We start from the raw sequence: 45,463 nt of genomic DNA on the forward strand, positions 1-45,463 counted from the left end.
GTCAAACGCCGCCCCTTCTTGTGCCGGTCTTCCCGGATCTCGAAGTCCATCGCACCCCTTGAACTGGGGTGTTGCAACGACTGCTAGAACCCAAGTTCGTTCGGGGAGGGCTCTACGGGGTTGCGGGTGGTGAACCCATGGAAAAAAGGGTGTAACCACCAATCGAGGGCGACGACGCCTACCGTCGCGGCCGCCAGCGTTGCCACCACCGGGATGGCAAGGCTCTCTGCGAAACGGAAGCTGTCGGAGTTGGGCGCGTTCCGGTTTCAACGAACAGGGGTGTTGCCACGATCATTCGGTGCTGCCACTGATCAGGCGGGAAGTTGCACAGCACACGGGCAAACCCGTGCAGGTAGGCAGGACCGTCCAGATACCACGACAGCATCGAGTAGCAGGAGCGAGCCGCGAACTCTTGATCGCTGAAGCGCGTGGAGGCCAACCTGTCGGGAAACGATGTGTCACCTCGGGCCTCCCTCTCCACGAGTTCAGCCGCAAGATCGTGGAGCCAGTCGGAACCCGATCCCGTGCGGGTGGCTCTGGCGTCACGATGCTCCAGGACGTGCTGGATAGATCCACACAGGATGACCTCCACACCAGAACAGGGTGCGCCGCTTTGCTGGCGACAAGGCTCGTCCTCGATCGAGACGTACGCGTACACCCCGCAGTCCCTGAGACCGACGTCGCTCAGACCTCGCCCGAATCGAAAGCGCCCGGTGAACTCCATCCAGTCTCGGGTCATCAGTGACTCGCAAGAGTCAGGCACCTTGTTGTGCGCCCAGGTCTTCTCCCGGATGTGGGCCACCACTTCTTCCAGGGTGGGGGCATCTGGAAGGTCGTCTGCTGCCCTCCCTCCCACAGACAGACGGGCGCTGGCACCGAGCATTGATGCTTCTGCTTCAACCGCCCTCCCCGTACCCGTGCGCGGGAGAGTTCTCTGAAACTCCGCAAGTTTCGCGGTCGACAGGTAGTGAAGCTCATGAAGTTCCTGCATCACCCCTCCACGGTTCGTAACCGCGTCCGCCTGGCGCAGAGGTTCCTATGTCAGACGGACGATGACCCGTATGGGTCTGGTTACTCAACGATGTAGGCGGACTGAGGCTTCGGGCGGACGCTATACCTTCGGCGGGCTCTCCCACCTTCGGGCGGCGGCTTGCGGCTGTTAGCTACCTCGAATGAGTGACAGGTGCGCGGTGGCCGACTTGGACAGGCTGTCCAAGAGGGCCTTGCCCTTCTCTGCGGTGCCGAGCGACGGGCGGCCGATGATGCCGTTCTGGGTGTAGCCGGCCATACCCAGCGTGAGGAGGTGGGGGCGCTCAGGGGCGTCGTGGTCGTCGTGCTCGACTCCGTCCCGGACGAGGTGGGGAGCGCCGTGGAGGAGCAGGGAGACTTCCAGCTCGCCGCCGTGCATGTCCTCGGCGCCGCTGCTCTCCAGCCCGGCGGCCTCGCGGGCCTGGTGCCAGTCCTCGCGGACCGGGAAGAGGGCGACGCGTGGGCCCTCGGTGTTGGCCTCCTGGACCACGTTGGAGAGCACGTAGTTCCCGCCGTGCCCATTCACGATCAGCAGACCGGGGACGCCGGACGCCCGGAGGGACTTCCACGTGTCGTTGATCACGGCGTAGAGCGTGGCGGCGCTGATGCTGACGGTGCCCGGGATGTGGGCGTGCTCGTGGGAGCAGGACAGGGTGATGGGTGGCAGGAGGAACAGGTCGTAGTCGGTGGCGATCCGCTGGGCGATCAGGCTGGCGACGACGGTGTCGGTGGTCAGGGGCAGGTGATCGCCGTGTTGCTCGAAGCTGCCGACCGGCAGCACGGCGATCTTGGCGCCGCGCCGGCGTTCGTCTGCGGAGGTGGCGGCCGTGATCAGTGCGTCCATGGGCCCAGCCTCTCCCATAGGGTCCTCAGCGGTCGAGAGGGCTTCCGCTGCTCATCAGTGCCAAACGGTGGGTGAACATGGCCACTTGGGGTACGGCGCTCCACCGCTGGAGGGCCTTTCCGGCGGTGGATAGTTCGGACATTGCGCGCGCTGACTCGGTGTCGATGGCGATGGACAGTGCGCGGTCGGCTGCGGCGACCGCCTGCTCGGGTTCACCGGACACCGCGTAGGCCCGCGCCAGTCGGGAGAGGTAGACGCCCTGGTCGTTACGGTAGACCGGCGGCAGCACTCGGAGCTCCGCCTCGAACATGCCCACGGCCGTGTGCGGGTCGCCGAGTTCGATCAGACAGTTCGCGCGCTGCATCTCGATGTAGGTCGGTGTGCAGTAGGCGAGATCAAGAGCGTCGTCGGCGTGCGAATCGTCCGGCGCGGCCGCGATCTCGTGAGCCTCGTCGAACTTCGCCTGTGCGAAGCGAGGGTTGCCCATCATCGCGTGGCCCTGTGCCTCCTGCTGCGCCGCCAGTGCCCGGATCCGGTGAGTGGCCCCGACCGACCGCTGGGCCGCGCGGGCAAGGCTGACGGCCTTCTGGGCGTTGCGCTGGGCGGTGGCCTGGTTGCTCTTCCGGAAGAGCACGTAGGCGGCCATCACGTCGTCGCCGGCCTCCTGCGCCCACTCCATTGCGCGGTCCGACCAGAACAGGGCTCGGTCGAAGTCCCCGAGGTCCTGGTTCAACCAGCCCAGGAACTCCGCGGTACGAGTGCCGATGGTGAGGAGTTCCTCGCGGTCGCGGCCCCCGATGGCCTGCTGGAGACGGTCGAGCAGTTGGAGGTGTCGTGTCACGGAGTCGAGCGCGTGTCGGGAGCCGAGCAGGTTCGCGGCCTTGTAGTGGCCGGGCATCACACCGCGCAGGTGGCTGACGAAGAACTCGGGGTCGATCGGGGCGCTGAGGCCTTGTCCGCCGTCGGCAGGCTCAGGCAGGCGGCGGCGGGGATGCTGGACCGGGGCCTCCAGCTCCCATGACCGAGAAGCCAAGCCGAGCAGGCGGCCCGGAATGTGAAGGCCGTCGGCGATCCGCTCAATCAGATCGATTTTCTCGATCCTGCGCTTGCCGGACAGGACCTCACCGACCCGGCTCGGTGTCATGTCACAGGCGCGAGCGATGAGCGATGGGTAGATCCCCGCCAGCTTGAGCAACCGGAACACGGCGGCGAAGTCTCGTCTTCGACACGCAGTGATCATCTCCGGGTTGGACAGCAGGCTCGCGGGGAGCCGGTCCGGTACGCGAGCCTCGGTCACCATTGCCCCCGCTGTCGATCAGCAGCCGCTGCAAGCAAGTTGATTACCTGTGAGTTTACCCACAGTGGGCAACCAGCTTGGGTACGAAGTCCGCACTCCCTCTCGGCAACCTGGCACCAAGGGCCGGAACGTTCGGGTTCGGGCCGCCCATTGGGCATCGGGAGGCGGTGCACGTGACCAGCTCGGGAGAACCCCGCGACGGCTCCGAACCCTACAAGCCGGGCAACGGGATACCAGCGTTCGAGGCGCGACTCGCGCGGCACAGGCGGTCCGCGACGGTGGCCAGGAGCCACCTGCGTGACTTCCTCCAGAGCATCCCGGGCGGCACGGCCCTCATGGGCGACGGCCAACTGGTGCTCGGTGAACTGGTGGCCAACGCGGTGGTGCACGCGCGAGTTTCGCCCGGGCGCGAGATCGCTGTCCGGTTCGAGATGGCGTGCGACCAGTTGCGGATCGAGGTGCACGACGCGAGCAGCGAGAAGCCCGCGATCCGGTGTGCTGCCGACCCGGGCGACGTCTCGGGGCGTGGGCTGCACCTGGTGGAAGCCCTGTCCCTGGAGTGGGGCTTCGAGCCCCGCCCTGAAGGTGTCGGAAAGATCGTTTGGGCCCTGGTGGGCCCGGAAGGCGGTGTGGAATGAGCAGGCGGTCGTCCGGGACGGCGACGCGGTGCTTCTACTGCGGCGCGGGGCTGAGGAAGGCGCTGACCCGAAGCATCGTGGTGAATGGGCAGACGGTCGGTGTCCACAGGTGGCACCCGCGGCGCGCAGGGGAGGTGTCGGGGAAGTGACGCCGATCGGAGTCCCCGACGTGACGGAGACGGCCTCCCCGTACCCCTTCCCGGTGGTCCTGGAAGTCCAAGGCCTTATGGAGCCCGAGTACTTCGGCAGGCTGCCGGAGGCGATGGCAGCGCTCCTGACGGCGGTCGGCACGCTTCCGCTCAGCCCGGACCAGCAGGACTACTTCGCCGAGTTGTTCGGGCCGTCGGAGGAGCAGGCGATCGGGCGCCGGCTCGCGACGCACGGAGAGGTGCGGGCCCTGGCCTTCCTCGACCTGACCCCGACCGTGGTCCGCCTGTACCCCGCCGGCCCCGGGACAGCCCAGTGATCCGGCACCTGCGGGCCCGATGGGACCGGCTCTCGACCTGGTGGCTGCTGGACGGCCAGTTCACCTGGCCGGTGCGGGCCGTCTCGCCGAGCCGGCGGGCCGCGCACCGCGACGCGTTGGCGTGGTACGCGGAGCCTGACTTCGCTCAAGAAGAACGGATGCTGCTCATGCGGCAGATCTGGTGGGAGAAGACCGGCGTTGACGATCCGCTGCTCGACCTGACCGAGGCGGAGCTGTTCCGGCGGATCTTCGACTGCGAGCAGCCGACGCGGGACCGCACCTGACCTGATCAGGGACAACTGAAGACGTGCCGGACCACCCCGGAACCTTGGCGGGAGAGGGGTGGTCCGGTGGGTCGGAACCCGATGCCGATGGTATCGGGCTCCTCGGCATGCCAGTGCGTGGACGGCCGGTTCAGTTCTTGAGCAGGGGAGTTGAAGCGCAGTTGGACGGGGACGACGACTTCGGTGCGGAGTTGGCGGCGAGCCTCGACCCTGACTCGTGGGTGTGGCTGCCGGGAGTGGACTACGCCGCCGGCTGGAGGGTTGCGCGGCAGACGGCGGATGAAGTGAACATCCTGCTGGCAGCATGCGGCGTGGATCGATCGCACTTGCGGGCGGTCGCTGATACCGATGCTGAGGGTGGGGCGCTGGTCCGTCTTGAGGGCATCCTGGAAGGCTGGATGAGCCTCAAGGAACTGCTCTGCCTGGCGGCCAACGTCCGTGGCGAACTGACATGACAGGGCCGGTGCAGGAACCCACCTGCACTGGTCACCCACTCCTGGCCGGGGGTCAACGATGAGTGGTGGGAAGCGGGTCGTTCCACCCCCTCTTTACAAGGACAGGCGTTCGAGACCCTGCCTGACCTGCGGCTCGGTCACGCTGCCGGTTCCCTGGTCGCCTCGCCGCCCGCGCCCACGATTCACCGTCACGTACCGCCCGTTCTGGCATGCCTGTGGCATGCCTTGGCCCGGTACAGGGGTACTCCATCGCCAGCCAGCCCCACTCTGAGCACGCAGCTCACTTGTCAGACCCCCCGTCCATACTTGAGTGAGCCAGTACACGACATAGGACATCCATAGATTCGAACTGGTATGCGATTAATTTTTGCAGACTTTTCGGGTTCACATTGAGAGGTAGCTACTACCATGACTCCATGCTGAAGCGCAGACTCGTCTTCTACAAGTGGGCCCCCATTGCAGGGAAGCCGGCTTTCATCCCGCATGCGGCCGCCTCTCAACTGGAATCTCAGATCGCAGCCGACGAGAATTCGTCAATTGTCGAAAAAGATGGGGTAATCACGGCAGTTGAGGTTGTCGACGTCGGCAGTGAAAGCACTCCAACAAACCTCCGCCTGTTTGCGCTCAGGAATCCCGAGGATAGGCCTTTCAAATGGGATCCCACCGCGTCCGCAAGCCCAATTTCCCTGCTTGACTCCGAGTACACGGCAGATGTTACACATGTATCTATCTGGCCCGATGGACATTGCGCCCATGACTCCTGGAGGAACTCCCCAAGATTCTCTCGCCTCGCGTTCTTCCTGAGGCAGCGTCTGAACTCATACGCCTCCTTCGACCCTCTCTATAAAGAGGATATGGTCGACCGACTCAAGGATCTCCAGGGGCAGCTTCGATCGGTCGAGATCGCCATGACTAAGCCGGAATGGATCAGCCAGGATCGCGGCGTTTTCGGGACTCTAATTCCAACGGTCGCCGGCGAAAAGACCCCCTCCGTTCGGGTTAGCCTCGGCATGGGGCGGTATGGGCGAAAGGATCGATACCTTGACAATGAGACCGAGGAGGAAATTTTCACTCTCGCAGAAAATGCAGATGAATACGTCTCCAACATGATCATCAAGGGTCGAAACCCGAGGACCGGGCGAGTCGAGACCATAAATCTCCTTAATGAGCGCCTACAGCATGACACTCAGTTCGATCGCAGCGCAACGATTCCATCAATGCCAGATGGCCCTAGCGTGTTCCATGAGCTAGATCAGGTCTACAAGGATTTTCGAGGGCGCGGACTCCTTTCCTCTGCTGTCCGAGGACAGAAAATGCGCAGCTCTTAAATAGGGGGGAAGATTCCGAGTGTGGTCATGGCTCGACAGGCATCTCTGGATTGCCCCAGCGATGATATTTGCAGTCTGCGAGTCGGCACTGTGCGGCTATTCGATCCTCACGGGCAATACGATTCTAGTCGCATCATTGGATTCGGATCAGAGAAAAGACTTCTACTCGTCGCTTACCGGATCGTCGAGCGGACTTCTCGGTTTCGCGCTGGCGTCCGTCGCAATCCTCGCCGCCTTCGGCCAAAGAAGCGTCGTCTCAGCTGAAGACCAGAGAAGGGAAGATCATCTAGCAAGGGCGCGGGCAGACATCAGTAAGGTGCTACTAGTTACTAGCCTGCTCCTGATGATGGTCCTCATTGCCTCCACAATCGGCCTTGGAATCGATAGACACCCTCAGGGTAATCTCCTGATTTCCAGCCTCGTGGCCTCATCTGCTTGTGCGAGCCTTATTGGCCTTCTCGTTAGTGGAGCGGGCCTTGCGCTCTCCTTGGTCGAGCGGAGCTCAAACAGTTGAGCTTGACCTCCAACTAAACCCAGCGGGCGGCGGAGCGGTTTTGGTCGGTGTCCTGCCTGGTTTGGGGTCGAGCATGATCGGGGGGCCGTAAGCTGTTGCGACTCGGTCAGGGCTTCTGGGCCTGACCGCAATTTGGCCGAGTGGCCCCCCGTTCTTGCTCGACTCGGGTCCCGAGCCTGGGAGGTGGGTAAAACCGTGGAGCCGCCCGACCCCAGCCACGACGGGCTCTAACCTCGGCTACCCTCCCGGCCGCACGTTCGACGTGCGCGGCCGGCCGCCGCCGAAGCGGGGCGGAGACAGGAGCGGCGGCGAGCGGCAGGGCCGCGCGCTGGCGCGCTGTGCGCGCCCTTGAAGTAAGTGAAGAAGAGTTGCGACAGTCCCCGCGCCCGGTGTGGACGTGGGGGCTGAGGTGTGTCCGGGGTGGTTAGCGGGTGGCCTTGGCCGGGCGGGGCGCGCGCTTGGGGCTGCGGGCCTCGATGGCGTAGGTGAGGGCGGTGGTTTCGGCGCCGAGGCGGGTCTCTTCGAGGATGAGGGGGAGGCCGGTGGTCTGGTCGCAGGTGATGCGGTAGGCGATCAGGAGGACGGCGGCTTCGGAGAGTTGGAGGGCTTCGCGTTCGTCGGGCTGGGGGACTCGGGCGCTGACCCGCTCGCGCCAGGTGAGGTCGTGGCCGGCGGCGGCGAGCGCCGCGTAGGCCTCGGTCGGGGTGGCGGTGGGTTGTTGGGCGAGCGGGGTGGCCTCGACGCGTTCCATGGGGAGCAGGAGGCGGTGGAGGGCGCGGCCGTTGCCGGTGGGGTCGGCGAGGAGGCGGTCGCAGCCGAGCATCAGCTCCTCCTGGTCCATCTCCAGCAGCGGTGCGGTGACGGCGTCGGTGCGGGTGCGGTAGACCGTGGGCTTCTCGGCGTGGTCGAACCAGGCGTCGACGGGCGTTGAGAAGGTGTCGCCCTGGGCGGTGATGGTCCGGTCCAGGCTGCTGCTCGGGCCGTGGACGGTGGCGCGGACGAAGGTGCCGCGGCCTTGCTTCACGTCCAACTGGCCCTCGGTGCGGAGGGCGGCGACGGCGAGCCTGACGGTGGGGCGGGAGACGCCGTAGGTCTCGGCGAGATCGGTTTCGGTGGGCAGCTGGGTACCGGGGGGCCATTCGCCGGTGGCGATGGACTGTCGCATCGCCGCCGCCACCTGCTTGTGCAGTGCCTCGTTCCGAATGATCGCCATGGTGTTGACCCCTTGGTGCGGACGCCGGGGAACGGGCCCGCTTCGCGTGTGCCGTGTCGTTTTCGAGGGTTCGTCTGTGGTCGTTTGCCCTGGCCGGGCGGCATCTCTAGGTCTGTCGTCAGTTGCTAGCCGTTAAACGTAAGCATGAATTGCTTGCGTCGGGGCGTCAAGGAGGAGCATCATCGAGGCGCCAAAGGTAAGTACGTTTGACGACTGACGTCATGCGGCCCTTGGCGCCAGAGGAGTGTGCGCTCATGCAGTCCATTCCCGTGGACGGAACCCGGCTCGGCGCGATGACCTGCATCGTTGCCCCCGAAGTGCGGATCGCGAACCGCGAGACCGGGGAGATCAGGAAGGACCGGGAGGGCCAGACCGTCTACACGGTCGGGGTCGCGGTCCGGCAGGACGGCCGACGGGCCTCGATCATCGAGATCAGCGTGTCCGGCGAACCGGTCGGCGTCGTGGAGGGCGTGCGGGTGCACGTCACCGGCCTGACGGCCTTCTCCTGGGCGATGGGGGACCGGCACGGCCTGTCCTTCCGGGCCGACGCCATCACCCCGGTTCCGGTTGCCGTCCCGGCTCCGGCGGCCTCCCGCAAGGGCGGCGACGCCTGATGAGCGGCGCGACCCGCGTGAAGCTGCGCGGCCTGCTGCGCGAACTCGGCGACCTGGCCGAAGAAGTCGACCCGTTCGGGCGGGACGACGAGGGGGCTCAGCTCTTCGACCACATCGCCGGCATCGCTACCAAGGCTGCCGGTCAGGCCCGTGACCTGGAGACCGTGGCCCACAACACGGCGGTGGAGAACGGGGGACGGCTGTGATCGTTCTTCAACTGCTCTGGGTGGCGATGCTGGCAACGGTGCTCATCGCGCTCAGCATGGCCCCGGTGTTGAGGCGCAGCCACCCCTATCTCTGGTGGCACCTGTTCGGCTACCCGGCGACCGTGATCCGAGTCCGGATGACGTGGCGGCGTCTGACCACGAACCTCGGCCTCGCTGTGGCCAAACGTCCGGGGCGGGCCAGAGTCGGGGACTTGATGGTTCGAGGGGATCCGCTTCGGCCGACACCGCCCCGGCTGGGTGTCGCGAAGTGCCGGCGTGGCGGCATCGACGTGCGGGTGCGGCTTCACCCCGGGCAGGTGCCCGAGCACTTCGCCGAGGCCCTCGACGCGCTCACCCATGCCTGGCGGGTGCACGCGGTACGGCTGGTCGCGGACGAGCGCGGGTTCGTCACCCTCTCGGCGCTCGCCTGGGACCCGCTGATCACGCCGGTGGCGCCGTACCGGTTGAAGCAGAGGCTGCTGCGGGCGGTGGTCGGGCTGTTGGAGGACGGCCGGGCCTGGACGATCGACCTGCGGCGGGCGCCGCACTGGCTGATCGTCGGCGCGACCCGCTCCGGGAAGTCCACCCTCATCGCCGCGCTGGTGAAGGAACTCGCCCCGCAACGCGTCGCCCTGTTCGGCATCGACCTCAAGGGCGGCATGGAGCTGTCCCTGTTCGAGGACCGGCTGTCGGCTCTGGCGGCCACCCGGGCGGAAGCCGCCCACCTGCTCGCGGAGCTGGTCGCGGAGACCGAAGCCCGGATGCAGCTGTGCCGCTCGGTCGGGGCCCGGTCCGTCTGGGACCTGCCGCCGAAGCTTCGCAAGATGCCGGTCGTCGTCATCGTGGACGAGGTAGCGGAGCTGTACCTGGTGGCGACCAGGGACGACAAGGCGGAGGTGGGGGAGATCTCCACCAACCTGCTCCGGCTCGCCCAGCTCGGTGCCGCTCTGGGCGTCCACCTGGTGGTCGCGGGACAACGGGTCGGCTCCGACCTCGGGCCCGGGGTGACCGCCTTGCGGGCCCAGTTGGCGGGCCGGGTCTGCCACCGGGTGAACGATGCGGGGACGGCGGAGATGGTGCTCGGCGATCTCGACAAGGATGCCCTGGCCGCTGCTCAGCAGATCACCGCCGCTGAGCAGGGCGTCGCCATCACGGTTGGCGCCGACGGCCGGTGGACCCGCGCCCGGTCCGTCCACGTCACCCCCGAACAGGCACGCCGAGCGGCGAGGAAGTACGCCCGGCTGGCTCCGTCCTGGCCCGGCCTCCACACGGCGGACGAGCCGAACGAAGGGGTCTACATCTGATGGGCGCCGCTCTCATCCTGACCGCCGTCCTGGCCCTCGTCACCTACCTCCTGGTCCGCTCCGGCGAACTCAAGGTCTGGCACGTCGTCCTGACCGGCGTCCTTGGTGTCTACCTCGACCGCATCGGGTGGGCCGACCCCGTCGTCTACGCCGTGACCTGGATCGTCCAAGGACTCACCCACACCACCTGAGAGGCGTGATCACCGTGCCAACCCGACCAACCACCCGGCCCGCCCTCCCCAACGCCACCCCCGGCCGCGCCACCGCCTGCCTGGCCCGGCCGGGGCCCGGCGAACCCTGGCCCTGGAGACATCCACCATGACCGCCAGCACCAACCCGTACACCGACCCCACCGCACGCCGCGCCCTCCTCGACCGGGAGGCGCGGCTGTGCCAACTGCCGCCGACAGAACGTGACTTCGTCCGCCTCGGTGAGATGCCGGACCTGAACCGCTGGCTGGAGCAGATCCGTACCACCGGTGGCTGTGCCGAGCCGGTCTACCTCGCTGGGCACACCACCACCCTCGACGCCGACACCGGCGAAGTCCTGCGCCACTACTCGACCGGCACCGAACCCGGTGGCCGGCTCGCCGTCCGCTGCCGCAACCGGCGGGCCTCCCGCTGCGCGCCCTGCTCCCGGGAGCACAGCGGCGACACCTTCCACCTGGTCCGCTCCGGCCTGGTCGGCGGCAAAGGCGTCCCGGAAACGGTACGGACGCACCCGCGGTTGTTCGTCACCCTGACCGCGCCATCGTTCGGGCCGGTTCACCGGGCGGGCGACTGCCACCCGGCTCGGCGTCGACGGTGTGAGCACAGCTGCCGCCAAGGCTGCGGTCGAACCCACCTGGAGGCTGAGCCGCTCGTCGGGCAACCGCTCTGCTCGGACTGCTACGAATACCCCGGGCACGTCCTGTGGAACGCCATGGCCCCGGCCCTGTGGAAGGCCTTCCGCGACAACCTGTACCACCACCTCGCCGCCGGGGCGGGCGTCGGCCGGTCAGAGGTGCGCACCCTGGTCAGGGTCTCCGCCGCCAAGGTCGCCGAGTACCAGAAGCGTGGCGCCGTCCACTTCCACGCCGTCATCAGACTCGACGGCCCGGACGGTCCCACTACTCCGCCTCCGCCATGGGCAGCAGAAGACCTCCTGCTGGAGGCCGTCCGCTCGGCGGCCGCTGCCGTGGCGCTCCCAGGTCCCGACTTGATGGCCTCCGGCGGTGGACGGCTCGGCTTCGGCGCTCAGCTGGATGTGCACCCCCTTATAAAGGGAGGTGGCGGGCACATCTCGGACGATGCCGTGGCGGCCTATGTCGCCAAGTACACGAGCAAGAGTGTGGAGGCCGCCGGCGCTGTCGACCGTCGCATCGAGTCTCTGGCGGAGATACAGGCCCTGCGGGTCAGCCCGCACGTCCGCGCCCTCATCGCCACTGCCTGGCGCCTCGGCGGCCTGCCCGAACTTCAGCACCTGCGGCTTCGGGCCTGGGCCCACATGCTCGGGTACCGGGGGCACTGCCTGACCAAGACGCGGGCCTACTCCACTACATATGGGCAGCTCAGAGCCGCCCGCGCCGAACACGCCTGCGGCCTGTACGCGGACTGGGACGACGGGACCGTGGCCGAAGGCGCCTGGCGCTTCGTCGGGACCGGTCACACCCCGGCCGAAGCGCTCGTCGCGGCCGGCATCGCCGAAGACCTCGCCACCAACCGGGAGATCGCCCGTGCCGAGCAGGCAGGGGAGAGACCGTGACGGCCAAGCAGACAGGGGCCAGAGCAGCGACGGGTCCTCGCGAGGCGGTACCGCCGGCTCCATCACGTCGGAAGGCGCTCCGGGCCCCGGCCATCGAGAGTGAGATCGTCATCGTGGACGACGAGGGGCACGAGGAGCCGTACGACTCGGCCAAACACTGATGATCAACAGCCCCCGCCGCGACGACGGGGGCTGTCGCCGTCAGAGCTTGCTCGCGAAGTCGTCCTCCTTGATGACCAGCCGATCGCGGTAGTCCTTGGGGATCCTGAGCTTGAGGTGCACGGTGGGCTGCCGCTGCCCCGGGACCTTCGTGCGGGTCACCTTGCAGGTCACGCCCACGCGGACCAGGTCGGCCGCCATGGCCTCCATGCCTCCGGCCTCCCAGTGCTCCCGGAAGGTCTTGCCGTTGGCGGCGTTGACCCATCGGTCCTGGGTGGACTCGGGGTCGATGGCCGCCAACTCGTCGATGAGCTGGTTCAGCGTCTCCTCGGCCTGCTCGCGGGTGAAGGTGGTGCGGGCGAATCGACCGCCGGGTTCCAAGCCCTTCATGTAGTAGGAGACGGACTCCTCCAGCTGCTTCTTCCTCTTCAGGGCCTCAGCCCCCTTGGCGTACTCCCGGACCAGGACCGGTTCGTCGCCGAGCACCTTGAGCACGTCTCGCACGAGGGCGGCGTTGACCCCGTCAGGATCGTTGACCCCGGGCCCGCCGCCCTTGCAGCCGCTGCACCGCATGTACTTGTACTGAACGCCCTTGGTCGTCGTGACCTGCACCGTGATGTTGGTGCCGCAGTCCTCGCAGACGAAGACCCCGAGGAACTTGGTGGCGCCGCCCTCCTGGCGGGCGGGCTGGTTCTTCCCCCACCTGTCGAGGTCCCTGCCGAGCTGCCCGAACTGGTCCTCCGTGAAGATCGGCTCCGCGACCCTGATCGGCTTGCCGTCCTTGCCGAGGATCAACTGCGACCTGCGGCCGACGCCGCTCTTGTCCTCTTCTACCCGGTACCCCATGAGTGCGGGGTTCCGGAGCCTCCGGAGGTGGGTCGCCGTGGTCAGCCCCTCGGAGCCCGGCACGCCTGCGCGCTTGATGATGCGCACCTGATGCGAAGCCGAGATCTTCGACGCCCGGCGCCGACTCCAGTGCAGCACCTTGTAAGCGGTCTCATCGATGGTGAGGACGGTCTTGCCGTTCTCGTCCAGGGCCGTCTTGTAGCCGTATGCCGGTTTGCCGACGAGCCACTCCGTCTGGGTCTTGGCGTAGTCCCAGAGGCTGGTAACCCGGGTGGAGGTGTTGGCGGCCTCGATCTCCGCGATCCCGCCGATCAGGGTGATCATGACCTTGCCGACCACGGTGGTCAGGTCGATCGCGTCGTTCTTGGAGACGAGGTTCTTCCCGTACTTCAGGCACCACTCGATCATGGTGCTGAGGTCCGAGAGGCGGCGCACGAAGCGGTCCAGCTTCCAGAACAGCAGGACATCGAACTCCGGCGCCCGGTTGTTCAGCCACTCCCCGAGCTGCTTGCGCTTCCACGGCGGGACCTTCGTGGCGCTCACGTTGAGGTCGCTCGCGACCCCGACGACCCGCACGCCCATGTCTCGGGCCAGCATCCGTAGGTCCAGCTCCTGGCGTACCGGAGATGTGGTCTCGTCGGTGAGGACGCTGAGCCGGATGGAGAGGAGAGCCCGCGGAGCCTCCTCGGGCAGCTGGGCCTCCGCCCGCTTCAGCTCCTTCAGGAGCTTCAGGTCCGCCGGCGACCACTCGGCGTCCACGTCGTACTGCTGCTGTCGCTGATGCGCCGGTACGGCGCGCTTTGCACCTCGTCCCATGTCAGGGACGCTAGCGATGGTTCTAGGTCCATGTCTATGTGGCCGCAGATGGACACCCAGATCCAGATCGGCCCCACCGGCAAGAAGATGCTCCCCCTGACGGTCGTCAACAAGTAGCGCACGTCACACCCGCGACCCCCGGCCGGACTGATTCGGCCGGGGGTCGCGGCGTGCCGGGGAGCGGCGGCTGACCAGGGGCGGAGCGAGGGGGGTGGCGGGGCGCGTACCCTTTGAGGTGACAGAGTCCGGACAGTGGCGGGAAGACGCCACGCCGGACGGGGACAACTGACTAAGGACTGAGCGACCCTGGCACGCCGTACGCCCGACGGTCCGCCGCCCGCGCCGACGGTGCAGCGGATTCGTCTCCGCTACACCAAGCGCGGCCGGCTCCGCTTCACCAGCCACCGCGACTTCCAGCGCGCCTTCGAGCGCGCCCTGCGCCGGTCCGCCGTTCCGATGGCCTATTCGGCCGGCTTCACCCCGCACCCGAAGGTCTCCTACGCGAACGCGGCCCCGACCGGGGTGGCGAGCGAGGCGGAGTACCTGGAGATCGGCCTGGCCGCTGTCCGCGACCCCGAGCAGCTGCGGGCGCAGCTGGACGAGTCGCTGCCGACGGGCCTGGACGTGATCGACGCGGTCGAGGTGCGGACGCCGAACTTCGTGGAGCGCCTGGAGGCCTCCGAGTGGCTGCTCCGGCTGGACGGTGTCGAGCCCGACGCGGCCGCCGACGCGGTCGCGCGCTTCCTCGCCGCCGAGCGGGTCGAGGTCGAGCGCCGCACCAAGAACGGCCTGCGGGTCTTCGACGCGCGGGGCGCGGTGGCGGCGCTGGAAGCCGTCCCGGCCCAGGTCGAGGCCGGTGCGGACGCCGGGGCCGGAACCGACCGCGATGTTCGGACCGGCCGTCCCTGTGCGATACTGCGCCTGGTAGTACGACACGCCACACCAGCCGTACGACCCGACGACGTATTGTCCGGTCTCCGTGTGACGGCCGACCTGGCGCCGCCGGTCCCCGCAGAGGTGACCAGGCTGGCGCAGGGGCCGCTCGACGAGGAGTCCGGCACGGTGACCGACCCGCTGGCGCTCGACCGCGCAGCGGCCCCGGTCGGCTCGGAGCCGGCAGCAGGGCCGCACGCTACCGCGTCCGCCTAGCGGGGGGAGGCCGGGCCCAGTGCCTCACTGGGCCCGACGGTCCTCCAGGGTTCCCGCGGCTCCCCAGGGGAGCGAGCGTCGTCGCAGCGCAGGCCTGCCAACCGGGGCCTGCCGACCAGGAAGGTCGGCCGGTCCGGGACCCCGTCCGGGAGCCACCCGGGGTTGGGGGACGGCGCAGCTTGGGAAAACCTCAGAAGACTGGTCAGACCAGAAGACTTTCGACACCCCGCCGTGTGCGGGGCGCCGAGCGAGACTACGAGCCCCTGTGCGGCCTCGCGTCCGCGCGGCGGCACCGTTCCAAGGGTCCGGTCCAGGCATCGTCGTGATGCCGGCCGCCCAGCGGTGCCGTGCCGTGCCCGGATGCGGAGCCCGGGGGCCTGACGGGAGATCCACCCGCATGCTCGATAACACCGATCCGCAGCAGACTGCGGCCACGGAACAGAACGAAACCGCCGCGACCGGTGGTGAGGGCGCGTCCGCCGCGCCGCCGCGCCGTCGCCGCCGCGCGGTGTCCCGCCCGGCGGGTACCCCGCAGGGTGCGGCCGCCGACGCGGCCGAGACGGTCGTGCCGGCCGAGGCCCCCGCGGCCGCCCCGGCTCCGGCCGTGGAGCCGACGGCCGAGCCGGCCGCCGAGAAGCCCGTCCGGGCCCGCCGTACCCGCAAGCGCGCCGAGGCCCCGGCCGGGGCGCCGGAGGCCACCCCGATCGTGGTGACCGCGCCGGAGGCCGTCGAGGCCCCGGTGGCCGAGGCCCCCGTGAAGGCCGTGAAGGCCTCGAAGACCACCAGGGCCGCCAAGGCCGCGAAGGCGGAGACCGCCAAGGCCGCGAAGGCGGAGACCGCCGAGCCGACGGCCGAGCCGGCCGCCGAGAAGCCCGTCCGGGCCCGCCGTACCCGCAAGCGCGCCGAGGCGCCCGCCGGTGCCCCCGTGGCCGAGGCCGCGGCCCCCGTCGTCGAGGCGCCGGCCGTCGAGACCCCCGCCGTGGAGGCCCCCGCCGCCGAGCCGGTGGCCGAGGAGGCCCCGGCCGCTCCGGCCCGCCGCCCCCGCCGCCGTCGCGTGGTCGAGGCCGCGCCGGTCGTCGAGGCCCCGGTGGCGGAGCCCGCCGCCGAGGAGCCGCAGGCCGAGGAGCCCGCCGTCGCGGAGGAGCCCGAGGAGGAGGCCGTCGAGGCCCCCGCCGCCGCGCCGGCCGCCCGGCCCGCCGCCGCCGCGCCGGCCGCCCGGCCGGCCGCCGCCGCCCCGGCCGCCGAGGCCGAGCCGCCCCACCGGGTGCGCCGCCGTGCGGTCCGCCCGGCCACCGCCGTCTTCCAGGCGCCGGTGTTCCAGGAGCCCGCCTCCTTCGTCGCGCCGTCCGCTCAGGCGGCACCGGCCGCGCCGCCCGCTCCGGCGGCGCAGGCCGCGCCGCAGCAGCCCGCCGCCGCCCCGGCGAAGGCCGAGGCTCCGGCCGCGGCCCCGGTGCAGGCCGGGCGCGAGGAGGAGGACGACGAGTTCGAGTACAGCGGTGTCGGCCGTCGCCGCCGGGTCCGCACCCGGGTCGAGCCGACCCGTCGCAAGTCGGGTGCCCAGGCTCCGGTGAAGGCCGCCGCGAAGGCCGCCAAGGCCGCGGCGAAGGCGCCGGTCGCGGCGCCCGTCGTCGAGGTCCCGGTCGTCGAGGCGCCCGCCGTCGAGGCCCCCGCCGCCGGTCCGGAGACCGAGGACGAGTGGGAGGACGGCCGTCCGTCGCGCCGTCGCCGCCGGGGCGGTCGCCGCCGTCGCCGCGGTGAGGCCGAGGAGTTCGAGGCCGTCGAGACCGAGCAGTCCGTCGAGGAGTCGGCCGAGGCCGTCGCCGAGGAGGAGGGCGAGGAGGACGACGACCTGGCCGCCGGCCTGTCCTCGTCGCGCCGCCGCCGTCGCCGTCGCCGCCGCAGCGGTGAGGCCGGCGCCGTCGAGACCGCCGAGACCACCGAGGACGGCGTCCGTACGGTGGTGAAGGTGCGCGAGCCGCGCCGCCGTTCCACCGAGCCGTCGTTCGACCCGGACGAGGTGCAGTCCATCAAGGGCTCGACCCGTCTGGAGGCCAAGAAGCAGCGCCGCCGCGAGGGCCGCGAGCTGGGCCGCCGCCGGGTGCCGATCATCACCGAGGCCGAGTTCCTGGCCCGCCGCGAGTCGGTCGAGCGCGTCATGGTGGTGCGCCAGAGCGGCCAGCGGACCCAGATCGGCGTCCTCGAGGACGGCGTGCTGGTCGAGCACTACGTCAACAAGGAGCAGGCCACCTCGTACGTCGGCAACGTCTACCTGGGCAAGGTCCAGAACGTGCTGCCGTCGATGGAGGCCGCCTTCGTCGACATCGGCAAGGGCCGCAACGCGGTGCTGTACGCCGGCGAGGTCAACTTCGGCGCGCTGGGCCACGGCGGCCCGCGCCGGATCGAGTCGGTGCTGAAGTCCGGCCAGTCCGTGCTGGTGCAGGTCTCCAAGGACCCGATCGGCCACAAGGGTGCCCGCCTGACCAGCCAGATCTCGCTGCCCGGCCGCTACCTGGTGTACGTGCCCGAGGGCTCGATGACCGGCATCTCGCGCAAGCTCCCGGAGAACGAGCGCGCCCGGCTGAAGCAGATCCTCAAGAAGATCGTCCCGGACGACGCGGGCGTCATCGTGCGCACCGCCGCCGAGGGCGCCTCCGAGGAGGAGCTGACCCGCGACGTCCAGCGCCTCCAGCAGCAGTGGGAGGACATCCAGAAGAAGGCCGCGACCGGCAACGCCCCGGCGCTGCTGTACGGCGAGCCGGACATGACCGTCCGGGTCGTCCGCGACATCTTCAACGAGGACTTCACCAAGGTCATCGTCTCCGGCGACGAGGCGTGGAAGACCATCCACGAGTACGTCTCCAACGTGGCCCCGGACCTCGCCGAGCGGCTCCAGCGGTGGACCTCCGAGGTGGACGTGTTCGCCACCTACCGGATCGACGAGCAGCTGATGAAGGCGCTGGACCGCAAGGTCTGGCTGCCCAGCGGCGGTTCGCTGGTGATCGACCGCACCGAGGCGATGGTCGTCATCGACGTCAACACCGGGAAGTTCGTCGGCCAGGGCGGCAACCTGGAGGAGACGGTCACCCGGAACAACATCGAGGCGGCCGAGGAGATCGTGCGCCAGCTGCGGCTGCGCGACCTCGGCGGCATCATCGTGATCGACTTCATCGACATGGTGCTGGAGTCCAACCGCGACCTGGTGCTGCGCCGCCTGCTGGAGTGCCTGGGCCGGGACCGGACCAAGCACCAGGTGGCCGAGGTCACCTCGCTGGGCCTGGTCCAGATGACCCGCAAGCGGGTCGGCCAGGGCCTGCTGGAGTCCTTCTCCGAGCCGTGCGTGCACTGCAACGGCCGCGGCGTGATCGTCCACATGGAGCAGCCGAGCGCCCACGTCCACGCCCCCGTGGTGGCGGGCGAGGCCGGTGCGGGCAGTGGCAAGCGCCGTCGCCGGGGCAAGGGCGGCGCGGGCCACGAGGAGCCGCAGGCCGTCGAGGCCGCGGTGGCCGTGGTGGCCGAGCCGGTCGCGGTGGAGGCCTTCGCCGAGCCGGCCGAGCCGGTGCGCGAGGAGATCGAGGGCCAGCTGGCCCTGGAGGTCCCGGGCGTCGAGGCCCCGGCCGAGGCGGCTCCCGCCGTCACGGCCCCGGTCGTCGAGGCTCCCGTGGCGGAGGCCCCGGCCGCCGCTCCGGCGGGCCGTCCGCGCCGCCGCGCGGTGCGCAAGGCGACCGCTCCGGCGGGCTCCCCGGGCACCGCCGAGATCGTGGTGCTCCAGGCCAAGGCCGAGGCGGCGCTGGAGGCGGCCCTGGAGGCCGCCGCCCCGGCGGTCGCGGAAGCCGCTGCCGAGGCCGTCGCCGAGGCGCCGGGTGAGCCGGTCGTGGCCGCGGAGGCCGCGGTCGTCGCCGAGGCTCCGGAGGCCGTCGAGGCACCGGAGACCGCCGAGGCCGTCGAGGCCGCCGCCGAGGCCGCCGCCGAGGAGGCGCCGGCGCCGAAGAAGCGGGCCGCCCGCAAGACCGCCGCGAAGAAGACCGCCGCCAAGAAGACCACCACGGCGGCCAAGAAGACCACCGCCCGCAAGACCGCCACCAAGCGGACGAGCGCGGCGGCCAAGAAGGCCGCGGCCGCCGAGGGTGATACGGCGTCCGAGTAGTGCCCACGCCCCGGGGCGGGAGTGATCCCGCCCCGGGCCGTACGGGCCGGTTTGCCCCCCGGGCGGCCGGTCCGTATTCTTGACCATCGGCGTGTCTACGCCATTGCTCCCGAGCACATCACCTTCCCGAGGTCACCGCGTTCGCGCGGAGGGCCGGGGAGAGGCTCCTGTGTCCGTACCCAGGTGGCTGGCGTCGGGGGTTCCGACCGAGCAAGGAAAGCAGGTACCGCATGTACGCGATCGTTCGCGCAGGCGGCCGCCAGCACAAGGTCGCCGTCGGCGACGTGCTGGAGATCGACCGTATCGAGGCCAAGCCGGGTGACTCGGTCGAGCTCTCGACCATCCTCGTCGTCGACGGTGACGCTGTCACCTCCGACCCGTGGGTCCTGGCCGGCGTGAAGGCTCACGCCGAGGTGGTCGACCAGACCAAGGGTGACAAGATCGTCATCCTGCGTTACAAGAACAAGACCGGCTACCGCCGCCGTCAGGGTCACCGTCAGCAGCACACCGCGGTGCGCATCACCAGCATCGACTCGGTCAGCAAGTAAGGGGATAGCGAAAAATGGCACACAAGAAGGGCGCAAGCTCTACTCGTAACGGCCGTGACTCGAACGCCCAGCGCCTCGGCGTGAAGCGCTTCGGTGGCCAGGTCGTCTCCGCCGGCGAGATCCTCGTCCGCCAGCGCGGCACCCACTTCCACCCGGGTGCCGGTGTCGGCCGCGGTGGCGACGACACCCTGTTCGCGCTGACCGCCGGTGCGGTGCAGTTCGGCACCCGTCGTGGCCGCAAGGTCGTCAACATCGTGGCCGTCGAGGCCTGAGTCCCCGCGGACTCCCGAGTCTGAGAAGACCCACCGGGTCGGGACAAGACTCACAGTGAAGGGTGGGCCGGAATTCTCCGGTCCACCCTTCACGCTTTACGCAGGTAGCAAGCAGACTCTCGCGCACTGGAGGCACACCCATGACCACCTTCGTGGACCGCGTCGAACTTCACGTCGCCGCGGGTAACGGGGGCCACGGCTGCGCCTCCGTGCACCGCGAGAAGTTCAAGCCGCTCGGCGGCCCGGACGGCGGCAACGGCGGGGAGGGCGGCAGCGTCATCCTCACCGTGGACTCGCAGGTCACCACCCTGCTGGAGTACCACCACTCGCCCAAGCGCAAGGCCACCAACGGCAAGCCCGGCGCGGGCGGCCACCGCACCGGCGCGGACGGCGAGGACCTCGTCCTGCTGGTGCCGGACGGCACCGTGGTGCTGGACCGCAAGGGCAACGTGCTGGCCGACCTGGTCGGGCACGGCACCAGCTTCGTCGCGGCCCAGGGCGGCCGCGGCGGCCTCGGCAACGCCGCGCTGGCCTCGGCCCGCCGCAAGGCGCCCGGCTTCGCGCTGCTCGGCGAGCCCGGCGAGGCCCGTGACATCGTCATGGAGCTCAAGTCCGTCGCCGACGTGGCCCTGGTCGGCTACCCGAGCGCCGGCAAGTCCTCGCTGATCTCGGTGCTCTCGGCCGCCAAGCCGAAGATCGCGGACTACCCGTTCACCACCCTGATCCCCAACCTGGGCGTGGTCACCGCGGGCGACACCGTCTACACCATCGCCGACGTGCCCGGCCTGATCCCGGGCGCCAGCCAGGGCCGCGGCCTGGGCCTGGAGTTCCTGCGCCACGTCGAGCGCTGTTCGGTGCTGGTGCACGTGCTGGACTGCGCCACCCTGGAGCCCGGCCGCGACCCGTTGACCGACCTGGAGACCATCGAGGCCGAGCTCGCCGAGTACGGCGGTCTGGAAGACCGTCCGCGCCTGGTCGCGCTCAACAAGGTGGACGTCCCGGACGGCCAGGACATCGCCGACCTGACCCGCGCCTCCCTGGAGGAGCGCGGCTACCGGGTGTTCGAGGTCTCCGCCGCCTCCCGCAAGGGCCTGCGCGAGCTGAGCTTCGCCGTGGCCGGGATCGTCGCCGAGGCGCGCGCCGCCAAGCCGGCCGAGGAGTCGACCCGGATCGTGCTGCGGCCCAAGGCCGTCGACGACGCCGGCTTCACCATCACCGAGGAGGACGGCGCGTACCGCATCCGCGGCGTCAAGCCGGAGCGCTGGGTCCGCCAGACCGACTTCAGCAACGACGAGGCCGTCGGCTACCTCGCCGACCGGCTGGCCCGCCTCGGGATCGAGCAGGAGCTGTGGAAGATCGGGGCGCACGAGGGCGACACCGTCATCATCGGCCCCGAGGAGAACGCCGTCGTCTTCGACTGGGAGCCGACCATGGCCGCCGGTGCCGAGATGCTCGGCCGCCGTGGTGAGGACCACCGCTTCGAGACCCCGCGCCCGGCGGTCGACCGCCGTCGCGAGAAGCAGAAGGGCCGGGACGCGGCCGAGTCCGAGTTCCTCGCCTTCGAGGCGCTCTCCAGCGGCCGCCAGGCCGCCATCGAGGGCGACGACGACGAGGACTGAGGACTGAGGACCGCTGACCGGTCCGGTCCGGACGGCCCCCGCCACCTGTCGAGGTGGCGGGGGTCGTCCGCGTGTCCGGCGGTGACGGGGCGTCACTTGGTCCAGGAGGCCTGGAGCTTCAGCGGGTCGGCCAGGTCGGTGTAGCCGACGGCGGCCGGGGTGTTGCCGGGGGTGGAGATGATGGTGCAGCCCTTGACCTCGGCGCCCTTGGCCACGCCCTGGAACTTCGCGCCGGTGCACTTGGGCAGCGGGGTCGCGGCGGTCAGGACGTTGACGCCCTTCTTGCCCGTGGTGTCGAAGAGCACGAGCTTCGAGTCCGGGGCGGTGAAGGAGAGGCTGGCGTCCCCGAGGTTCTTGATGGTGTAGCTGACGTACATCGGGGTGCGGCCTTCCAGGCCGACGATGCTGATCTTGGCGGCGGTGAAGTCCTGCGCCGAACCGGCCTCGACGCCGGTGACGGTGATCTCCAGCTTGGTGGCGACCTTGGAGGTCTTGTCGGCGAAGTCCACGGTGGCGCTCTGGCCGACCTTCACGCTGGTGGCGGCCGCCGGGACGGCTCCGGCACCAGCCCCGCCGCCCGCCGCGCCGGCCGTGCCGGCCCCGCCCGCCGCACCGGAGGGGGCCGAGGCCGAACCGCCGGCCGCGCCCCCGGCGGTGGCACCCGGGGTCGCGCCGGTCTGGGCCGGGGCCGCGCCGGTGGCGCCGCCGGTACCGGCCGGGGTGTCCGGGTTGTCCGGCCCGCAGGCCGCGAGCGAGAGGGCGGTGGCCGCCGCGAGCGCGGCGACGGTCAGCTTGGTGGTGTACGAACGCATGGTGCGCATTTCTCCTGGGCGCACGGCCGCGACCGTTGCCGGCCTTTGCCCAGTGCGGCGCCGCCCGTCGTGACAGGAAGGGTCGATGACGACATGGGTACAGCGGGCAAGAAGCCGTCCCCCGATCTGGCTTGCGGTCAGGGACCATACCAGCCATCCGGCTTGGCGGGCGGCCCGTGGCGGCCCGTACCGGATCCGGTCCATCCGGTGAAACACCCCGCCGGTGACCTGCGGGGATCGCGTAGATTTCGGGGGTGACGGCCGGGCCCGGGCCCCGCCGTACCCGCACCACACCGGAAGGGCGTACAGCGAGATGAGCGAGGACCCTCTGCGGGAGGAGGTGCTGACCGCACGACGGATCGTCGTCAAGGTCGGCTCCTCGTCCCTGACCACGGCGACCGGCGGCCTGGACGCCGACCGCGTCGACGCCCTGGTGGACGCGCTCGCCAAGCTGCGCGGCCGCCCCGAGGCCCCGGAGGTGGTGCTGGTCTCCTCCGGCGCGATCGCCGCCGGGCTCGCCCCGCTCGGCCTGGACCGCCGGCCCAAGGACCTGGCCCGCCAGCAGGCCGCCGCCAGCGTCGGCCAGGGCCTGCTGGTCGCCCGCTACACCGCCTCCTTCGCCCGGTACGGCATCCGGGTCGGCCAGGTGCTGCTCACCGCCGAGGACGCCAGCCGGCGCGCCCACTACCGCAACGCGTACCGCACCCTGGACCAGCTGCTGGCGATGGGCGCGATGCCGATCGTCAACGAGAACGACACCGTCGCCACCGCCGAAATCAAGTTCGGCGACAACGACCGGCTGGCCGCCCTGGTCGCCCACCTGGTCCGGGCCGACCTGCTCGTACTGCTCTCCGACGTGGACGGCCTGTACGACGGCGACCCGTCCCGCCCCGGCACCAGCCGGATCGCCGAGGTGCGCGGCCCGCAGGACCTCGACGGCATCGAGATCGGCAGCGCCGGCAAGGCCGGCGTCGGCACCGGCGGCATGGTCACCAAGGTCGAGGCGGCCCGGATCGCCACCGGCGCCGGCATCCCGGTCGTGCTCACCGCCGCCAGCCAGGCCGCCGACGCGCTGGCCGGCCGGCCCACCGGCACGCTCTTCCTGCGCACCGGCAGCCGTACCTCCGACCGGATGCTCTGGCTGGCCCACGCGAGCAGCCCGCGCGGGGCGCTGCACCTGGACGAGGGCGCCGTCCGGGCGGTCGTCTCCGGCGGCGCCTCGCTGCTGCCCGCCGGGGTCACCAAGGTCGACGGGGAGTTCGCCGCGGGTGATCCGGTGGACCTTCTTGCCGAAAACGGCCACATCGTGGCTCGCGGACTGGTCAACTTTGATGCGAGGGAGTTGCCCCGCCTGCTCGGCCGGTCCACCCGCGACCTGGCCCAGGAGTTCGGCGCCGCGTACGAGCGCGAGGTCGTCCACCGCGACGACCTGGTCGTTCTGCGCGGCTGACCGGCCCGGTTGACCGTGCCGGGGCCTGCCCCGGCACCGGCCGCCCGGCCGATCGGCGCCGCGCGGACGGCGGGCCGCTCCGTACCGGGAGCGGCCCGGCCGCGGGCGAGGAGGGGCGCAGCCGTACCGGTCGGCCGAGGGCCGACGGGGCCGGTGGGGACGACACGACATCGCCGAACAGGAGGCCGCCGGTGGAACGCAGGCGCGAGGCAGCGCTGACCGCAGGGACCGCGGGCCGGCGGCTGACCAGCATCGACGGCGGACGCGGGGACGGCCCCGCCGAGCCGGCCGGTCCGCCGACGCAGCGGCCCGGCGGGATGCGCGGGATGCGGCCCGAACTCGACCGGGCGGCCCAGCCGCCCACCGTGCCCGAGCAGGCGCGGCTGTGGCACGTGGTGCTGAGCGTGGCCGGGCAGGTCACCCCGCTGTCCGCGTTGCGCGCCTCGCTGGAGCAGCTGGCGCACGACCACTCGTTCTTCCTGACCGCCCGCTACGCGGCCGACCATGCCGAGATCCGCTACTGGGAGCAGGCCCGGGACCTGCACGACGCGGCGGCCATCGCGCTGCGGCTGTGGGGCGAGCACAAGGTCACCTCGAACCTGCCGCCCTGGGAGATCGTCGGGCTGGAGGTGGTCGACCGGGCGACGTACCACAAGCGGGTGGCGGAGGGCTTCGGCGAGCCGCCGCCGCACCTGGGCGGCGTGCACCCGTACTGAGCGCCCGTACCGAACGCCGTACCGAACGCCGTACCGAGCTGTCTCACCGGGCGAAATGCCGCCCGGGCGGGGCGGGCGCAGTCGCTACCCTTGGCGGCATGACCAGCGATCTCGCCACCGCCGACAGCCCCGTCCTCGCCGTAGCGCGCCGAGCCCGGGAGGCCGCCGCCGCGCTCGCCCCGCTGCCGCGCGGCGCGAAGGACGCCGCGCTGCTGGCGGTCGCGGACGCGCTGGTGGCCCGCAGCGCGGAGATCGTCGCGGCCAACGCCGAGGACGTGGAGCGGGCCCGGGCGGCCGGCACGGCCGAGTCGGTGATCGACCGGCTGACCCTGACCGACGAGCGGATCGCCGCGATCGCCTCCGACGTGCGCGACGTGGCCGGCCTGCCCGACCCGGTCGGCGAGGTGGTGCGCGGCTACACCCTGCCCAACGGCCTGGACGTGCGGCAGGTCCGGGTGCCGCTCGGCGTGGTCGGCATCATCTACGAGGCCCGCCCGAACGTCACCGCGGACGCCGCCGCGCTCTGCCTCAAGTCCGGCAACGCGGTGCTGCTGCGCGGCTCCGCCTCGGCCTACCGCTCCAACAGCGCGCTGGTCGCCGTGGTGCGCGACGCCGTCGCCGCGGCCGGGCTGCCCGCCGACGCGGTCCAGCTGGTGCCGGGGGAGAGCCGGGAGTCGGTGCGGGAGCTGATGCGCGCCCGCGGCTACGTGGACGTGCTGATCCCGCGCGGCGGCGCCTCGCTGATCCGCACCGTGGTCGAGGGCTCCACCGTCCCGGTGATCGAGACCGGCACCGGCAACTGCCACGTCTACGTGGACGCCGAGACCGACCTGGCGATGGCCGTCGGCATCCTGCTGAACTCCAAGGCGCAGCGGGTCAGCGTCTGCAACTCCGCCGAGACGCTGCTGGTCCACCAGGACGTCGCGGACGCCTTCCTGCCGCTCGCGCTGGCGGCGCTCGCCGGGGCCGGGGTCACCGTGCACGGCGACGAGGCGGTGCTGAAGGCCGCCGAGGGCGGACCGGCCACCGTGATGCCGGCCACCGACGAGGACTGGGGCGCCGAGTACCTCTCGCTGGACCTGGCCGCCGCCGTGGTGCCCTCGCTGGACGCCGCCGTCGAGCACATCCGCCGCTGGTCCTCCGGCCACACCGAGGCGATCGTCACCACCTCGCAGGCCGCCGCCCGCCGCTTCACCCGGTTGGTGGACTCCACCACGGTGGCCGTCAACGCCTCCACCCGCTTCACCGACGGCGGCGAATTCGGCTTCGGCGCGGAGATCGGCATCTCCACCCAGAAGCTGCACGCCCGCGGCCCGATGGGCCTGCCCGAGCTGACCAGCACCAAGTACATCGTCACTGGTGACGGGCACGTGCGGGGCGAGGCCGCGCAGACCGTGGGAGGCGGGGCCGAGTAGGCGCGCAGGCCGCGGGCGGGGGCGCGGACGGCCGCCGGGCGGCGCGTGCGGGGCGTCCGTCACACGTGCGACGGACCAACTGCCGGGAGCCACAGACAAATCGTCCGGCCGGTAATACGCTGAATCCGTGGCTGAGGATGTGGGGGGCTTCCCGTACCCCGACGGCTCCGACCACGGTGGTGCGGACGACGAGTTCGCCACCGTGGTCTTCGACGAGGCCTTCGTCCGGTCCGCCGCCGTGCACGAGCCGACCGCCAAGGAGCGGCAACTCGCCGCCGCCGAGGCCCGGTTCGAGCCGGACGCCGCGGGGCCGGGCTGGGGCCGTGACGTTCCGGCCGGGGACGGGCTGCCGCTGGAGCTGCGCCCGTACCCGAGCGGACTCGACGCGGACCACCTCTACCCCGACCCCTGGTCGGGGCCGGGCCGGGCGGCCGACCGCCGGGTCCGGCGGTGGCGGCGCGGTGACGACCCGGTGCGCGTCCCCGGGCGGTACGTGGCCCAGCAGCGGTGGCACCGGCCGGTGGCCTGGGTGCTCGCCGTGATCATGGGGGTGAGCCTGGTGGCGGTCGCCGTCGCGGCGATCTACCAGGGGGTGGGCGGCCCCTCGGGCACGCCCCGGCGCCCCCAGTCCGGCAGCAGCAGCACCGGGGTGGCCCCCGGGCAGGCCCCGGCGGAGCCCCCGCTGGTGGTCACGGCGCCCGCGGGCTAGCCCGAGCGCCCGGGGGCGCACGCCCCGGGGCGGTGGTCACGGAGCGTTCCCGGGAATGTGCGCCCGGACCCTCGTGGCGGCGCTGGTGTCCGCCTACCCTGGTGGTGTGGGTGACCCGCGAGAGCCTCCTGAGGGGACGCCCGAGGGCGGTTCCGGCAACGAGGACGAATTCCGGTCCGTCGTGTTCGACGAATCGTTCGTGCGGGCTGCCCGCATCCAGGAACTCTCCGCCCGGGAGCGGCTGGCGGGCTCCTTCGGCAAGGCCACCCGGTCGCGGGTGCGGTTCGGCCCGCTGGGCAGCGTCCCGCGCCAGGCACTCATCCTGCTGCTGCTCATCCTGCTCGCCTTCGGGGCCGCGGTGTACTTCGGGGTGAGTTCGCCGAAGGGCACCGCGGTGCGGCCCGAGGGCAGCCAAGTGACCGTCAGCCTGGTCGCGTTGAGCCCGGCGTCGGCCGTCCACCCGGTCGCCGACCCGGCGGACCCGTTCGCCGCGCTGCCGCTCGGGTACGGGGACGGCACGATCGGGCTGAACACCCCGACCGGCGCCGCCACCGGGAACTTCGGCCGGGTCGAGGTGGCCAAGGCGCTCGACACCGTCCAGCGCTACCTGGTCGCCTCCTCGCTGTCCCCGGCGACGCTGGTCCAGGGCGCCACCGCCGACGTACGGGTCTTCGTCACGCCCGGTGAGCAGGCGGAGTTCGACGCGAGCGTGGCGCAGCCGGTGGACGACCGCCACCACGCGGTGACCGGCTGGATGGTCCGCTTCGACCCGGCACAGGTCGCGCTGGCCTCGAACACCGTGAAGGTGGTCGGCGCGATGCGGATCGACGAGGCGGACAGCGGGACGCTGCAGATCACCACCGACCACACCTTCGTCTACGCGCTCAAGCCGGCCGGCGCCCCGGCCGGGGCGCCGGTCACCCTGGAGACCGTGCGGCGGCAGCTGACCTTCGAGTTCGACCGGGTGGACCTGGCCTCGGGGCAGCTGCGGCTGGTGGACTCGGTGGTGCAGGCCGGGCCGGAGCCCTGCGGCGCCTCGATGGCGGGCTTCCTGCAGCCGGTGCTGGCCACCGCGCAGGGCACGGCGGTCACGCCGCCGGCGCCGGTCGACCCCGGCAACCACGCCCGGCCGGGCTGGCAGGTGTGCGAGGTGCTGGCGGGCGGCTGAGGCGCCCGGGCCGTGGAACGCGACGGCGGCCGGTGCCCCGGGCGGGACGCCGGCCGCCGTCGCGGCTCGCGGTCGTGGTCGGTCGCGGTGGGTCAGCTGCCGTCGCGGTCCGCGGAGCCGTTGCGGCTGCCGTTGCCGTTGCCGTTGCTGCTGCCGCCGCCTCCGGTGAAGGTGTCGCGGAGCTTGCCGCCGACCGTCGCGGCGCCGCCGGCCACGTCCCGCAGCAGGCCCATCAGCGGGTCCTTGCTCTCCTTGACCGAGGTCGTGTAGTGCTCGGCGGCGGCCTTCCACTGCTCGGTGACCGAGGTGTCCGGGTCGTCCGAGCGGCGCGGGTAGGCACCGGCCATGATCGAGCGGTAGTCGTCGCTCTCCGCCCACTTCTTCAGCTGGGCGACCCGGACCACCGCGAAGGGGTGGGTCTGGGGCAGCAGCTGGAGCACCTTGAGCACGCCGTCGCGCAGGTCGCCGGCCTTCTCGTACTCCTCGGCCTGCTCCAGGAAGGCGTCGACGTTCATCTCGGCCAGGTTGTGGCCGCCGGCCAGCTTCATCAGGGCCCGCATGGACGCCTGGAGGTCCTGCCCGGCGAGCAGGCCGGCCCGGTCGCTGGACAGCTCCGCCTTGCGGAACCACTCCTTGAGCGCGGTGATGATCGCGGTGATCGCCAGGTTGCCGAGCGGCACCCAGGCGATCCGGGTGGCGATGTTGGTGAGGATCATCAGCATCGTCCGGTAGACGGCGTGGCCGGACATCGCGTGGCCGACCTCGTGGCCGATGACGGAGCGCAGCTCCTCCTCGTCCAGCAGCTCGACCAGGCCGCTGGTGATCACGATGACCGGGGTGTCGATGCCGATGCAGTACGCGTTGACCGTCGGGTCCTGGGAGACGTACAGGTCGGGGACCTGCTCCAGGTCGAGCACGTAGGCGGCGTCGCGCACCATGTCGTGCAGCTCCGGGAACTGGCGCTCGGAGGTCTTCACCGCGGTGGCCAGGAACATCAGCCGGATCGCCCGCTCGGAGACCAGTCCGGCGAGCTTCTTCAGGATGTCGTCGAAGCCGGTCAGCCTGCGCAGCGCGACCAGGGCCGAGCGGTCCGCCGGGTGCTCCCAGGCCCGGGTGGAGATCCCGGGGAAGCGCTCGCGGCGGCGGCTCGGCGTCTTCGAGGTCGTGTCGGTCATGGTGTGAGTACCTCCTGGTCGACGGCGGCCGCGGCCCGCTGGCCCGCCCCCCGCTGGTCTTCGCCTGCAACGACTGTCTGTGCAACGTGCGCGGTTGCGTACTCGTCCCCGGGGTCAGCGTACGCGCGGTCCGCGCGGTGGGCGCCGGGGCCGTGGGCGGCTCGGTGGGCCGCCGGGGCGGGGCCGGTGGCGCGCGTCTGCGGGGCGCGTCTGCGGGGCCGGGGGGCTCCGCCGGTGTGAGGCCGGTTTACCCTGAGGCCTGGACGACCGAGACCGGACCCGGCCGCGGTACCGAGCAGTACGAGGAGCCCCCGCAGATGTCCACCGACACGCTTGTCAGCCTGGCCGCGCCCATCTCCGACGAGTCCGGCCCCGGCCTGTTCCTGCGGATCATCGTGGTCGCGTCCTTCGTGGGCATCGGCCTGCTGATCTGGATCATGGCCCGCGCCTTCAAGAACAACTAGGGCCGGTCGTTCCCCGGGGCCGTCCCAGGTCCGTCCCGGGGGCCGTCCCAGGTCCGTCCCGGGGGCCGTCCCCGGTCCGTTCGCCGGGGCCCGGGCCCGTTCGCCGGTCGGTCCCTCGGCCCGCGCTCACGCCCGGTCAGCGGCGGTGGGCCGCCGAGCGGTTGCCGTGTAACCCCCCGTACGATGACGGGTGGGCCCTCACCCGGCCCGGAACAACCCCCAGGTCCGTTCACCGAGCCGAGAAGGTCCCGCCGACCATGAGCACTGCTGCCGCACTCCCCGTTCTGAACCTGCTCGCCGAGGGCGAGGGGGGCAACCACGACAGTCTGAACCCGGCCCTGACCGGTGGCGCCGCACTGGTCATCCTGCTCGTCCTGCTCTTCATCACCACCCGCTTCAACCGGGACCGCTGAGCCGGGGCCTGGGGCCGCTCGGGGAGCGTCCGGCCACCGGCCGGACGCTCCCTCACGCGTCTGCGGAGAACCCCCACCCGGCCGTTCCCGCACCGTAACGCGTGTCGCGTAAGGTGTGGCGGCATGGGAGAGCAGGCCGGGAATCCCGGCGGACCGGAACCGGTGAAGAAGCGCCTCGGCGTGATGGGCGGCACCTTCGACCCGATCCACCACGGCCACCTCGTCGCCGCCAGTGAGGTCGCGAGCGCGTTCCACCTGGACGAAGTGATCTTCGTGCCGACCGGGCAGCCGTGGCAGAAGAGCGACCGGCACGTCACCCCGGCCGAGGACCGCTACCTGATGACGGTCATCGCCACCGCCGAGAACCCGCAGTTCTCGGTCAGCCGGATCGACATCGACCGCGAGGGCCCGACGTACACCGTCGACACCCTGCGCGACCTGCACGCCCTGCACCCGGACGCCGACCTCTTCTTCATCACCGGCGCCGACGCGCTCGCCCAGATCCTGTCCTGGCGCGACTCCGACGAGCTCTTCTCGCTGGCCCACTTCATCGGATGCACCCGCCCGGGGCACACTCTGTCGGACGCCGGGCTTCCGGTGGGCGGGGTCTCCCTGGTGGAGGTCCCGGCGCTGGCCATCTCCTCCACGGACTGCCGCAACCGGGTCGCCAAGGGCGAACCGGTCTGGTACCTCGTCCCGGACGGCGTGGTCCGCTACATCGACAAGCGGGCGCTGTACGCGCCGCGCGGGGACTGATCCGGGAGCGGTGCATGACTGATCGCAGCGACGGCCGGCGGCCGGAGGACTGGTCCACCGGGCAGTACCAGCAGCCGTACCAGGGCTACCAGCAGCCGCAGGAACCGCAGCAGCCGCAACAGCAGCCGCAGGCGCAGTCGTACGAGCAGCAGCAGTACGAGCAGCAGTACGACCAGTACGGGCAGCCGGTGTACGGGCAGGGCGCGTACGTCTACCAGCAGCAGGGCTACCAGGGGTACGACGGGTACCAGCAGGGCGGGCAGTTCCCGCAGCAACAGCCGTACGAGCAGCAGCAGTACGACCAGCAGTACGACCAGTACGGGCAGCCGGTGTACGGGCAGGGCACGTACGTCTACCAGCAGCAGGGCTACCAGGGGTACCAGGAGCAGCCGTACCAGGCGGCCGCCCCGGTCGTGACCGAACCGCAGGCGCCGTCGCAGGCGCAGGAACCGGTGCAGGCCGAGCCGGCCGCGGCCGCGGCGGTCGCACCGGCGCGTCCGCGGGTGCCCCGGCCGGCCGCCGAGCCGGTGCCGGCCAAGGCCGAGCCGCCGTCCGAGCAGGTCGCCGGGGCGCGGGCCGGGAAGGCGGGGAAGGCCGGGAAGGGCGGGAAGGGCGGCGGCAAGGCGCCCGACGACAGCTACACCACGGGGGAGTTCACCTTCGTCGACGAGGAGGCGGAGGAGACCGAGGACGTCATCGACTGGCTGAAGTTCGCCGAGTCCCGCAGCGAGGTGCGCGCCGAGCGCCGCCGCAAGCTGCGCAACCGGCTGATCGGCCTCGGTGCGGTGGTGGCGCTGGCCGCCGCCGGCGTCGGCGGGTACCTCTTCCTCACCGGCGGCAAGCCGACCGCGGCCGCCGCCGCCGGCGGGCGCCAGGTCAACGTCGTCCACCTGCGCGACCTCCAGGGCAAGGTGTCCAGCGCGCTGCTGGTCAACGACGCCTCCGGGAAGAAGGGCACGGTGCTGCTGCTGCCCGACACCCTGCGGCTGCCCGGCCCGGGGGACCCGCCGGTCACCACGGTCGGCCAGTCCATGGACGGCATCGGCGCCTCGGCGACCCGCGACGGCCTGTCCACCGTGCTCGGCGCCCCGGTGGCCGGCACCTGGCGGCTGGACACCCCGTACCTGGAACTGCTGGTCTCCCAGCTCGGCGGCGTCCGGGTGGACACCAACGCCGAGACCCACGAGGGCGGCAAGCCGGACGGCAAGCTGCTGTCCGCGGCGGGCAAGAACACCATGCTCAGCGGGAAGGCCGCGGTCGCCTACGCCACGCTGCAGAACCCCGGCGAGAGCCGGGACGCCCAGCTGGCCCGGTTCGGGCAGGTCATGGACGCGCTGGTGCGCGCCATGCCGACCGAGTTCAAGGACGCCAAGGACGACGTGCACCGGATGAACGCGGTGCTCGACCCCTCGCTGCCCGAGGACGCCCTCGCCGGGGTGCTCGTCCAGCTCTCCCAGCAGGCGAAGGACGGCCACTTCGGCACCACCGCGCTGACCGTCAAGCCGGACGGCAGCCTGGACGAGGCGACCGCGGGCAAGCAGGTCAAGGACGTGCTGGGCGGCACCGTGAAGTCCGCGGCCGCCGGCGACGCCCCGGTCCGGGTCGCGGTCCAGGACTCCAGCGGCAACGACGCGGCGGCGGCCGCCGTACAGGTCCAGATCGTCAACTCCGGTCTGACCTTCATCCCGGGCGGGGCCAAGGGCGCCCCGCAGGCCACCAGTGAGATCCGCTACACCGACGACGCCCGGCAGGGCGCGACGAAGTCGCTGGCGACCAGCCTCGGGCTGCCGGACACGGCGGTGAAGAAGGTGACCGGCGACACCCAGAACGCGGACCTGCTGGTGGTGCTCGGCAAGGACTACCAGCCGCCGAAGACCCAGTAGGGCGGTGGCCCGGGCCCGACGGGGGTCCGGGCCTGGTGGCGGCGGGGGCGGTGGCCCGGTATTGGCCTGGGGGCCCGGGGCTCGGGGGCCTGGAAAAACGGTTCCGGGCCCGCCCGGGCGGCGTGAGATCCTGGAAGGCGACCCCGGCCGAGCGCCGGGGCGCCCCCCAAGCCGCCGAGCCGGAAGAACACCGTGACCGTTACCGACCACAGCCAGCAGCTCATCACCGTCGCCGCGCAGGCGGCGGCCGACAAGCTCGCGCACAACATCATCGCCTTCGACGTCAGCGAGGTGCTGTCGATCACCGACGCCTTCCTGATCGCCTCCGCGAACAACGACCGCCAGGTCCGCTCGATCGCCGAGGAGATCGAGGACCAGCTGCGCGAGCAGCTGGACATCAAGCCGGTGCGCCGCGAGGGCGAGCGCGACGGCCGCTGGATCCTGCTCGACTACCTGGACATCGTCGTGCACGTCCAGCACGCCGAGGAGCGCTCCTTCTACTCGCTGGACCGGCTCTGGAAGGACTGCCCCGAGCTCCCGCTGCCCGAGGACGCCCTGGCCTCGCGCAACCGTCCGGACGCGTTCACCGACGAGGCCGGCAACGTCGTCGCCCCCGCCGACGACTTCGGCAAGCCCGAGGACCTGCACTGAGCCGGGGCCCGCGCGGCCCGCGCATCGTCTTCTGGCGGCACGGCCAGACCTCCTGGAACCTCGAATCGCGCTTCCAGGGCACCACGGACATCGAGCTGACCGGCCAGGGCGTCCAGCAGGCCCAGCGGGCGGCCCGGCTGCTCTCCGGGCTCCGTCCCGACCTGCTGATCTCCTCGGACCTCCAGCGGGCCCGGCGCACCGCCGCGGAGCTGGCCGAGGTCACCGGGCTCGACGTGCGGCACCACGAGGGCCTGCGGGAGACCTTCGCGGGCTCCTGGCAGGGCCTGACCAACGCCGAGATCCGCGAGCGCTTCCCGGAGGAGTACGAGGCCTGGGCGGCCGGTGAGCCGGTGCGGCGGGGTGGTGACGGCGAGCTGGCCACCGAGGTCGCCGACCGCTCGGTGCCGGTGGTCCTGGACGCCGTCGGCAAGCTCCCCGAGGACGGCACGCTGGTGGTGGTCAGCCACGGCGGGACGATCCGCACCATGCTCGGGCGGCTGCTCGACATGGAGCCGGACCAGTGGGAGCGCTTCGGCGGACTGTCCAACTGCTGCTGGTCGGTGCTCGGCCAGGGCACGCGCGGCTGGCGCCTGCTGGAGCACAACGCGGGCACCCTCCCGCAGCCGGTCATCGGCGACGACACCTGAGCCGAGCCGTACCGGCTCGGGCGGCACCGGGTGCCGGGGGCCCTCACGGGGCCCTCGGCGGGGGTCCGGAGGGAGCGGATTTCGCAGTTCCGGCCCTGACCAGCTAGAGTCTTCCTCGTTCGCAGGGAAGGAACGCGGCCCGGAAGGGAAGCGGGAGATCCGGTGAGTGCGGGGCTATAGCTCAGTTGGTAGAGCGCTTGCATGGCATGCAAGAGGTCTGGGGTTCAATTCCCCATAGCTCCACTCCGCATCGGCGGTCGTGGTCAGCCAGGGTCGCCCGTGTCGCGGGGCTATAGCTCAGTTGGTAGAGCGCTTGCATGGCATGCAAGAGGTCTGGGGTTCAATTCCCCATAGCTCCACAGTAGTTCGGAAGGCCGTCACCCAAGGGGTGGCGGCCTTCCGGCGTTTCGGGCCCGGCCTCGCGGTTCTCCTGGCGGGCGTGCGGTCGGCGGGTGGTGCGGCTTCGCGGTTCTCCTGGCGGGCGTGCGGTCGGCGGGTGGTGCGGCTTCGCGGTTCTCCTGGCGGGCGTGCGGTCGGCGGGTGGTGCGTTGGCGGGGCGCGTGCGTCGGGAGTGCGCGCTGGGAGCGTGCGTCAGGTGCGGGCGCCGGGGGTGGGCGCCGTACGCCCGGAGTGCGGGAGACGGGCTCCCGGGGCGCGTGGTGCGGACCTCGGGAAACGGATTTCAGGAGCACGCCCCGGAGCGTGTAAAGTAGTCGATGTCGCCGAGGGAAACGGCCGGAAACAACCGGGAACCACGGTGACAACGCAGGTCAAGGGGCTATAGCTCAGTTGGTAGAGCGCTTGCATGGCATGCAAGAGGTCTGGGGTTCAATTCCCCATAGCTCCACAGCAGTCGAGAGCCGCCTCCTGGAAACGGGGGGCGGCTCTTCGCCGTTCTGCCCGCGCCGCCGGTCCCGGCGGCCGGAATCCCGCTACCGTCGTGCCATGGCCGATCTGGAGCGAAGGCGGAACGAGGAACTGGCCCGGATACTCCACCAGCTCGGATGGAGTCCGGAACGGCTCGCCCGCGAGGTGAGCCTCGCCCTGCCGCCGGGCCTCGCCATCAGCTCCACCGCCCCGTACAAGTGGCGCGACCGCGGCATGGTCCCGCGCAGCCCGCACGACCAGGCGGTCTGCGAGGTGCTCAGCCGCACCCTCGGCATCGCCGTCACCTACGAACAGCTCTGGGGCCGGATGGGCGGCCACCGCGGCGCCAAGATCCTCTCGCCCCGGCTGCTCACCGACCCGTGGACCGCCGACACCGCCCAGACCGCGCTGCGCGAGGCGGCCACCGACGCCGGCCCGGTGCGCCTCACCGACCTGTTCCGCGGCGCCGACCTCGACCAGGCCGCCGCCCGTCTGGACTCCCCGCCGCCGCCTGTCGGCGGCGGCGAGGGCGCGCTGCGCGTCGAACCCGGACTGGCCGGCGAACTCGGCCTGTCCTACCGCAGCAAGCAGAAGCTCGAACGGGCCTGCGGCGGCGGCCTCGTCCTCGGCCCCGTCCGGGCCGAACTCGCCATGCTGGCCAAGCTGCTGGAACTCGGCGCGTACGACGAACGGCTCGGCCGCGAGCTCTACGGCACGGCCAGTAGACTCGCCCGGCTGGCCGGCTGGGCCGCGTACGACCTCGGCCACGACGCCGCCGCCCAGCGCGCCTTCGTCGCCGCGCTGCGCGCCGCCCACGTCAGCGGCGACCCCCGGCTCGGCGTCGCGGTGCTCGGCGCGCTGGTCGTGCTCGCCACCCAGGGCACCGGCGGGCGCGGGCTGGACGCCGTCTCCGCGCTGGTGACCGCCCTGGACACCCACGGCGCCGCGCTCAGCCCCGTCGCCCGGGCCCGCCAGTACGGCCGGCTCGCCGGCGCGTACGGCCGCCGGGGCGAGGCCGAACGGGCCGAGGCCGCCGCCGCCCGGGCCTTCGCCGAACTGGACGGCCTGCCCGGCACCGAGGAGGTCCGGGCCGCCCTCTCCGGGATGGTGGGGGAGGGGCGGCTGGCGCTCGGCCAGCACCGGCTCGCCAAGGTGCTGCTCGCCGAGGCGGTGGCCGGTCTCGGACCGGGACGGGCCCGCACCAAGACGCTGCTGATGGTGCGCCTCGCCGAGGCCCACCGCCGGCTCGGCGACCAGCGGGAGGCGGCCCGCACCGCCTCGCTGGCGCGCTCGCTCGCGGCGGGGATGCAGTCCGAGCGGGTGGCGAAGGCGCTGCGGGAGTTCGACGCGGCGGGGCGGGTGGCGGCGCGGTAGGGCGGGGCCGGGTCGGTGCCGTACGGCTCCGGCGGTCCCGCGACGGCTCCGCGCGGGCCTCGTGCGGCCCTGGGCGGCTCCGTGCCGCCGTCCCGGCGGTATACCCCGCAGCCCGTCGACCCGCTTGCGGTACCCTGAGCCCATGCGAACCGTGCGCCTGCTCCTTAGCCGGCCGCGCTGACCAGGACCGGCTGAGCCTTCGGGCGGTGCCGGAGTCGGCGTGGCGTCCCCTCCTGCGAGGGGATTTTTTGTTTTCCGCCCCCCGATCCCGTCCCGGGCCGGGTCCACGGGCCGGCCGCCCGCGCGGTTCGCCAACCGACACCGATGGAGCTTGAAGGACCATGAGCGAGACGACCCCTGCGTCCGGCGCGGCCGAGACCGCGACCGAGCCGTTCCGGTACAGCGCTGCGCTGGCGGCCGAGATCGAGTCCCGCTGGCAGGACATCTGGGAGAAGGAGGGCACCTTCCACGCCCCCAACCCCACCGGTGCGCTGGCCGACCCGGCGGCCGGCGACGTCGCCGCGAAGCCGCACAGCTTCATCATGGACATGTTCCCGTACCCCTCGGGCGCGGGCCTGCACGTCGGCCACCCGCTGGGCTACATCGCCACCGACGTCTTCGCCCGCTACCAGCGGATGACCGGCCACAACGTGCTGCACACGCTGGGCTACGACGCCTTCGGCCTGCCCGCCGAGCAGTACGCGGTGCAGACCGGCACCCACCCGCGGGTCTCCACCGAGGCCAACATCGCCAACATGCGCCAGCAGCTGCGCCGGCTGGGCCTGGGCCACGACCCGCGCCGCTCGATCTCCACGATCGACCCGGACTACTACCGCTGGACCCAGTGGATCTTCCTGCAGATCTTCAACTCCTGGTACGACGCGGACGCCCGCAAGGCCCGCCCGATCGCCGAGCTGGTCGCCGACTTCGAGTCCGGCGCGCGTGAGCTGCCGGACGGGCGCGCCTGGGCCGGGCTGACCGTCGCCGAGCGCGACGAGGTGCTGGGCGAGTACCGCCTGGCCTACGCCAAGGAGGTGCCGGTCAACTGGTGCCCGGGCCTGGGTACCGTCCTGGCCAACGAGGAGGTCACCGCGGACGGCCGCTCCGAGCGCGGCAACTTCCCGGTGTTCAAGTCCAACCTGCGCCAGTGGATGATGCGCATCACCGCGTACTCGGACCGGCTGATCGAGGACCTGGACCTGCTGGACTGGCCCGAGGCCATCAAGCTGCAGCAGCGCAACTGGATCGGGCGCTCCGAGGGCGCCCGGGTCGACTTCGCGGCCCCCGGCGACCAGAAGATCACCGTCTTCACCACCCGGCCCGACACCCTGTTCGGCGCCACCTACATGGTGCTGGCCCCCGAGCACGCCCTGGTCGACTCGATCGTCCCCGCCGCCTGGCCCGAGGGCGTGCCCGCCGAGTGGACCGGCGGTGCCGCCACCCCCGCCGAGGCCGTCGCCGCCTACCGCGCCACGGCCGCCGCCAAGTCGGACGTCGAGCGGCAGGTCGAGGCCAAGGTCAAGACCGGTGTCTTCACCGGCGCCCACGCCGTCAACCCGGTCAGCGGCGAGTCCGTCCCGGTGTTCATCGCCGACTACGTGCTGATGGGCTACGGCACCGGCGCCATCATGGCCGTCCCCGCCCACGACCACCGCGACTTCGCCTTCGCCCGCGCCTTCGCGCTGCCGATGCGCTGCGTCGTCGAGCCCACCGACGGGCGGGGCCAGGACCCGGCCGAGTGGGACGACGCGTTCGACACCTACGACTCCGTCATCGTCAACTCCGCCCGCACCGAGGGCGACGTGTCGCTGTCCCTGGACGGGCTGAGCGTCGTCGAGGCCAAGGCCGCCGTCACCGCCTGGCTGGCCGAGCGCGGCATCGGCGAGGGCACCGTCAACTACCGCCTGCGCGACTGGCTGTTCAGCCGCCAGCGGTACTGGGGCGAGCCCTTCCCGATCGTCTACGACGAGGACGGCGTGATGCACGCGCTGCCCGAGTCGATGCTGCCGGTCGAGGTCCCCGAGGTCGACGACTACTCGCCGCGCACCTACGACGCGTACGACGCCGCCTCCTCGCCGGAGACCCCGCTGTCGCGCAACGAGGCCTGGGTCAACGTCGAACTGGACCTGGGCGACGGCGTCAGGAAGTACCGCCGCGAGACCAACACCATGCCCAACTGGGCCGGCTCCTGCTGGTACGAGCTGCGCTACGTCGACCCGTCCAACTCCGAGGCGGTCGTCGACCCGGCCAACGAGAAGTACTGGCTGGGCCCGACGGAGACCAAGCCCGCCGGCGGCGCCGACCTGTACGTCGGCGGCGCCGAGCACGCCGTGCTGCACCTGCTGTACGCGCGCTTCTGGCACAAGGTGCTGCACGACCTGGGCCACGTCTCGTCCGTCGAGCCGTTCCACAAGCTGTTCAACCAGGGCATGATCACCGCCGACGTCTACCGCGACGAGCGCGGCTTCCCGGTGCCCGCCGCCGAGGTCGAGGAGCGCGACGGCCAGTACTTCTGGGACGGCGAGCCGGTCAAGCGCGAGGCCGGGAAGATGGGCAAGTCCCTGAAGAACGCCGTCGCCCCGGACGACATCGCCGACGAGTACGGCGCCGACACGCTGCGCCTGTACGAGATGTCGATGGGCCCGCTGGACGTCTCCCGCCCGTGGGACACCCGCGCCGTCGTCGGCTCGTACCGCTTCCTGCAGCGCCTGTGGCGCAACGTCGTCTCGGAGACCACCGGCGAACTGGTCGTCACCGAGGAGGAGCCGGACGAGGCGACGCTGCGCGCCCTGCACAAGGCCATCGACGGCATCCGCGGGGACATGGCCGGGCTGCGCTTCAACACGGCCGTCGCCAAGGCCATCGAGCTGAACAACTACCTGGTCAAGCGCGGCTCCACGCCGCGGGCGGTGGCCGAGCAGCTGGTGCTGATGGTCGCGCCGCTGGCCCCGCACGTCGCCGAGGAGCTGTGGCGCCGACTGGGCCACGGCGAGTCGCTGGCGCACACCGACTACCCGGTCGCCGACCCGGCGTACGTGGTGGACGAGACGGTGACCTGCGTGGTCCAGATCAAGGGCAAGGTCAAGGCGCGGCTGGAGGTCGCGCCGGGCATCTCGGACGCCGAGCTGGAGGCGCTGGCGCTGGCGGAGCCGGCGGTCATCGCGGCGATCGGCGGGGCCGAGGTGCGGAAGGTGATCGCGCGGGCGCCGAAGCTGGTGAACATCGTCACCGGCTGAGTGTTCTTGGTGCGGAAGTGACCGCGGGGTGATCGCGGGAGCGGTCGCGTGAGCGGTCGGGCGGGCGTCCTTCGGGGCGCCCGTCCGGCGTTTTCGGGGTCTTTCGGGGTTCGGTGCTTTCGGGGCGTTTCGGGGTCCGGTGCTTTCGGGAGTCGGCGTTTTCGGGTTCGGTGCCGGCTGGGCGTCTTGCGGGGCGCTTGCGGGGGGCTTCCAGGGTGGTCGGGGGCCCTCGGGGAGATCCCGGATCTGACCCTGATCTCCGTCCGCCAGGGCCCTCTCGGCTGCCCCCGGGCGGGTTCCGGCGGCTACCGTGGAACCCTCGGCAATGCGGCCCGCGTTGGGCCCGGTGGGGGCCGGAACGACGGCGGAAGGTGGCGCGCGATGGACGTGTTCGGCGTGATGATCGGGCTGGTCCTGCTCTTCGGGGTCGCGGCGATGGTCCTGGCCGTGATCGGCACGGTCAAGGCCGCCAAGGCCGTCGGCGCGAAGATCGAGAAGCACGAGGCCAACGCCCGGCGCGCCGTGGAGACCGCCACCCTCAAGGCGAAGACGTACACCAGGGTCGGCCCGCCCGCGCAGATCGCCACCGTCCGGCTGGGCCTGCGGACCTCGCTCGACGGCACCCGGCAGGTACTGGAGGGCGGCCTCGCGCAGGACTCCCAGCTCGGCGAGTCGCTCGCCCTGCTCGACCGGCTCGACACGCACGCCGCCGAACTCGACGGCGAGCTGCGGATGCTGGAGCGCGAGCCGGACACCGCGCGGATCGCCGCCAAGCTGCCGGAGCTGCGCGAGCGGGCGGAGCGGATCACGCACTCGGCGGAGACCATGCGCTGGGCGGCGCAGGACCGGATGCACCGGTTCGCGGACGACGAGCTGAGCCGGCTGAGCCAGGAGTGCGAGAGCGAGGCGGGGGCGCTGCGGCACTGGGACGTCGCGGGGGGTGCTTCGGGGGCTGCCGGTTCTGCGGGGGCGGGTGGAGCCCCGGGGTCCGGTGGTTCCGCGGGGGTCGGTGGTGCTGCTGCGGGGTCCGGCGGTTCCGCGGGGGCGACCGGGGGTGCGGCGCGGTCCGGGGGTGCGGCTCGGGCCGGGCTGACCGACGGGAAGGGGCGGCCGAGCGCGGAGGAGCTGCTCGGGCTCGCCGATCCGCTGGCCAAGCTGGCGCAGCGGCTGCGCAAGCCCTCGACGGGGCCCTCGGCGGGCTGAGCCGGTCGCGCGTCACGGGGCCTCCCGAGGGGGCCCGGACCGGGCGCTGTCCTCCCGGAGCGACGGGGGGTAACCTCCGGCTCATGCCCTCCGACCTCGCACTTGTCACCGATTCCACGGCCTATCTGCCGCAGGACGCCCTCGACCGGTACGGGATCACGGTGGTCCCGCTGAGCGTCGCGGTCGGCGACTCGGTGCTGAGCGAGGGCGTCGAGATCTCCCCGAAGGACGTCGCCGAGGCGCTGCGCGGCAAACAGCGGGTGACCACCTCCCGGCCGAACCCGGAGACCTTCGCCGCCGCCTACCGGGCGGCCGCCGAGGCCGGGGCGAAGGGCATCGTCTCGGTGCACATCTCCGGCGAACTGTCCGGCACCGTCGAGGCCGCCCGGCTGGCCGCCGCCGAGGCGCCCGTACCGGTGCGGGTGGTGGACAGCCGACTGGTCGGGATGGCGCTCGGGTACGGGGTGCTGGCGGCGGCCGAGGCGATCGCGGCCGGGCAGGGCCTGGCCGAGGCGGCCGAGGCGGCCGGCCGGCGGGCGGCCGGGACCAGCGGGTTCTTCTACGTCGACACCCTGGAACACCTGCGCCGGGGCGGACGGATCGGGGCGGCGCGGGCGCTGCTCGGGTCGGCCCTGGCGGTCAAGCCGCTGCTGCACCTGGACGGCGGGCGGATCGAGCCGCTGGAGAAGGTGCGGACGGCGTCGCGCGCGATCGCGCGGCTGGAGGAGATCGCGGTCGAGCGGTCGGGAGAGCAGGACGTCGACATCACCGTGCACCACCTGGCGGCCGAGGAGCGGGCCGAACCGCTCGCGGAGCGGCTGCGGGTCCGGGTGCCGGGGCTGCGGGAGCTGTACGTGGGCGAGGTGGGGGCGGTGATCGGGGCGCACGTCGGGCCGGGGCTGCTGGCGGTGGTGGTCGCGCCGCGCTGAGGGGGGGTCCGCTGGGTGGTTCGCTGGGTGGTTCGCTGGCCGCTCGGTCAACCTCAGGCGGTCCTACCCACTCTTGTGAGTGACGCTTTTTATCCACAACCCCCGGGTTATCCACAGGGTTTCGTTAATTTCCGCACGTTCGCCGGAGGACTCCTACCGTCCTCGGCATGACGACCATGGGCCTGGGCGCGGCGAAGCGCCATGCGATCAACGAGACGGTGCGGCTGCGGATGGCCGCGCTGCTGCCGATGGATGACGAGCCGGAGGGCGGTGTCGGAGGGGGCCCTTCGGGGCCGGCCCCGCCGCCGTCGCCGGTTGCGATGCCGGTGCCGGTGCTGTCGGATGCGACGCCGGTCTTGCCGGATGCGGGTGTTGCGTCGGATCCGGGCGGCACCGACATGGGTCCGCCGGAGGCCGGGGCGCGTTCGCGGTTCTCCGCATCCTCCTCAATCCCCTCGTTCGCCTCGGTGCTGGCACTCGATCGGCGCGCGGTGGCCGGATTGGCCATCCTGCTGCTGTTCGCGGTCGGTTACGCCGTGCAGCACTTCTGGCTGGCCCGGCCGGAGGCGGTCGCCGTACCCGCGCTCGCGGCGGTCGCGGCACCGTCGGGGGCGGAGCCGTCCGTCCCCGACGACTCCGCTCCTTCCAGGGCCGGGCCCGGCGCCGGTGCCGAGGCCGTGTCCGGCACCGGGCCGGCTGTCGTGGTGGACATCGGCGGCCGGGTCCACCTCCCGGGCCTGCACACCCTGCCCGGCGGCTCCCGGGTAGCCGATGCCCTGCGGGCGGCGGGCGGTCCGCTGCCGGAGACGGACACCAGGAACCTCAACCTGGCCCGCATCCTGACGGACGGTGAGCAGATCCTGGTCGGCGAGCAGGCGCCCGCCCCCGGCCCGGTGGTCGGAAGCGGGAGCGGCCCTCCGGGCCTCACCGTGCCCCGGCCGCCCGTCAGCCTCAACCGCGCGACGCTCGAACAGCTCGACAGCCTTCCCGGTGTCGGCCCCACCCTCGCCCAGCGCATCCTCGCCTACCGCACCTCGCACGGCTCCTTCCGCTCCCTCGACCAACTCCGGCAGGTCAGCGGCATCGGCGCCCGTACGTACGCGGAGCTCCGTCCGCTGCTCACCCTCTGACGCCCTGTCCTGCCGCTGTCCCTGCCCGTTCCCCCTGTCCACTTCCCCCGCCCGCGTGCCCGGCCTTCGAAGGGAGGTACCGCCATGTCCGTCGCCACCACGCCGTTCGGTCCGGCCGTTGCGTCCCGTTCTCCGGGCGCCGACTTCCGGCTGCTGCTGCCCGCCGTCTCGGCCTGGGCGGTCACGGCGGCACTCCTGCGTCTGGAGCCGGGGTACGCGGCCCTCGTCCTCACCGCGGCGGGCGTCGCCGCGCTCGCGGCCGTCCTGCTGCTCACCCGGCCGGGGGTCCTGCGCCGGCGCGGGGCCTCGGCGACGCTGGCCGCCGTCCTGCTCACCGGTGCGGCGGCCGCGATCGCCACCCCGCTGCACACCGCCGCCCTCCACCGGGGGCCGCTGCCGGAGCTCGCCCGTGCGTCCGCAGCCGCCGGTCCGCGAGCGCCGGGCGAGCCCGCCCCGGTGGTGGAGGTGGAGCTGACCGTCGCGGGGGACCCGAAGGTCCACACCTCCCGGGGCGGCACCGTCGGCGGGCAGACGCTCCTCACCGTGGACGCGGTGGCCGACCGTGTCACCCCGCTCCCGGACGGGCGGAGCACCCGCACGCGTACGCCGGTGACCGTCATGGCCCGAGGGGCGGAGGGCGAGCCCTGGCAGCGGCTGCTCCCGTCCCAGCGGCTGGCCGTGGAGGCCGAGGTACGGCCGGTGGGGGAGGGGCACGACACCGAGTCCGCCGCGCTGCTGGTCGTCCACGGGGCGCCCCGGCAGCTGGCGCCGCCGAGCCTGCCGCAGCGGATCGCCGGGCGGCTCCGTGAAGGCCTCCGCACGGCCACCGACGGACTGCCCGCGGACGCGCGCGGGCTGCTCCCGGGGCTGGTCGTCGGCGACACCTCGCGACTGCCCGACGACCTCGACGACGCCTTCCGGGCCACCGACCTGGTCCACCTGGTGGCGGTCAGCGGGGCCAACCTGGCGATCGTCCTCGGTGCGCTGCTGGGAGCGCCCGGGCAGGCCGGCACCCCGGAACGGCGCGGGCTGGCCGCGGTGCTGGGGCTGTCACTGCGCACCGGCGCGCTGCTCGGCACGGCTCTGACGCTGGCCTTCGTCACCGTCTGCCGGCCCGAGCCCAGCGTGCTTCGGGCGGCCGGGACGGGACTGATCGGCATGCTGGCCCTGGCCACCGGCCGTCCCCGCAAGGCCGTGCCCGCGCTCGCCGGGGCCGTCCTGGTGCTGGTCCTGCTGGACCCGTTCCTGTCGCGCTCGTTCGGCTTCCTGCTCTCTGTGCTCGCCACCGCCGGGCTGCTCGTCCTCGGGCCGCACTGGGCCGAAGCCCTGCGGGCCCGCCGCTGGCCGCACCACCTGGCAGGCGCGTTCGCCGCGACGGCGGCCGCCCAGGCGCTGTGCGCGCCGGTGACGGTGGTGCTGTCCGGGCACATCAGCCTGGTCGGCATCCCCTGCAACCTGCTGGCCGAGCTGGCGGTGGCTCCGGCGACGCTGCTCGGCTTCGGGGTGCTCGCCCTTCAGCCGCTCCTTCCGGCCCTGGCCCGCCTGCTCGCGGAACCGGCCGGGCTGCCGGCCGGCTGGCTGGCCCTGGTCGCACGGCGCGGCGCCGAGGTGCCGGGTGGCCAACTGACCTGGCCCGGCGGTTGGTTCGGGACGGCGACGGTCGCGCTGGCCGTCCTGGCGGCCTGCTGGGCGGCGCCGCTCCTGTTGCCCCGACGGCGGGAGCCGGGCAGTCCGGTGCCGGTGCCCGCTCGGCGGCGCTGGGCGCGGGCGCTGGTGACGGCAGTGCTGATGATGGTCCTGCTGGCCGTGCTGCTCCGCCCGCCGCAGCTCATCCGGATCGCCACCGGCTGGCCGCCGCCGGGGTGGCGACTGGTGATGTGCGACATCGGGCAGGGGGACATGCTGGCCCTGGCGACGGGGGAGCCGGACAGCGCGGTGGTGATCGACGCCGGGCCGGACCCGAACGCCGCCGACAGATGCCTGCGCGACCTCGGCGTGACGACCGTCCCCTTACTGCTGCTGACGCATTTCCATGCCGACCACGTCGAGGGCGTGCCGGGGGTGTTGCGGGGCCGCCGGGTCGGCGCCGTCGAGGGCACCACGCTGGACGATCCGCCGGGTGAGGCGGCCCGGGTGACGGGCTGGGCCGCAGGGGCCGGCCTGCCGTTGCTGAGAGCGGGTCGGGGTGAACGGCGCTCCGTCGGAGCGGAGTTGGCCTGGGACGTGGTGTGGCCCGTCCCCGGTGCGGCTGCCGAGGCGCCCGGACCGAACAACGCAAGCGTCGCATTGATGGTGTCACTGACAGGAGGACTACGGATGGCACTGCTCGGAGATCTCGAACCGCAGGCCCAGTCGGCCCTGCTGGGCCGGCTGGGGAAGGTCGACGTCGTGAAGGTGGCGCACCACGGATCGGCCCACCAGGACTGGGACTTGGCCGGTGCGCTGCGGCCCCGGCTGGCCCTCGTCTCCTGCGGCGAGGGCAACCCGTACGGTCACCCGTCCCCGAAGACGGTCGACCACCTGCGCGCACTCGGCGCCACCGTTCTGCGCACCGATCGGGAGGGGGACATCGCGGTGACGGGCGACTCACCGGCCACCCTCGGCGCGGCCGTCCACCCCCAACCCGCCCACGCGGCCCGCCACTCCAGCGGCAACGCCAGGCCCGGCGGCGCCGGCGGAACCGGTGGGGCCGACGGGCACGGCCCCGCACCCCACGCCCACCCGGAGCGGACCCCGGGCGCCCCGCGGGCCCCGCCCACCTGACCCCCGCGCTCTCCTCCTTCCACCAATCAACGTGGGGGCATGGAAAGTAGAAGGGGGGTGGTGGGAGGAGGAGCGGCGCAAAGCCAGCAGAAACGTTCCGGCGCGCTCAGCACCCGGACGGCTCGGCGAGGGCGGGCCGAGGTGCGGGCCTCCGCGCGGGCGGACGCGGACCGGCAGCGGGCCGAGTCCGACGGCGTCCGCAGGGAGGCCGAGT

At 72.0% G+C, this 45,463-nt stretch carries 39 protein-coding genes and 3 tRNA genes; 35 read left to right on the forward strand and 7 right to left on the reverse strand.

Annotated elements, in window-relative coordinates; all coding sequences use genetic code 11:
- Nucleotides 1-178 precede the first annotated feature (178 nt).
- The 3 genes from ACWDD9_RS40100 to ACWDD9_RS40110 form a co-directional block, all read right to left on the reverse strand.
- The gene (locus ACWDD9_RS40100; protein ID WP_449814362.1) at nt 179-991 is read right to left on the reverse strand and encodes an SAVMC3_10250 family protein; all 813 of its coding nucleotides are present in this window, start codon (nt 989-991) and stop codon (nt 179-181) included.
- Between the two features lie 168 nt (nt 992-1,159).
- Entirely contained in the window at nt 1,160-1,873 is a 714-nt protein-coding gene (locus tag ACWDD9_RS40105; RefSeq protein WP_449814342.1) for a creatininase family protein, read from the reverse strand.
- A gap of 25 nt (nt 1,874-1,898) precedes the next feature.
- A complete protein-coding gene (locus ACWDD9_RS40110) occupies nt 1,899-3,173 on the reverse strand; it encodes a hypothetical protein (protein ID WP_449814343.1) in 1,275 nt (424 codons plus the stop codon).
- A 170-nt stretch (nt 3,174-3,343) separates the two neighbouring features.
- Between ACWDD9_RS40110 and ACWDD9_RS40115 the strand changes: the two genes are divergently transcribed.
- From ACWDD9_RS40115 to ACWDD9_RS40135, 5 genes are all read left to right on the forward strand, one after another.
- Nucleotides 3,344-3,808 carry an ATP-binding protein gene (locus ACWDD9_RS40115; RefSeq protein WP_449814344.1) on the forward strand — a complete coding sequence of 155 codons (465 nt, stop codon included), beginning with the start codon at nt 3,344-3,346 and terminating at the stop codon, nt 3,806-3,808.
- Between the two features lie 145 nt (nt 3,809-3,953).
- Nucleotides 3,954-4,274: a hypothetical protein gene (locus ACWDD9_RS40120; protein ID WP_449814345.1), complete on the forward strand. Its 321-nt coding sequence runs from the start codon at nt 3,954-3,956 to the stop codon at nt 4,272-4,274.
- Nucleotides 4,271-4,558: a hypothetical protein gene (locus ACWDD9_RS40125; protein WP_387819790.1), complete on the forward strand. Its 288-nt coding sequence runs from the start codon at nt 4,271-4,273 to the stop codon at nt 4,556-4,558. Before ACWDD9_RS40120 ends, ACWDD9_RS40125 begins: the two co-directional genes overlap by 4 nt.
- A gap of 161 nt (nt 4,559-4,719) precedes the next feature.
- Nucleotides 4,720-5,013, forward strand: a complete 294-nt coding sequence (locus ACWDD9_RS40130; RefSeq protein WP_449814346.1) for a hypothetical protein — start codon at nt 4,720-4,722, stop codon at nt 5,011-5,013.
- Nucleotides 5,014-5,429: 416 nt separating this feature from the next.
- Nucleotides 5,430-6,341, forward strand: coding sequence for a hypothetical protein (locus ACWDD9_RS40135; RefSeq protein ID WP_449814347.1), 912 nt, complete (start codon nt 5,430-5,432; stop codon nt 6,339-6,341).
- Nucleotides 6,342-7,279: 938 nt separating this feature from the next.
- On the opposite strand, the gene ACWDD9_RS40140 is transcribed toward ACWDD9_RS40135, so the two are convergent.
- Complete coding sequence (locus tag ACWDD9_RS40140; protein ID WP_449814348.1) at nt 7,280-8,068, reverse strand: GntR family transcriptional regulator; 789 nt, start codon at nt 8,066-8,068, stop codon at nt 7,280-7,282.
- Between the two features lie 254 nt (nt 8,069-8,322).
- Between ACWDD9_RS40140 and ACWDD9_RS40145 the strand changes: the two genes are divergently transcribed.
- The 5 genes from ACWDD9_RS40145 (at nt 8,323) to ACWDD9_RS40165 (ending at nt 11,935) form a co-directional block, all read left to right on the forward strand.
- Nucleotides 8,323-8,682 carry an SCO3933 family regulatory protein gene (locus ACWDD9_RS40145; RefSeq protein WP_117487750.1) on the forward strand — a complete coding sequence of 120 codons (360 nt, stop codon included), beginning with the start codon at nt 8,323-8,325 and terminating at the stop codon, nt 8,680-8,682.
- On the forward strand, nt 8,682-8,888 hold the full coding sequence (locus ACWDD9_RS40150) for a hypothetical protein (protein ID WP_117487749.1): 207 nt from the start codon (nt 8,682-8,684) through the stop codon (nt 8,886-8,888). Before ACWDD9_RS40145 ends, ACWDD9_RS40150 begins: the two co-directional genes overlap by 1 nt.
- 296 nt (nt 8,889-9,184) lie before the next feature.
- Nucleotides 9,185-10,192 (forward strand): FtsK/SpoIIIE domain-containing protein, encoded by a 1,008-nt coding sequence (locus ACWDD9_RS40155; protein WP_449814349.1) that lies wholly within the window; start codon nt 9,185-9,187, stop codon nt 10,190-10,192.
- Nucleotides 10,192-10,383 carry a hypothetical protein gene (locus ACWDD9_RS40160; RefSeq protein ID WP_449814350.1) on the forward strand — a complete coding sequence of 64 codons (192 nt, stop codon included), beginning with the start codon at nt 10,192-10,194 and terminating at the stop codon, nt 10,381-10,383. The genes ACWDD9_RS40155 and ACWDD9_RS40160 overlap by 1 nt, the downstream gene beginning before the upstream one ends.
- Nucleotides 10,384-10,510: 127 nt before the next feature.
- Nucleotides 10,511-11,935: a replication initiator gene (locus ACWDD9_RS40165; RefSeq protein ID WP_449814351.1), complete on the forward strand. Its 1,425-nt coding sequence runs from the start codon at nt 10,511-10,513 to the stop codon at nt 11,933-11,935.
- Between the two features lie 201 nt (nt 11,936-12,136).
- Here ACWDD9_RS40165 and ACWDD9_RS40170 read toward each other — a convergent pair whose 3' ends face one another.
- Nucleotides 12,137-13,756 carry a recombinase family protein gene (locus ACWDD9_RS40170; RefSeq protein ID WP_449814352.1) on the reverse strand — a complete coding sequence of 540 codons (1,620 nt, stop codon included), beginning with the start codon at nt 13,754-13,756 and terminating at the stop codon, nt 12,137-12,139.
- Between the two features lie 348 nt (nt 13,757-14,104).
- Between ACWDD9_RS40170 and ACWDD9_RS40175 the strand changes: the two genes are divergently transcribed.
- From ACWDD9_RS40175 to obgE, 5 genes are all read left to right on the forward strand, one after another.
- Nucleotides 14,105-14,905, forward strand: a complete 801-nt coding sequence (locus ACWDD9_RS40175) for a TIGR03936 family radical SAM-associated protein (protein ID WP_049659422.1) — start codon at nt 14,105-14,107, stop codon at nt 14,903-14,905.
- A 397-nt stretch (nt 14,906-15,302) separates the two neighbouring features.
- Entirely contained in the window at nt 15,303-19,049 is a 3,747-nt protein-coding gene (locus ACWDD9_RS40180) for an Rne/Rng family ribonuclease (RefSeq protein ID WP_449814353.1), read from the forward strand.
- Between the two features lie 230 nt (nt 19,050-19,279).
- Entirely contained in the window at nt 19,280-19,597 is a 318-nt protein-coding gene (gene rplU / locus ACWDD9_RS40185) for a 50S ribosomal protein L21 (protein WP_045696828.1), read from the forward strand.
- Between the two features lie 14 nt (nt 19,598-19,611).
- The gene (gene rpmA / locus ACWDD9_RS40190) at nt 19,612-19,869 is read left to right on the forward strand and encodes a 50S ribosomal protein L27 (protein ID WP_030309712.1); all 258 of its coding nucleotides are present in this window, start codon (nt 19,612-19,614) and stop codon (nt 19,867-19,869) included.
- A gap of 140 nt (nt 19,870-20,009) precedes the next feature.
- Nucleotides 20,010-21,488, forward strand: coding sequence for a GTPase ObgE (gene obgE, locus ACWDD9_RS40195; protein ID WP_049659936.1), 1,479 nt, complete (start codon nt 20,010-20,012; stop codon nt 21,486-21,488).
- Nucleotides 21,489-21,580: 92 nt separating this feature from the next.
- Here the strand turns inward: obgE and ACWDD9_RS40200 are convergent, their stop codons facing one another.
- Nucleotides 21,581-22,309 (reverse strand): hypothetical protein, encoded by a 729-nt coding sequence (locus ACWDD9_RS40200; RefSeq protein ID WP_449814354.1) that lies wholly within the window; start codon nt 22,307-22,309, stop codon nt 21,581-21,583.
- Nucleotides 22,310-22,613: 304 nt separating this feature from the next.
- Between ACWDD9_RS40200 and proB the strand changes: the two genes are divergently transcribed.
- From proB to ACWDD9_RS40225, 5 genes are all read left to right on the forward strand, one after another.
- The gene (gene proB, locus ACWDD9_RS40205; protein ID WP_049660991.1) at nt 22,614-23,750 is read left to right on the forward strand and encodes a glutamate 5-kinase; all 1,137 of its coding nucleotides are present in this window, start codon (nt 22,614-22,616) and stop codon (nt 23,748-23,750) included.
- Nucleotides 23,751-23,941: 191 nt separating this feature from the next.
- Nucleotides 23,942-24,466 (forward strand): hypothetical protein, encoded by a 525-nt coding sequence (locus tag ACWDD9_RS40210; RefSeq protein WP_074000707.1) that lies wholly within the window; start codon nt 23,942-23,944, stop codon nt 24,464-24,466.
- A 98-nt stretch (nt 24,467-24,564) separates the two neighbouring features.
- Complete coding sequence (locus tag ACWDD9_RS40215; RefSeq protein ID WP_449814355.1) at nt 24,565-25,881, forward strand: glutamate-5-semialdehyde dehydrogenase; 1,317 nt, start codon at nt 24,565-24,567, stop codon at nt 25,879-25,881.
- A gap of 127 nt (nt 25,882-26,008) precedes the next feature.
- Nucleotides 26,009-26,590: an SCO2584 family spore wall biosynthesis protein gene (locus tag ACWDD9_RS40220; protein WP_074000709.1), complete on the forward strand. Its 582-nt coding sequence runs from the start codon at nt 26,009-26,011 to the stop codon at nt 26,588-26,590.
- A 106-nt stretch (nt 26,591-26,696) separates the two neighbouring features.
- Nucleotides 26,697-27,758 (forward strand): SCO2583 family membrane protein, encoded by a 1,062-nt coding sequence (locus tag ACWDD9_RS40225; RefSeq protein WP_449814356.1) that lies wholly within the window; start codon nt 26,697-26,699, stop codon nt 27,756-27,758.
- Nucleotides 27,759-27,850: 92 nt separating this feature from the next.
- On the opposite strand, the gene ACWDD9_RS40230 is transcribed toward ACWDD9_RS40225, so the two are convergent.
- The gene (locus tag ACWDD9_RS40230; RefSeq protein WP_449814357.1) at nt 27,851-28,933 is read right to left on the reverse strand and encodes a M48 family metallopeptidase; all 1,083 of its coding nucleotides are present in this window, start codon (nt 28,931-28,933) and stop codon (nt 27,851-27,853) included.
- 317 nt (nt 28,934-29,250) lie between these two features.
- Between ACWDD9_RS40230 and ACWDD9_RS40235 the strand changes: the two genes are divergently transcribed.
- From ACWDD9_RS40235 to ACWDD9_RS40305, 15 genes are all read left to right on the forward strand, one after another.
- Nucleotides 29,251-29,397 carry a hypothetical protein gene (locus tag ACWDD9_RS40235; protein ID WP_158077652.1) on the forward strand — a complete coding sequence of 49 codons (147 nt, stop codon included), beginning with the start codon at nt 29,251-29,253 and terminating at the stop codon, nt 29,395-29,397.
- A gap of 257 nt (nt 29,398-29,654) precedes the next feature.
- The gene (locus tag ACWDD9_RS40240) at nt 29,655-29,810 is read left to right on the forward strand and encodes a hypothetical protein (protein WP_181970583.1); all 156 of its coding nucleotides are present in this window, start codon (nt 29,655-29,657) and stop codon (nt 29,808-29,810) included.
- 123 nt (nt 29,811-29,933) lie between these two features.
- A complete protein-coding gene (gene nadD / locus ACWDD9_RS40245; RefSeq protein WP_049658574.1) occupies nt 29,934-30,566 on the forward strand; it encodes a nicotinate-nucleotide adenylyltransferase in 633 nt (210 codons plus the stop codon).
- Between the two features lie 14 nt (nt 30,567-30,580).
- Nucleotides 30,581-32,449, forward strand: a complete 1,869-nt coding sequence (locus ACWDD9_RS40250; protein WP_449814358.1) for a LytR C-terminal domain-containing protein — start codon at nt 30,581-30,583, stop codon at nt 32,447-32,449.
- Nucleotides 32,450-32,641: 192 nt separating this feature from the next.
- Nucleotides 32,642-33,100, forward strand: coding sequence for a ribosome silencing factor (gene rsfS, locus ACWDD9_RS40255; protein WP_049658573.1), 459 nt, complete (start codon nt 32,642-32,644; stop codon nt 33,098-33,100).
- Nucleotides 33,097-33,747, forward strand: coding sequence for a histidine phosphatase family protein (locus tag ACWDD9_RS40260; RefSeq protein WP_049658575.1), 651 nt, complete (start codon nt 33,097-33,099; stop codon nt 33,745-33,747). Before rsfS ends, ACWDD9_RS40260 begins: the two co-directional genes overlap by 4 nt.
- Before the next feature lie 170 nt (nt 33,748-33,917).
- Nucleotides 33,918-33,990, forward strand: a tRNA-Ala gene (locus ACWDD9_RS40265).
- 43 nt (nt 33,991-34,033) lie between these two features.
- Nucleotides 34,034-34,106: transfer RNA gene (locus tag ACWDD9_RS40270), tRNA-Ala, on the forward strand.
- Nucleotides 34,107-34,521: 415 nt separating this feature from the next.
- Nucleotides 34,522-34,594 (forward strand) — tRNA-Ala (locus ACWDD9_RS40275).
- Nucleotides 34,595-34,692: 98 nt separating this feature from the next.
- Entirely contained in the window at nt 34,693-35,988 is a 1,296-nt protein-coding gene (locus ACWDD9_RS40280; protein WP_074000712.1) for a hypothetical protein, read from the forward strand.
- Nucleotides 35,989-36,329: 341 nt separating this feature from the next.
- The gene (gene leuS, locus ACWDD9_RS40285) at nt 36,330-39,224 is read left to right on the forward strand and encodes a leucine--tRNA ligase (protein WP_416876115.1); all 2,895 of its coding nucleotides are present in this window, start codon (nt 36,330-36,332) and stop codon (nt 39,222-39,224) included.
- Between the two features lie 381 nt (nt 39,225-39,605).
- Complete coding sequence (locus ACWDD9_RS40290) at nt 39,606-40,427, forward strand: hypothetical protein (RefSeq protein WP_074000714.1); 822 nt, start codon at nt 39,606-39,608, stop codon at nt 40,425-40,427.
- An 83-nt stretch (nt 40,428-40,510) separates the two neighbouring features.
- Complete coding sequence (locus ACWDD9_RS40295) at nt 40,511-41,356, forward strand: DegV family protein (protein ID WP_449814359.1); 846 nt, start codon at nt 40,511-40,513, stop codon at nt 41,354-41,356.
- Between the two features lie 167 nt (nt 41,357-41,523).
- Nucleotides 41,524-42,486: a helix-hairpin-helix domain-containing protein gene (locus tag ACWDD9_RS40300; RefSeq protein ID WP_449814360.1), complete on the forward strand. Its 963-nt coding sequence runs from the start codon at nt 41,524-41,526 to the stop codon at nt 42,484-42,486.
- 84 nt (nt 42,487-42,570) lie between these two features.
- Nucleotides 42,571-45,249 carry a ComEC/Rec2 family competence protein gene (locus ACWDD9_RS40305; protein WP_449814361.1) on the forward strand — a complete coding sequence of 893 codons (2,679 nt, stop codon included), beginning with the start codon at nt 42,571-42,573 and terminating at the stop codon, nt 45,247-45,249.
- Nucleotides 45,250-45,463: the final 214 nt, after the last annotated feature.

It is taken from the genome of Kitasatospora sp. NPDC001119, assembly GCF_053598475.1.

What these genes read in the sequence shown, in the direction of transcription:
- ACWDD9_RS40200 (WP_449814354.1), bottom strand. Translation starts at nt 22,309, where the DNA reads ATGCGCACCATGCGTTCGTACACCACCAAGCTGACCGTCGCCGCGCTC.
- ACWDD9_RS40105 (WP_449814342.1), bottom strand. Translation starts at nt 1,873, where the DNA reads ATGGACGCACTGATCACGGCCGCCACCTCCGCAGACGAACGCCGGCGC.
- ACWDD9_RS40300 (WP_449814360.1), top strand. Translation starts at nt 41,524, where the DNA reads ATGACGACCATGGGCCTGGGCGCGGCGAAGCGCCATGCGATCAACGAG.
- ACWDD9_RS40160 (WP_449814350.1), top strand. Translation starts at nt 10,192, where the DNA reads ATGGGCGCCGCTCTCATCCTGACCGCCGTCCTGGCCCTCGTCACCTAC.
- obgE (WP_049659936.1), top strand. Translation starts at nt 20,010, where the DNA reads ATGACCACCTTCGTGGACCGCGTCGAACTTCACGTCGCCGCGGGTAAC.
- ACWDD9_RS40180 (WP_449814353.1), top strand. Translation starts at nt 15,303, where the DNA reads ATGCTCGATAACACCGATCCGCAGCAGACTGCGGCCACGGAACAGAAC.
- ACWDD9_RS40230 (WP_449814357.1), bottom strand. Translation starts at nt 28,933, where the DNA reads ATGACCGACACGACCTCGAAGACGCCGAGCCGCCGCCGCGAGCGCTTC.
- ACWDD9_RS40150 (WP_117487749.1), top strand. Translation starts at nt 8,682, where the DNA reads ATGAGCGGCGCGACCCGCGTGAAGCTGCGCGGCCTGCTGCGCGAACTC.
- ACWDD9_RS40250 (WP_449814358.1), top strand. Translation starts at nt 30,581, where the DNA reads ATGACTGATCGCAGCGACGGCCGGCGGCCGGAGGACTGGTCCACCGGG.
- ACWDD9_RS40295 (WP_449814359.1), top strand. Translation starts at nt 40,511, where the DNA reads ATGCCCTCCGACCTCGCACTTGTCACCGATTCCACGGCCTATCTGCCG.
- ACWDD9_RS40290 (WP_074000714.1), top strand. Translation starts at nt 39,606, where the DNA reads ATGGACGTGTTCGGCGTGATGATCGGGCTGGTCCTGCTCTTCGGGGTC.
- ACWDD9_RS40170 (WP_449814352.1), bottom strand. Translation starts at nt 13,756, where the DNA reads ATGGGACGAGGTGCAAAGCGCGCCGTACCGGCGCATCAGCGACAGCAG.
- proB (WP_049660991.1), top strand. Translation starts at nt 22,614, where the DNA reads ATGAGCGAGGACCCTCTGCGGGAGGAGGTGCTGACCGCACGACGGATC.
- rpmA (WP_030309712.1), top strand. Translation starts at nt 19,612, where the DNA reads ATGGCACACAAGAAGGGCGCAAGCTCTACTCGTAACGGCCGTGACTCG.
- rplU (WP_045696828.1), top strand. Translation starts at nt 19,280, where the DNA reads ATGTACGCGATCGTTCGCGCAGGCGGCCGCCAGCACAAGGTCGCCGTC.
- ACWDD9_RS40135 (WP_449814347.1), top strand. Translation starts at nt 5,430, where the DNA reads ATGCTGAAGCGCAGACTCGTCTTCTACAAGTGGGCCCCCATTGCAGGG.
- ACWDD9_RS40305 (WP_449814361.1), top strand. Translation starts at nt 42,571, where the DNA reads ATGTCCGTCGCCACCACGCCGTTCGGTCCGGCCGTTGCGTCCCGTTCT.
- leuS (WP_416876115.1), top strand. Translation starts at nt 36,330, where the DNA reads ATGAGCGAGACGACCCCTGCGTCCGGCGCGGCCGAGACCGCGACCGAG.
- ACWDD9_RS40100 (WP_449814362.1), bottom strand. Translation starts at nt 991, where the DNA reads ATGCAGGAACTTCATGAGCTTCACTACCTGTCGACCGCGAAACTTGCG.
- ACWDD9_RS40140 (WP_449814348.1), bottom strand. Translation starts at nt 8,068, where the DNA reads ATGGCGATCATTCGGAACGAGGCACTGCACAAGCAGGTGGCGGCGGCG.
- ACWDD9_RS40215 (WP_449814355.1), top strand. Translation starts at nt 24,565, where the DNA reads ATGACCAGCGATCTCGCCACCGCCGACAGCCCCGTCCTCGCCGTAGCG.
- ACWDD9_RS40235 (WP_158077652.1), top strand. Translation starts at nt 29,251, where the DNA reads ATGTCCACCGACACGCTTGTCAGCCTGGCCGCGCCCATCTCCGACGAG.
- ACWDD9_RS40145 (WP_117487750.1), top strand. Translation starts at nt 8,323, where the DNA reads ATGCAGTCCATTCCCGTGGACGGAACCCGGCTCGGCGCGATGACCTGC.
- ACWDD9_RS40280 (WP_074000712.1), top strand. Translation starts at nt 34,693, where the DNA reads ATGGCCGATCTGGAGCGAAGGCGGAACGAGGAACTGGCCCGGATACTC.
- nadD (WP_049658574.1), top strand. Translation starts at nt 29,934, where the DNA reads ATGGGAGAGCAGGCCGGGAATCCCGGCGGACCGGAACCGGTGAAGAAG.
- ACWDD9_RS40240 (WP_181970583.1), top strand. Translation starts at nt 29,655, where the DNA reads ATGAGCACTGCTGCCGCACTCCCCGTTCTGAACCTGCTCGCCGAGGGC.
- ACWDD9_RS40110 (WP_449814343.1), bottom strand. Translation starts at nt 3,173, where the DNA reads ATGGTGACCGAGGCTCGCGTACCGGACCGGCTCCCCGCGAGCCTGCTG.
- ACWDD9_RS40165 (WP_449814351.1), top strand. Translation starts at nt 10,511, where the DNA reads ATGACCGCCAGCACCAACCCGTACACCGACCCCACCGCACGCCGCGCC.